Source organism: Arthrobacter celericrescens (genome assembly GCF_003614925.1).
Taxonomy (GTDB): Bacteria; Actinomycetota; Actinomycetes; order Actinomycetales; family Micrococcaceae; genus Arthrobacter; species Arthrobacter celericrescens.
In genome coordinates this window covers 1-57671 of the sequence record NZ_QYLP01000100.1, presented here as the reverse complement: position 1 = coordinate 57671, position 57671 = coordinate 1, and the positions used below count along the sequence as shown (strand labels likewise).

The window sequence follows — 57671 nt, the reverse complement described above, 5'->3', positions numbered from 1 at the left end:
GGGCAGCAACATGGCGCATGGTCGGGCGCCCGCTCTGGTTGGCTTGGTAACGATGAGACAACGTTGTCACGAAATATTCTCCCCCTCGAGGTGTCCCCGTTGACTATAGCGTGTGAGCTGGATTACACATGGGGATGACATCGTTGTCAGGCACGCAAGGTGCCCTGAGACAGGAGATTCAAAGATGAGTTCCATCGCCCCACGCTCCACCGCCCGCCGCCTCTTCGCCGCCGGCGCGGTCCTGACCCTCGGTGCACTGAGCCTGACGGCCTGCGGAGGCAGTTCAAGCGGCACGGGTTCCACCACCGGGTCTTCCTCCGAGAAGATCGGCGTCTCCCTGATCGTCAAGACCACCGCCAACCCGTTCTTCGTCTCCATGCAGGACGGCGCGAAAAAGGCCGCCGAAGCTGACGGCGTCGACCTCAAGCTCGCGGCAGGCAAGGCCGACGGCGACGAGGACACCCAGATCCAGGCCATCGAAAACGCCATCTCCAAGGGCGACAAGGGAATCCTCATCACCCCCAACGGCCCGTCCGTCGTCGACGCCCTGAAGAAGGCCAAGGACGCCGGCCTCTTTGTCATCGCCCTGGACACCCCGCCGGACCCGGCCGATGCCGCGGACATCACGTTCGCCACGGACAACTTCGCGGCCGGCGAGCTGATCGGAAAGTGGACCGCCGCGCAGCTAGGAGGCAAGAAGGCCACCATCGCGCTGATCGACCTCTTCGATGACAAGGTGGTCTCCGTTGACTACAACCGCGACCAGGGCTTCCTGACTGGCCTCGGCGTCGACACGGCGGACAAGAAGAAGAACGGCGACGAAGCCAAGACCGGCAAGTACACGGGCGGCAAGGGCGGCGACTACGAGATTGTCGGCAACCAGGCTTCCCAAGGCGCCGAGGACGGCGGCCGCACGGCGATGGAGACCCTGCTGTCCAAGAACCCCAATATCAACGTCGTGTACACCATCAATGAACCTGCTGCCGCCGGAGCGTACGAGGCACTCAAGTCCGCCGGCAAGGAAAAGGACGTCCTCATCGTTTCGGTCGACGGCGGCTGCGCCGGCGTGAACAACGTCAAGGCCGGCGTCATCGGCGCCACCGCCCAGCAGTACCCGGTCAAGATGGCAGAGCTCGGCGTCAAGGCAATCGTCGACCTCACCAAGACCGGCAAGAAGCCGGAGAACTCGGCGGGACTGGACTTCTTCAACACCGGAGTCGAACTGGTCACCGACAAGGCGGCCGAAGGCGTCAAGAGCATCACGACGGCGGATGCTGCCCAGGTCTGCTGGGGTAAGTAGGACCGGTCGTTGACAGGAGCAAACATGACCCAGCAACAGCAAGCAGCCGGACCGCCAGCCGAGAAGCACTCCGACCCGGCCGAGGAATTCATGGACCGGAGCACACCCCTCAGCCGCATCCGCAACGTCCTGCACCGCTACCCCGCCCTGAGCCCGACGATCGTGCTCCTGGTAGCCGTGGTGGTGTTCGGCGTCCTCAACGACCGCTTCCTGCGCGTTGAGAACCTCTCCCTCATTACGCAGCAGGTCTCCGTGGTGGGAACCCTCGCCATCGCGCAGACCCTTATCATCCTCACTGCGGGCATCGACCTCTCAGTGGGCGCCGTGATGATCCTGGCGTCCATGGTGGTTGCGCAGACTACGGTGAATAACGGCATGCCGGCACCGCTTGCGCTCGTGGCGGGGCTCGTCGTCGGACTCGCCGCCGGCGCGCTCAACGGTTTCCTCGTGACCAGGTTCAAGCTTCCGCCGTTCATCGTGACCTTGGGAACGCTGAACATCTTCATCGCACTGACCCTGCTGTACTCGGGCGGCTCCACCGTGCGCGGCTCGAGCATGCCGGCCCTGCTGACTTGGATGGGCAGCACCTTCCCTGTGGGTCCGGTACGGATCTCCACCGGTGTGGTCGCGATGCTGCTGCTCTACATCGGAGTGGCCTTCATCCTCGGCAAGACCGCCTGGGGACGCCACGTCTATGCGGTGGGTGACGACAAGGAGGCGGCCCGCCTGGCCGGCATCCCCGTCAACCGGGTCCTCATGAGCGTCTACCTGGCCGCAGGCGCGGTCCTGGCCGTCGGCGCGTGGATCCAGATCGGCCGTACCAACGCGGCCAGCCCCAACGCCGGCGTGGACCTGAACCTGGACTCGATCACCGCCGTCGTCATCGGCGGCACGAGCCTCTTCGGCGGCCGCGGATCCGTCTGGGGTTCGTTGCTCGGGGCGCTGATCGTGGGCGTCTTCCGGAATGGCCTGTCCCTCGCGGGGCTGGACGTCCTGTTCCAGACCCTCGCCGTGGGCGTGCTCATCATTGTCGCTGTGTCGGTGGACCAGTGGATCCGAAAGGTTAAGTCATGACCGCCGTCGACGTTCCCACTCCGGCTACCGGGACCCGCCAACCGATCCTGCAGGCACGCAACCTGGTCAAGACCTTCGGCAAGGTGGTGGGGCTGGACGGTGTCAGCCTGGACCTCTACCCCGGCGAAGTACTGGCCATCATCGGTGACAACGGGGCCGGCAAGTCCACCCTCATCAAGTGCCTCACCGGGGCGGAGATCCCGGATACCGGCGAACTCCTCGTCTCCGGGCAGCAGGTCCACTTCAAGAGGCCGCAGGACGCCAGGGCCCACGGCATCGAAACTGTCTACCAGAACCTGGCGGTCTCCCCCGCCCTGGATGTGGCTTCGAACCTGTTCCTTGGCCGTGAAGAGCGGCTCCCCGGGCCCCTGGGATCGCTCTTCCGGGTCCTCGATACCAAGGGCATGCGCCGCAAGGCCAAGGCGGAGCTGATCCGGCTGGGTATTTCCACACTCCAGGACGTCACCGTTCCGGTGGAGAATCTCTCCGGCGGTCAGCGCCAGGCAGTTGCCGTGGCCCGGGCCGCTGCCTTCGGTTCCAAGGTGGTGGTGCTGGACGAGCCGACGGCGGCCCTGGGTGTGCGTGAATCGAACCAGGTCCTGCAGCTGGTCCGGGACCTCCGGGACCGCGGTCTGCCGGTCATCCTGATCAGCCACAACATGCCTCACGTGTTCGACGTCGCCGACCGGATCCACATCCAGCGGCTCGGCAAGTGCGCGGCCACGATCACGCCACAATCGCATTCCATGACGGATGCCGTGGCGATCATGACAGGTGCCGCAACGGCCTGAACCGTCCTGACGGCGTTCCACCCCACCTCCCGTCCGCGGACCCGGCGAAGCCCCACAACGCCGCGTCCGCGGACGGCCCTGCGAAAGACTCCCTGAAATGGCCCACTCGTACCCAGACTCCGCTCACCATGCAGAGTCAGCCGACGTCGTCGTGATCGGCGAAGCACTCATCGACGTCGTCACTTCTTCCCGCGGCACAGTTGAACATCCGGGCGGTTCGCCGGCCAACGTGGCCTACGGGCTGGGCCGGCTGGGGGTCAGGACCAGCCTGCTGACCTCGATCGGCGACGACGAACGCGGTGCCGCGATTTCCCGCCACCTGTCCTCGGCCGGCGTGTCCCTGCTCCCGGGGTCCATCTCGGCGGGCCGGACCGCTTCGGCGACCGCCACGCTGGCTTCCGACGGTTCCGCCAGCTACGAGTTCGACATCTCCTGGGAACTGGCGCCCGTGGCTCCCCCTTCCTTCCCCAGGATCCTGCACACCGGATCGATCGCCAGCTTCCTTTCCCCTGGCGCGGGAGCCGTCAGGACATTGCTCGAGCAGTCGTACCGCGAAACCCTGGTCACCTACGACCCCAACATCCGGCCTGCCCTGCTCGGCACGCATGCCGAAGCACTCGCCATCTTCGAGGACCTCGTTCCACTGACGGATGTGGTCAAGCTCAGCGACGAGGACGCGCGCTGGCTCTACCCCGGCCTCGGACTGGACGATGCCGCCGACCGCGTCCTCGGACTTGGTGCCGGATTGGCCGTGATCACGCGCGGCGCCGAAGGATCCTTGTTGGCGACACCGGCGAACCGCCTGCACGTGCCGGCGGTGAAGACCGTTGTTGCCGACACCATCGGAGCCGGCGATTCCTACATGGCCGCCCTGGTCTACGGCCTGCTCAGCCGCAGCAGCGACGGCCTGGCTCCCGCAGTGCTCGAAATCCTCGGCCGGACGGCGTCCAAAGCAGCCGCCATCACGGTCAACAGGCCCGGCGCAAACCCGCCCACGACGGAAGAATTGACGGCGGAGCCGGCACCTGCGCCCGCCTAGTAGCGCGTCGGAGCGGACCCGTGCAGTCAGACAGTCGCCGAGCGGGCTTCCACCCGGCGCATGGAGATTCCGGAGACCACCAGCAGCACGCCGGCGACGGCGGTGAACGCCGCCAGCATCCCCGAAAGTGCCAGGATTCCGGCGCCGGGGTTGACGAGGAGAAGGACGCCGAACGCGATGAGGACAAAGCCTGTCAGCGCGGCACTACGCCAGGCCCTGATGGTGGTCCTGCCTTCGAGCGCGATGAAGATCTGCGTGATACCCAGTGCCAGGGCCCATATCCCGATGAGGAGGGCCAAGGGCATGACGGCGATGCCGGGCCACGAAACGGCCACCAGGCCGACGCCGACGGAGGCAATCCCGCCGATCATGCTCCAGCGGGAGTGGCGGACGGGATCGTAGTAGTAGTGCGCCAGGTTCGCGACGCCGTCGGTCATCGCATAGGTTCCGAACACGTACGCGAGGGCGAACACCGTGTCCACCGGGAGGGCCGCAACAGCCCAGGCCAGGAGCAAGGCCAAAGCCCCGCGGAACATCAGTCCCGTGCCCGAATGCTTGAACAACTTGCGCGCTGCTATGGCGGACATAGCCACAGTTTAATCCTCGGCGGACCGGATGTCAGTGCCCTGCGGACTTGGCTGCCTTGGCCGCGGCCTTCGCAGCCTGCTTGGAGGCGCGCACCTTGCGGAGCGATTCCGGATCCACGATGTCCGCCACGGAAAGGAAGACGTCCGCCTGGCCGTAGTTCCCGGCGGCTTCGCGCCAGCCCTCGGCCTGGAGCCCGCACTGTTTGCCGAGGAGCGCCAGGAAGATCTTGGCCTTCTGCTCGCCGAAGCCCGGCAGGGCCTTGAGCCGGTTCAGCACTTCCTTGCCGTCGGGATCGCCCTGTGTCCAGATGGCGGTGGCGTCCCCGCCCCACTCGTGCTCGACGGTCTCGGCGAGCGCTTGGACCCTCCCCGCCATGGAGCCGGGGAAGCGGTGCACGGCCGGGCCCTCCTTGAACATCTCCACGAAGCCTGCGGGGTCGAAACCGGCGACCGTTGCGGGCGCGATCGAGCCGATGCGCGTCCGGATCTTTTCCGGGCCGGCGAACGCCGACTCCATCGTGACCTGCTGGTCCAGCAGCATGCCGGTGAGCAGCGCAAACGCGTCGTCGCTGAGCAGTTTGTCGGCGGCCGGGTCCCCTGTGATGTGCAGTTCCATGCGCCCTATCCTGCCACCCTGCCTGTGAGCACGTCAGCCCGTCCGCGCAAGACCGCGGTTCCAAGCACCGGGGCTGGGAAATGTGGCCGAGCCACGCCTGACGGGTCCCGGCACTCTGGGGTACGTTGGCAGGGGCAAGGCGACCTGGAACGATGCCCGCGGTCCGCGGGCACCCACCGGTAGGAGGAATCTATGCGGGAATTCAGTGCCAGCGACGGTCTTCTTGAATCGGACACCCTTGCGGGCGGGGAAGGAGAGGCGGTGCCGGCCGCCGCCGAAACCGCGGTCGACCCCGACATGAACTACGACGAACAGTTCTACCCCGCGCGGCCAAAGGCCCTCCGGCCGATTGCCCGGCGGCGGCAGTACCTCGCCACCAAGCCCTCCTTCGAGTTCGACGGCCGCAACACCGCGTACGTCGAATGGCTGCGCAACCAGGCAATGCTCGGCGACGCCAACACCCTGTCCCGGCAGCTTTCGGGGCAGGCCAGCATGTGGCAGAACTCCTACGCCCACCCGAACCCGAGGGCCGCCGTCGAACGTGCGCCCGTGTGGTTCACCGCGTATCCGCTGTCCTTCATCACCCGGCCCGGCGAATCCTTCCTGGCCGCGCTGGGCGACAAGAACATGTGGGACGCGTTCCGGGAAATCGGGATCCGGGCCATCCACACCGGGCCCGTCAAACTGGCCGGCGGAATCAGCGGCTGGTCCCAGACGCCCAGCGTGGACGGGCACTTCGACCGGATCAGCATGGCGATCGATCCCGTGTTCGGCACCGAGGACGAGTTCCGCAGCATGTGCGAGGTGGCCGCCGACCACGACGGCACCATCATCGACGACATCGTGCCCGGCCACACCGGCAAGGGCGCCGATTTCCGCCTCGCCGAGATGAACTTCCGGGACTACCCGGGGATTTACCACATGGTGGACATCCCGGAGGAGGACTGGCACCTGCTGCCCGACGTTCCGGACGGGCAGGACTCGGTGAACCTCAGCCCGGACTCCGAACAGGCGCTGCAGAAGGCCGGCTACATCATCGGCCGGCTGCAGCGGGTGATCTTCTACGAACCCGGGGTCAAGGAAACCAACTGGAGCGCCACCCGGCCGGTGGTGGACACCACGGGGAAGACCCGACGCTGGGTGTACCTGCACTACTTCAAGGCCGGCCAGCCGTCCATCAACTGGCTGGACCCCACGTTCGCCGGCATGCGCCTGGTGGTGGGCGACGCCCTGCATTCCCTGCTTGACCTGGGCACCGGGGCGCTGCGGCTGGACGCCAACGGTTTCCTGGGCGTGGAAAAGAGCGCCGAGGAGCAGCCCGGCTGGTCGGAGGGCCACCCGCTCTCCGAGGCCGCCAACCAGCTCATCGGTTCCATGGTCCGCAAGGTGGGCGGGTTCTCCTTCCAGGAGCTCAACCTGACCATCGACGACATCAAGGCCACCTCCGAGTCCGGCCCGGACCTGTCCTACGACTTCATCACCCGGCCGGCCTACCACTACGCGCTGGTCACCGCGGACACCGAGCTGCTGCGGCTCATGCTCCGGCTGTCCATGGAGATTGGCGTGGACCAGGCGTCACTGGTGCACGCTCTGCAGAACCATGACGAACTCACCTATGAGCTCATGCATTTCGCCTCGGGGCACCGGGATGAAGTGTTCGAGCTCGGCGGCGAAGAACTCACCGGCGCCGAGCTGGCCGAGAAGGTCCAGCAAACCATGCGTGAGCGCCTCACCGGGGAGAGCGCGCCGTACAACGCCGTGTTCACCACCAACGGCATCGCCTGCACCACGGTGAGCTTCATCATGGCGGCCCTAGGCATCCGGAACCCGGAAGCAATGACGCAGGAACAGGAGGCGCGGGTGCTGGACGCCCACATCCTCCTGGCCATGTACAACGCCCTGCAGCCCGGAGTTTTTGCCCTGTCCGGCTGGGACCTGACCGGCATCGCCGCCCTTGACCGGCAGAGCGTCGCGGAACTCACCGCCCAGGGCGACACGCGCTGGATCAACCGCGGGGCGCATGACCTCATGGGTACCAGCCCGGACGCCAAGGCCTCGGCCTCCGGCATGCCCCGGGCCCGCAGCCTGTACGGCCCGCTGCCGGAGCAGTTGCAGGATTCGAATTCCTTTGCCCGGCGCCTCCAGCATGTCCTCGCCGTCCGCGAAGAGCACGGCATCGCCACCGGAACACTGCTGGATGTCCCCGATGTCTCGCACCGGGGCCTGCTGGTCCTGGTCACCCGGCTGGGAAGCGGCGGGCTGGAGGTCACCGTATTGAACTTCTCGGACCAGGACGTGGCCGGCAGCATCCAGTCAAGCCACCTGCTGCCCGGTTCCACGGTGCAGGACCTGTTCAGCGGCAGCACGATCGGCCAGGTGGACGATCTGGGCAGCTTCTTCCTTGAACTGCCCGCGTTCCAGGGCACCGCCCTGCTGTTGCGGGAAGAGGATCCCTTGGAGGAGCAGGAGGACGGCCGCTAGGAAACCGTCTTCCCGCGCGCGGCCCGCCCGCGCAACACTGCCGTCCCCCACACCGCGAGCAGCACTGCCACGAGGAGCAGCCCGGCCTCGCCGAGGTCGATCGACCCGAGCCAGGCGGTGACCGGATCGTCCAGGCCGAACGCGGCATTGAGGAACCCGCCGAGGGTGACAACCGAAATGAATAGCGCCGAGGCCGCGGAGATCCCGGTGATCACGGCGTTGAAGCCCAGTTTCCGGCGCGGGTCTGCCAGGGCGGAGCGGTACATGCGCATCATGGCGACGCCGTTGACCGAGTCGCAAAGCGTCATGGCCGCGGCGAAGGCCAGCGGCAGCGCGAGCAGCGCCAGCGGGGATACTCCGGCGAGGGAGGCCGCCGTCGTCATGACCAGCAGCCCGATGGTGGTAGCGGTATCGAAACCCAGCCCGAATAGGAAGCCGATCACGTAGATGTTCCGGGGGCGCCGCACCCGGGCGAGCGGCCGGGCCAGCAGCCGCGCCACAAAGCCTTTGGCCTCCAGGTCCTCGACGGCCGCCGCCCCGCCGGCCTTCGCATGCCGGTACAGCTGCGACGCCCGGAGGAACGCCGAGCCGTTGAAGACACCCATCGCAAGGAGGAACAGGCCCGAGACACCGCTGCCGATCAGCCCGAGCACCAGGTTCCCGGCGCTGCCGTCCTCCATGAACCGCCCCACCACGGTGGCACCCGCAAGCACCAGCACGCCGGCGAGCACCACCACGGAACTGTGCCCCAGGCTGAACGCGAAGCCCACGCTGACGGGCTCCCTGCCCTGGGCGACGAACTTCCGGGTGGAGTTGTCGATGGCGGCGAGGTGGTCCCAGTCGTAGCTGTGCTTGACCCCGGCCAGGTACGCGGTGAGCACCAGCCCGAGCGCCAGCGGCTGCCCGCCGGTTCCCGCCGAACGCAGCAGGCCGAACAGCAGGAGCCCGACGGCGGCAAGATGCAGGGCGGCGACCGCACCGAAGGTGAACAGCAGCCGCGTCCGCAGCGGCAGGTGTTCGCGTTGCCGGTACAGGGCTGCGAGCGCGGTCATCAGTACTTCCTCAGGTTCAGCGGCTCCTGGCCGTACCAGTGCCTGCGCAGGTGCGCGGTGCAGGCACCGAGAAGGCGGTTCAGTTCCTCAGTGTTGTCCGAGAGGGCGCGCAGCACCAGCCCCGTGGTTCCGCCGACCGTCGCGGTCAGGGAGACCCCTGCCAAGGCATCGTGCGGGGCGGCAAGGCTGTGCAGTTCGTCGGCGAGGGCCTGGTCCACCCGCGGGTCGACTACCAGCAGCGAGCCCAGGTGGCTGCGGCCCTCCATGAAGCCCAGCCCGGTGACGTCCCCCGAAGGCGGTCGGATGAGCACGTTGTCCAGGGCCAGCAGTCCCGCGCCCCCCGCCCGGTCCTGCACCCGGATTTCGGTGCGCAGCCGCAGTTCCTCGTACTTGAACGCCGTGCCGTCCGGGGACCAGCCGGGCGTGACGATTTCGCTCACGACCAGGCTCGACGACGGGTGCAGGCTGATGCGGGTGTCCTGCCGGTAGCTGGCCTCCCGGTAGGCGATGAGCTGGTCCGGTGCCAGTTCCAGCCTGGCGCCCTCCCCCAGCCGGATAGACATGCGCTGCTCGGCAAAGGAACCCGGCGTGCGGTAGATCTTGGTGGCCGACTGCGTGGTCAGCAGCAGCGATGCCCCGTCCTCCACCTCCACGTCGACCACATACAGGTCCGCATCCAAGTACGCCCCACCCGGATTGACCACCACGTAGCCGAGCTGCCCCGAGTCATCCAAGTAATGGGGCCGCAACACCCGCAAGGCACCCTGATGGAACTGATGCACGGCCACGGAACGCTGACCACGCAAGGCGACCCGCAGCTGAAGCTCGCCCATAGGTGACTCAACAGCAGCAGCGGAGCCGGATATAAGGGGCCGCGGTGTGGAGGGCCTCGTGGGGGGCCCACTGGCGCGAGGGCCCCGACCCGAGCTTGCGAGGGTTGGGAGCGCCTGGGGACGGGCACGGCCCCTTATATCCGGTGCAGCGCCGCAAGCGGGGAGAGCCGGCGTGGGAACCGCTCTGCTGCCGCCCGCCGTCGTACTCATCGCGCGAGGTCGAGCATCAGGACGTCGTGCCGGATCCATTGGATGACCGCGTCCAGGCCTTCGTCCGTCTTGAGGTTGGTGAAGCAGAAGGGCTTGTCGCCCCGGAACTCGCGGGAGTCGCGTTCCATGACGGCCAGGTCCGCGCCGACGTGGGGTGCGAGGTCGGTCTTGTTGATGATGAAGAGGTCGGACTTGATCATGCCCTGGCCGGCCTTGCGCGGGATCTTCTCTCCCTGGGCGACGTCGATGATGTAGATCGAGAAGTCCACCAGCTCGGGGCTGAACGTGGCCGAGAGGTTGTCGCCGCCGGATTCGACGAAGATCACCTCCAGCCCCGGGTGCCGCTTCTTGAGCTCCTCGATGGCAGCCGTGTTCATGGACGTGTCTTCGCGGATGGCCGTGTGCGGGCAGCCGCCGGTTTCGACGCCGATGATCCGGTCCTCGGGCAGGATGCCGTTGGCAGCGAGGATCTTGGCGTCTTCGATGGTGTAGATGTCGTTGGTGATCGCGGCCATGGAAATCTCCGCGCTCATGTGCCGGGTGAGGCGTTCCACCAGCTGGGTCTTGCCGGCGCCCACGGGTCCGCCGATGCCGATCTTAACGGGTTCTGACATGGTGTCCTCCTACTAACTCATGAACATGCGGGCACGTTGCTTCTCGTGCCGCATCTGCGAAATCTCCAGGCCGGGGCTGATGGCCCCGAAGTCGTCCGGCGTGAGGGTGCCGGCCCGTTCGACGGCGGCAGCAACGCCGTCGTGCGCGTTCCGCAGCAGCCGCTGACCGGCGTTCTGGCCGAGCGGGATGGCGCGCACGGCGTTCTGCGTCAGCGAGGTGACGGCGGCGAAAAGGTACGCGGCGAGCGCTTCCCCGAGCGGGACCTCCAGGGAGCGCGCGACGACGGCGAACGCCAGCGGCTGGTGGCCCGCGGCGCGGCCGGTGGTCACCGCAGCCCGGTAGGCGTCCAGCTCCGGGGACGGGAAGACCTCGGCACCGATCCCGAGCAGCCGCCCGCCCATCTTGATGCTTGCCTCGCGGATCTGACGGGGAAGCAGCTGCGCGGTGAGGAGCTCGTCCAGTTCCTCGACCGGGTGGCCTTCGTAGAGGAAGCGGATGGCCAGGGCGTCCGAGTACGTCAGCTGCTGGCCCAGGAACGCGGCCAGCCAGCTGCCGAAGCTTGCTTCGTCGTGCACCAGCCCGCGCTCCATGTAGGACTCGAAGCCGAAGGAGTGCGCGAATGCGCCGGTGGGCAGCGCGGAATCCGTGAGCTGCTGCAGGGCGAGGCGGCGGCTAGTGGCTGTGTTCGGCATGGCGGAAGGGAACGGGCATCACGCGTTCCTGTCGGTCGTAGGGCACGCCGACGTGCTTGAGGTAGTCCTCCACAGTGTGGTCGTACTGGCACACCATCACCTCGGCGCCGTACTCGGACGCGGCGTCGAAGAACTGCGCCTGCAGGTGCCGGTTGCCGAGGGAGTGCGCCACGACGCCCATTTCGTGGATGCTCCGCGGGGCGATCACCAGCACGTCCGTGGGCAGCACCGACACGACGATCAGGTTCTTGTCCTCCACAGCCAGGATGTCGCCGTCGCGCAGGTCCGGGGAGCCGGAGGGCAGCCGGATGCCGAGTTCCTTGCCGTGGTCCGTCGTGACCCGCTGGATCCGCTTGACCAGCAGGGCGCTGGGCAGCACCACCTTTTCCTTGTGCCGGCCGGCGTAGCGTCCCGGGGCTGGCAGCTCGTACACGTTGCCCAGGATTTTTTCGATGATCACAAAAGCTCCTAGAAGAGGAAGTAGCGCTGCGCCATCGGCAGCTCGGTGACCGGCTCGCAGGTGACGTCCTCGCCGTCGACGGTCACCCGGTACGTTTCGGGGTCGACGGCGATGTCCGGAGTCGCGTCGTTGAACTTCAGGTCCGCCTTGCTCAGGGAACGGATGCCGGAAACCGGGCGGATCACCTTCTCCAAGCCGAGCTCCTCCGGGACGCCCGCCTCGATGGCGGCCTTGGACAGGAAGGTGATGGAGGACTTCTGCATGGCCTTGCCGAAGGTAGCGAACATGGGCCGCATGGTCCGCGGCTGGGGCGTGGGGATGGAGGCGTTGGCGTCGCCCATGATGGCGTAGGCGATCTGCCCGCCCTTGAGCACCAGCTCCGGCTTCACGCCGAAAAACGCCGGATCCCAGAGGACGAGGTCCGCGAACTTCCCCTCCTCCACGGAGCCGATGGAGTCCGCCATGCCCTGCGCGATCGCCGGGTTGATTGTGTATTTCGCAACGTAGCGCTTGAGGCGGAAGTTGTCGCTGTCCGCGGAACCGTGGGTCCCGGCAGCGCTCTCCCCCCGGGGGTCCTCCAAAACGCCGCGCTGCTTCTTCATCTTGTCCGCCAGCTGCCAGGTGCGGGTAATGACCTCCCCCACCCGGCCCATCGCCTGCGAGTCGGAGGAGGTGATGGAGAAGATGCCGAGGTCCTGCAGCACGTCCTCGGCGGCGATGGTTTCGGCGCGGATGCGCGAATCGGCGAAGGCCACGTCCTCCGGGATGTCCGGGTTGAGGTGGTGGCAGACCATGAGCATGTCCAGGTGCTCTTCGATGGTGTTGCGCGTATACGGCAACGTGGGGTTGGTGGACGCGGGCAGCACGTTGGGCATGCCGGCGATCTTGATGATGTCCGGGGCGTGCCCGCCGCCGGCGCCCTCGGTGTGGAAGGTGTGGATCACCCGGCCGTCGATCGCCTTGATCGTGTCCTCCACGAAGCCGCACTCGTTGAGGGTGTCCGTGTGGATGGCCACCTGCACGTCGTATTGGTCGGCGGCCTTGAGCGAATTGTCGATCGAGGCCGTGGTGGAGCCCCAGTCCTCGTGGACCTTCAGCCCGACGGCGCCGGCCCGGATCTGCTCGGCCAGGGGCTCGACGGCGGAGGCGTGGCCCTTGCCGAAGACGCCAATGTTCACGGGCAGCCCCTCGGCCGCCTGCAGCATGCGCTTGATGTGCCAGGGCCCGGGAGTGACCGTGGTGGCCTTGGTGCCTTCGGCCGGGCCGGTGCCGCCGCCCACCATGGTGGTGATGCCGCTGCTGATCGCCGCGGGCACTTGGTCCGGGGAGATGAAATGGATGTGGGTGTCGATGCCGCCGGCGGTGAGGATCTTCCGCTCGCCCGAGATGATCTCGGTGCCGGTGCCGATCACGATGTCCACGCCGTCACTGATGTCCGGGTTACCGGCCTTGCCGATCCTGAGGATGTGGCCGTCCCGGAGGGCGACGTCGGCCTTGTAGATGCCGGTGTAGTCCAGCACAATCACATTGGTGATGACGGTGTCCGGAACTTCCTGTCCGGTGGCGCCGCCGTCGCGGGTGGCCTGGCCGTTCTGGCCCATGCCGTCGCGGATCACCTTGCCGCCGCCGAACACCGCCTCTTCGCCGTAGACGGTGTAGTCCTTCTCAATTTCGAGGAACAGCTCGGTGTCCGCGAGGCGGATGGCGTCGCCCGTCGTCGGGCCGTACAGCTCGGCGTACTGCCGGCGCGGAAGGTCGAAGCTCACTTGGTGCCTCCCTCAAGGTGCGTGCCGCCGTCGACGGTTCCATGGTCAAGCGGGCCGTTCACGGCATTCGACAGTCCGTGCACCTCGCGCCGCCCGGCGAGTTCGACGAGCCGCACGGTGCGCCGGTCCCCCGGCTCGAAGCGCGCCGCGGTGCCGGCCGGGATGTCCAGGCGGCGGCCGTAGGCAGCTTCGCGGTCGAATTCAAGCGCCCGGTTCGCCTCGGCGAAGTGGTAGTGGGAGCCGACTTGCACGGGTCGGTCGCCCCGGTTGACGACGTCGACGGCGATTGCCTCGCGGCCGCTGTTGCAGTGGATCGGCTCGGGACGGAGCCGGTATTCGCCGGGGATCATGGCGGCCTCCTAGCGGATGGGGTGGTGGACGGTGACGAGCTTGGTGCCGTCGGGGAAGGTGGCCTCGATCTGCACGTCGTGGATCATTTCCGGCACGCCTTCCATGACGTCCTCGCGGCCGAGGATGGTGGTTCCCCAGCCCATGAGCTCGGCCACCGTGCGGCCGTCGCGTGCGCCTTCGATGAGCTCGTAGCTGATGATGGCCACGGCTTCGGGGTGGTTCAGCTTGAGCCCGCGGGCCTGCCGCCGCCGGGCCAGGTCCGCCGCCACCACGATCATGAGCTTTTCCTGCTCACGGGGCATCAAGTGCATCGCTTCTCCTCATCGCCGGGCACGGTTTCCGCGGGTGTGTGACAAGGGTAGGCCCGGGGTGTTTCGGAGAGGTTTCGGGAGGACTACAGGCGGCTGCCGAAGCGGGCTACGGCCTGCACTAGGCTGTTGGCAACGTCGCGTGCCGTTGGCGGACTGCGCCAGGCATGGAGGCGTCGTATCCAAGGGGTCTTACATGACCGTTTCTTTCAACCACACCATCATTGCCGCCAAGGACCGGAACGAGTCAGCGCGGTTTTTCCGGGAGATTTTTGAGCTCTCCGAGGCACCCTCCTGGGGGCCGTTCACCAATGTCATGCTGGAAGGCGGCGTGCTGCTGCAGTTTGCCGAGCCGCCGGTGGACATCCAGATGCAGCACTACGCGTTCCTGGTGGACGATGAACTATTCGACCGCGCCTACGCACGCCTGCAGGCGAACGGAATCGAGCACTGGGCTGATCCGCAGATGCAACTGGCGGGGCAAACCAACACCGAGCACGGCGGCCGTGGTGTCTATTTCAAGGACCCCGCCGGACACGGCCTGGAAATGATCACGCAGCCGTACCTGTAGGAGCTTCCAACACTTCCTTCAGCCGCTTCAGGTCCTTGGTCATGGCGCTTTTCATCATGGGTGCCATGACCAAGGCCGCGAGCTTGGAGAAGCCCGCAGGCTTGCCGGTGTTGCGCAGGGTCATCCGGGTGCCGTTGCCGTGGTCTTCCCAGCGGTAGGTGGTCTGCATCGGGAACGGCCCCTGCGAAGTGCGCATCACCAGGACCTCGCCGGGCACGAACTCCACGAACTCGTAGGTGTAGTCAAGGGTTCTGCCGAGGAATCGGGCGGAGAACGCCAGCCGGGAACCCCGCCTCAGCGGCGGTTCGGTTTCCCAGCTCACCCGCTTGATGTTGGCGTACCACTCAGGCGCCTTGTCCGGATTGCCCGCGTAATCCGCTACGACGGCGCGCGGCCGGTTGATGACTGTTTCAACCTGGACATCGACCATCCCGATCACCCGCCGTCCTGCTAGCCCTCGCCCTGAGCCAAGTGTAGGCCCGCATGACGGAGCAGATCTTGGAGTGCGGTGAGTTTCTGCTGGACTGCAGGGAGGTACTCGCAGTACCCGTATCAACCGAGACTCCCTCAGCCGGGCGCCGGGTGGTCCCATTGGATTTGTCGGGGAGAACCCGCCCGCGGTCGAAAGGGGATTTCCATGTCACACGGCACGTCCATTGAGCCTGTAAGCGCAGCTCACCCAGCGCCGGCCGAAGAACACCCTGCTCACTGGCAGGGCGTCTTCGCGATGTCGCTGTGTGCCTTCGCCTTGATCTCCTCGGAGTTCATGCCCGTCAGCCTGCTGACGCCGATGGCGGCGGACCTTGGCGTGTCCGAGGGAATGGTTGGCCAGGGCATCGCGATCTCCGGACTGTTCGCGGTGCTGACCAGCCTGTCAGTCTCCACCTTGGCCGGCGGGATGAACCGCAAAACGCTGCTGCTAGCTATGACGGCGCTGATGGGCATCTCCGGCGCTATGGTGGCCGTGGCCCCGGACTACCCCGTGTACATGGCCGGCAGGGCGCTGATCGGCGTGGTCGTGGGCGGCTTCTGGTCGATGTCCGCGGCCACCGCCATGCGCCTCGTCCCGGCCTCCCGGCTGCCCCGAGCCCTGGCCATCTTCAACGGCGGCGGCGCGCTGGCCACCGTGCTGGGAGCACCGCTGGGCAGCTACCTTGGCGCTGTGGTGGGCTGGCGCGGGGCCTTCTTCTGCTTGGTCCCGATCTCGCTATTGTGCCTGGCTTGGCAGTGGTTCAGCCTGCCCTCACTGGAGGCCGCCAGGACAGCGGCGTCAGTCCGGCAGATCTTCGGCATCTTCGCGGCCCTCAAGAGCCGCCCTGTTGCCTTGGGCATGGCCGCATGCGGCGCCTTCTTCATGGGCCAGTTCATCCTCTTCACCTATGTGCGGCCGTTCCTGGAGACAGTCACCAAGGTGGATGTGGCCACGGTGTCGCTGGCGCTGCTCATCGTCGGCGTGGCGGGCTTCATCGGCACGCTGCTGATCGGCCGCTTCCTCGGCCCGGGCCTGTACCGGACCCTGGCCGTCATCCCGGCGCTGCTGGCCGCCGTCGCACTGGCCCTGGTTCCGTGCGGTCCCTCGGCCGCCGCGGTGCTGGTGCTGCTGGGGCTGTGGGGGCTTCTCGCAACTTCGGCCCCGGTCGGCTGGTGGAGCTGGGTGGCCACGGCCATGCCCCACAACGCCGAGGCTGGCGGCGGGCTCATGGTGGCCACGGTCCAGACCTGCATCGCCTTCGGGTCCACGCTCGGCGGTGTCCTGTTCGACGGCGGCGGGTACGGCAGCACCTTCATGGTCAGTGCCGCGGTGCTCGGGGCCGCCGCACTGCTGGCTGTGCTGACCGCCAAGGCCGCCGGCCGGGACACAGCAGCCGGCTAAGCCGCCGCCTACGAGGACTGGTCCGCCGGTCGGCCGCCGTATTCGCTGGCCGCCCAGGACGCGAGCAACTGCATGCGTTCGGCGGACGGTGTTCCCGGCTCCGCCGCATAGATCGTCAGGGTCAGCCCGGGATCGGACGCCATTTCCATGCCTTCGAAAGCCAGTGTCATTTCGCCAACCACCGGGTGCCGGAAGACCTTGAAGCCGGCACCGGGGCGCCAGACACTATGGGCGGCCCAACGACGGCGGAACTCCCCGCTGCGGGTGGCCAGCTCGCCGATCAGCTCGTGATGTTCCTTGTCGTGGGGGTTGCGTGCTCCTTCCATGCGCAGGATCTGCACGGTGGTGTCCGCAGCGCGTTCCCAGTCCGGGTGGAAGTCGAAGCCTCGCGGGTCGAGGAAGATGAACCGGGCAAAGTTGGGAGTGTGGCCCTCCGCGTCGTACATGTCCTTGTAGAAGGCCCGGCCCAGGAGGTTGCCGGCCAGCAGGTCCATCCGGCCGTTGCGGACGAACGCCGGGCCCTCGGTGACGGAATCGAGGATCCACTGGAGGCTGGCGTGCGGGCGCCAGTCCGCGGGGTTCCGCTTCCGGGGACGCCGGCCCACCGGGCTGGCCGCCTGGGCGAGGTCGAAAAGGTAGGCCCGTTCGTCGTCGTCGAGCAGGAGCGCGCGGGCCAGGCTGTCCAGGACCTCCGGCGAGGCCCCGCTGATCGCCCCGCGTTCCAGCTTGGTGTAATACTCAACGCTCATTCCGGCCAGCGCCGCCACCTCGATGCGGCGCAGCCCCGCCACGCGGCGGTTGGAGCCTGCGGGAAGGCCCACCTGTTCGGGCGAAACCTTGGCGCGGCGGCTCGTGAGGAACTCACGGACTTCTGCACGGTTATCCATGGAACAACCGTAGGCGCAGCGGCCCCGGCGAGGGAGCCTCCCGCAGTACCCGCTTTGGGCGGCGGGGCTCCGGGCGGGCTCAGACCGTGAAGGTGACCGTCGCCAGGACCCGGGAGCGGTTGATCTGCTTGGGGATTTCCAGCGTGGCCGTGCAGCTGCCCGACGGCGGGTAGACGGCCTGCGTAGTGCCGGTGCCGTCCGCGCCGATCACCACGGTGAGGGTGGTGGAGTAGTCCCCGGACACGATCCGCACGGTGTAGTAGTCCCGGTTGTTGGCGCCCTGGACGGCGAAGCTGACGCCGCCGTCGGGCAGGTAGTTCACGGTGAGCGGGGCATCGGAGGAGGCCGCCGCGGGCGCCGGATCGGTGGAGGCGGAGGAGGCGGGCTGGGTCGAGGACGAAGCGTCCGGCGACGACATCGTGGCGGCGGCGGCACCGCCGGCCGGGGCGGCGTCGTCGTTGCTGATGGTCACCTGGCCGAAGCCGTCGGCGAGGTTGAAGTCCGGCCCGGCGAGGAGCTGGACCATGAACTGCTCGGCGGATTCATACACAGCGTCCCCGTAGACAGTCACGGTGATGGTCGCCGTCGTGCTGTTGGCCGCGAAGGTCACGGACCCGGAAGCGGCGAGGAAGTCCGAGCCCGCCGCCGCAGTCCCGGCCACTGTCCGCCAACTGAGTGTCAGCGTTGTGTCCTGGGCCCGGCTCAGCGTCAGGGTAAGCGTCACCGTCTTGGCGCCACTGTTGCCCTCGACCACGGTGGCATCGCCGATCCGCACTTCCCGCTGGATGACGGCGGGCGGGGTGAACTGGTCATCGTCGGTGCGGAAGCGGAACCTGTTGAACGAGGCCGGCTCCGTGCCTGACGCGGGCCTGCCGAGGAGGCCGGTACGGCCGTCCGCGACGGCGGAGTTGAAGGAGCGGCTGGTGACCACCTGGCCGTTGAGCGTCACGGTGGCCACGGTGGCCTTGAGCACCAGGTTGAGGGTCTGTTCGCTGCCGGCGGCGGTGGTCCGGGCGACGGCCTGGTCCACCACCCAGCCGCTGCGCGGGCTCACGTGCCCGATCAGCACCCGCTGCCCGGGCACGTCGAGGACAACGAACTTGTAGTCGTTGGCGGCGTAGTAGTCGAAGACGATGCCGGTGACGCCGGCGGCACGGAACGTGGCCTCGACCTCTACGTAGGACAGGGAGTCGATGCCGGTGCTGCCGAACTGGGCCGAGGCGAGCGCCGTGTTGGCGGGGAACGCGGCGCCGGTACTTGCACTGGCGAGGTAGCGGCCGGTGTCGATGCTCCACGAGCCGGCTGCCGGGGTGAACGCCTCGGCCGTGCCGTCGTCGAAGTATTCCGTGCGGTCCAGCGAGATCTCCGGCGAGATGACCGTCAGGGCGATGTTGTCGAACCAGCCCTGGGCTTGCTGCGAACCGAAGCCCACCAAGCCCTTGTTCAGGGCCACGGCGTCCCCGTCGACGTACCGCACCGGGAACTGGTGGCTGAAGGCGTTCTTGCCGTCGATCGTCACGGTGACCACCAGCCCGTTGACCACCACGTTGAGCTCGTAGAACCTGCCGGCGCTCACCGAGCCGGGCACCGAGGCCTGGGCGTCGTACCACCACCCGGCGGCGTTGCGGTGGCCGATCACCATCTTGTTGATCGAATCGTCGATGCCGGCGAACTTGAAGTCCTCCGGACCGAAGTAATCGAAGATGGTGAACGCGTTGGCCTTCCAACCGCCCACCGCCTTGTCCATGGAGATCTTGGCCGCGATTTCGTAGTACACGGACTTGTAGGCGTCCGAGTACCAGACGGCGACGGCGTCCTGCGAGGGCCCGGCGGCCGTCACCTTGAGCAGGCCGTTCTGGACGGCGAACGCACCGGAGTCGGTAGCGAAGCCCTGCAGTGTGCCGTCGTTGAAGTCGGCGCCGCGGAGGGTGTCGCGGCGGCCGCCCGGGATGTTGCCCGCCTGCGGGTCGGTGGGTCCGCCGGTCTGCGTCTGCCACTGGCCGTGGTCGTGCTGGGTGATGAGGCCCAGCTCGCCGTCGGGTTCACCGTTCCGGGCGGGATCATTGCCGGTATCCGTGGCCCGGGTGGGGTCCGCGCCCTGGCTGCGGGAGAGGGCGTACAGGAACCTGGGCAGCTGCGGTTCCACCTGGCGGCTGACGGTGGCGATGCCGAACGGCGCGAACGGGACGAGATAGCTGTTGAACTCGCCCACCCAGTCGATCAGCCGGTCGCCGCCGGTGTTGCCGATCAGGATGTCCAGGCCGGCGCCGCCGAAGACGCGGTCCTGGTAGCTGGAGTTCACGCCGTCGGGAGCGTCGTTGAGGCCGTTGTTAGTGGTCAGCAGCTCGTCGGCGTTGGAGAGGTCGTTGCCCCAGCCGGCCCAGAGGGTGTCCTGGCCGGTGCCGCCCACGGACCAGTCGTTGCCGAGGTCGCCGAAGATGGCGTCGTCGCCGTCGGAGGGCTGGTTGGTGATGGTTGCGGTGCAGTTGCCCTGGTTGTCGACGGCGACACAGGCGGTCACCCAGTTGCCGGAGCCGGCGTCGTTGTTCAGGAAGAACTGCCGGGCCCACGGCGGGACAGTGCCCTTCCAGACGCTGCCATCGGCGTTGAAGAGGATGGCGCGGCGCGGATCGTATTCGTCGTAGAGGAGGAATTCGCCCAGCCGGCCCATGTTGTGGTTGTTGCTGTGCCAGGCGTTGGTGTCGGCGCCGAAGTGCAGCACGTCGCCCGGGTTGTACGGGTGCAGGAAGTCGATCAGTTCCAGGCCCACGGGGTTGCCGTTGGCGTCGAAGTGCTGGGCGTAGGAGGTGCCGAGCGCCTCGGAGCCGGAGATGGCGTCGTCGCCGGCACCGCCGTGGATGAAGTCGTTGCCCCAGCCGCCGAAGATGATGTCGTCCGAGTTGTTGGCGTCGAAGAGCGGCTGGTTGGCCACGTGGTGCTGGCTGGCGTTGACGTTGTCGCCCAGGTTGTACGGGGTGAGGTCCGCGGCCTTGGCCAGCTGCCCGGCGACGTTGATGGTGGCGGTCTGCACCCGGCCGGGGGTGTAGATGGCCTCGTTGAGGACATCCCCTTCGCTGGTGCGGGTGTCAGGGTCCACGGTGCGGAACCGGTAGACGCCGTAGAGCGGCTCGCCCAGCTGCGTGCACACCGCGCTCGAGGCCACGGAGCAGCCGGTGTTGCGGCTGGTGAAGATCCGGCCGTCGTCGCCGAGGATGCCGTCGGTGCCGGTGCCGCCGGAGATCCAGTCGTTGCCCCAGCCGCCGATCAGGTCGTCGTCCTGGGCGTCGCCGTAGAGGGCGTCGTGGTCGGCGCCGGCGTAGGCGGTGTCGTCGCCGGATTCGCCGTGGACCTCGTCGCGGCCGCCGATCTGCGTGTACTTCCAGGTGCCGGTGGCGGTGTCCAGGACGATCGAGCAGGTGGGCTGGGTGGGCGAGCCGTTGCAGTCCGAACCGGCACCCTGGCCGAAGTTGGCGGGGACGAAGTCCGGGCCGCCCGGGGTGTAGTCGAGCAGGTGGACACCGCGGACCACGATCCGCTGGTTTCCGTAGTTGTCGTAGTTGAAGGTGACGTAGTTGGCCGCGCCGACTGCGCCCGTGGGGTTGACGTCCGTGTGGTTGGTGCCCACGATCCGGATGATCCGGCCGTTGTCCGCCACGATGGTGTCGGCGTCGCGGGCGTGCATGTTGGCGGGGAGAGTATTGTCAGCCAGGATGCCGCCGGGCAAGCCCGGGGTGCCGGCCACGCCGCTCACCTGGTTGTTCATGGCGATCTGGGTTCCGGCACCGCCGAACAGCAGGTCGGCGCCGCGGTCATCGCCGGGCAGGTAGGCCAAGGCCGGGAAGGGCAGCCCGTCCGGGCGGAGCTCGGGGGTAACCAGCGAGAAGAAGTCGCTGCTGCCGCCCACGATGTCGTCCTGGCCGAGTCCGCCGAACACCACGTCGTTGCCGGCGTTGCCCTCGATGTAGTCCTCGCCGTCGGTGGCGGCCTCGAAGGAGGCGACGACGGCGAGCACCCCGGTGAAGTCGCAAACCACGTTGCCCGGGGTGCCGGTGCAGCCCAGCGGGGTGCGGGAGGCGCCCGCGTGCAGGGTCACGGTGAGGTCGTCCACCATGCGTGCGAAGGCCTGCTCGATGCCGCCATCGCCCTGGATGACGTCGTTGCCCAGCTGGCCGAGGATCACGTCGTGGCCCGCGCCGCCTGCAAGGTAGTCGTTTCCGAAGCTGCCGGCCCACTTGCCGCCTTCGTCCGAGGCGAAGTCGTGGAAGAGGTTCGTGACGTCGTATTCGGCCCACCAGGGGGCGCCGTCCGGATCGCGGTAGGCACGCGGGGTGCCGTCCACGAGGAGCAGGCCGCTGTTGTCCTCGGTGACCGTTCCGCCGCAGGCGTTGGGCTGGTCGCTGCGGCTGTAGAGCAGGGTGCCGCAGAGCGTCTGGAAGTGGTAGCTGAGGAAGTCGGTGCGGAGCAGGTGGGCGTTGTCGCCGAGGACCATGTCGTCGGCGTCGTCGCCGTCGGCCATGTCGTGCCCGGCCCCACCGATCAGCAGGTCCCGGCCGAGGTTGCCGAAGATGATGTCGTCCGCGCCGCGCTGCAGGTTGCGGGACTCGACCGCCAGCACGGAGGCGAGCGCCGTCGTCTGGATCTTCTGGAGGCGCGCGTCGGGTTCGTTCGGGTCCGCGACGTCCTGGATCACGGCGCCGTGGTCGCCGAAGACGATGTCGTCGTAGGCGGACTCCGGTCCGGAGCCGCCAGCACCCGATCCGATCGTGCCGGTGCCCTCGCCGAAGAGCAGGTCCCGGCCCGCCGTCAGCAGGTCGTCGCGGACCGGTGACGGGTACGGCTGGATGGTGGTGCCGTTGTTGAGGAAGCCGGCGCCGGTGACGGACGGCAGCGGGCTGCGGTCGACGACGGCAATGTCCAGCGCCCGGGTGAAGACGTTGACGTTGACGCCGGAGTCGCCGTAGATGTGGTCTACGCCGCGCTGGCCGCGGATTTCGTCGTCGCCCGAGCCGCCGGCCAGGTGGTCGCCGGCCTGGCTGCCGATGATCAGGTCGTCGCCGAGTCCGCCGTAGGCCGTGAAGCCGACGGTGGGCAGCTGGGCGGGTGCCAGGTGGGCGAAGAGGCCGGAGGCGTCGATGATGTCGTTGCCGGCATAGTCGTACGGGTTGGCCAGGCCCAGCATCCACTCGTCGTCCTCGTTCCCGGCGTCGGGGATGTTGACGAAGGGGTCGAAGGGCTTGGGGCCGAACTCCATGCCGAGGACGTCGTACGGGTGGCCCGAATACCAGACGCCGTCCTGGCTGGTGTCGCCGTAGACCACCAGCGGCGAGCCGGGACCCGCGGTGGCGTCGAGGTCGCAGGGGACCGCTGTGCCGTCGATGACCGGGGCCACGAGCCTGCAGACGGTGATGGTGTCGCCGCCGATCAGCAGGCCACCGTCGCGGTTCGCGTCGTAGCCGGTGACCGTGAAGACCGGCGCATCCCAGACCGCCACACCGGCGGCGTTGAGGTGGACGGTGGGCCGGAGGGCCGCGTTCCAGAACGTCATGGTGGTGGCCGTCAGGGCCTTGATGGTGAAGGGCCCGGCGAGGCCGCTGATGCGCACCTGCATGCCCACCTTGAAGCCGTCGGCCAGGAAGGAGCCGCCGTCGGTCCGGACGAGGTAATCAGTGTGCAACTGCATGGTGCCGCTGGCGGTCAGCGCCACGGGCTTGGCCGCGTGCACGTCCGTGGGGACTACCGCCGTCGGGCCACCGTAGACGGGTCCGGAGAGGTACATGACCGAGCCTTCGCCGCAGTGCGGGAACGGATCGGCGAAGGGGCAGGTGGCGTTGCCGAAGCCAAGGATGAGCCGGGTGAAGGACTCCCCTGCCAGCTGGATGTGCTGCGGGCCGTGGCCGTACGGGTCCAGGGCGAAGTAGCCGCTGCCTGGCAGGTAGTCGGTGAGTGCCCACGGCAGCCCATCCAGTCGGGTCAGGACCAGGCCGGTGCCGGCGGGAGCACCAAGGCCCGGCGCGGAGCGTTGCATGTCGAAGGCGTTCCGGATGAAGGAGTTGCCGCCGCCGTGGACGGTGGTGAGGCCGCCGTGCGGTCCGGGGACGAACACGGTGCGGCTGCCGTTCAGGGCGGGCAGCGGGTCTCCGCGGCCCAGGGTGAGCACCAGGTCCGTCACCGCCGTAAGCCGCCAGGCGCCCGTGACGCCCTGGATCATCACCAACTGGCCGGCGACGAAGCCGTCGGCGATCCAGCTGCCGGACGCCCGGGTGACCGTTCCGCCGTCGTTGGCTGCGTTGGGGACGGTGGTGACGGCGCCGGTGACGCTGACCGGCACGTCCGCGGCCACCAGGGTGCGCACGGCGGTGGAGGCGCCGGCCGCCGGGCCGGTGAGCTGGAGCAGGTACATCACGGTGTTGTCGGTGGTGTCCGTCGGGTCGTCGTCGCCGAAGCCGAGCACCTTCCACGTTCCGGCGAGGCCGCTGATGGTCACCGGCTGGCCGATCAGGAAGCCCTGGGCCTTCCAGTCGAACGGTGCGGGCCGGCTGATCCGGTGGGTGGAACCGTATTCGCCCACGGACGGGGCCAGCACCACGGTGCCGGTCAGCTTCACGGCGTCGTCCGGCTGCAAGGTGCCCTGGATGTCCAGGTGGTCATTCCCGGTGCCGAGCATCAGGTTGAAGACCTCGATGGTGGACTTGGCGCCGTTTGTGACGAACTGCCCGTCGATGAACTGGACGGTGCCGTAGCTGATGCCGCCCGGGAACACCTGCGGTTCGCCGAAGGTCTGGCCCTCGGCACCGCCGTAGGCCGCCCCGAAGTCGAGGTCCTTGGCCATGTTGAAGCCGCGCAGCGAGGTGCTGTTCATGGCCCCGCGCCCGTTCGCCTGGGAGGAGTCGTTGTAGATGTTCAGGATGTCGATCTGCTTGGACTCGGGTGCCTGCGTGGCGATCGCGAAGAGCGGGCCGTCCTGTTCGCCCGGGAGCTTCAGGCCCAGCTGGAGGGAGCGGTCAGCGCCGGTGACGCCGCCTTCCACGGCGAGCGGGCCGCGCAGCCGGGACACCAGGTGCTGGCCGGCCGGGAAGATCTTCACGCCCTGCCGCTGCAGCGGCTGTTCGTAGGCCACGTCCGCCCGGAGTTCGATGAACTGTTCCTGGAACCAGTTGGCGGCGGTGAAGTCCACGACGGCGGCAATCCGCACCACCATGAAGGCGCCGGCCCCGAAGGCGGCCAGAGAGTCGCCGCTGAGGGCGAAGTTGCGCAGTTCCAGCTTCTCGTCGTGCCCGGCGTTGTCCCCGCGGATGACGGCGATCTTGGCCCGGATGCACGTGCCGGCCTGGCAGATCTGCACCCACTGGCCTTCGCTGAAGCCGTCGGCGAGCCAGCTGCCGCTTACAGGCCGGACCAGCCGCCAGGCGCCGCCCACGAATTCCGTTGTGGCCGTGCCGTCCCACGCGCCGGAGCGGGTGATCCGGTTGATGCTGATGCCGGCGCCGCCCGCGCAGGCCGGGGCGGAGGACAGGACCATGGACTTGCCGTTGGCGCTGACGGACAGGACGGTGAAGATGGTCGCGCCGCAGCTGGAGATCGTGATCCGCTGCCCGGCGGCGAAGCCTTCGTCCAGGAAGCTGCCGAGGTCACTGCCGTTGGCCCGGCTGACGGTAGCTCCGGCGATGGCCAGTGCGCCTTGGAAGGCGCGGGCCGGGATGTCCCCGCCCACCACCGCGTAGCCGGCCGGGGTGACGGCCGTGCCGCCCACCGAGACCACGTCCACCAGGCCGTCCGGGATCAGCGCGATCCGGACGGTGCCGCCCGCGCCGCCTGCGGGGGCCCGGGTGAGCCGGATGGTGTATCCGTCGGTGCCACCGGGGATGGTGCAGGCGGAGTTGCCGCACTTGATAACCACGGTGTCCGCCCCGGTGGGGAGGCTGACCACGTTGGGGGTCTCGTCGTCGTACACCAGCACGTCGGTGCGCTGCAGGCCGCTGCGCAGGTTCGGGAACGGGTAGGCGGCCGCCGCGGCGGGTGCGGTGAGCAGGGTGTCGAGTTCGTAGTTGACGACGGCGGTCAGCGGGTCGCCGGGGTCGCTGTTGCTGCGGGCCTTGACCACGATCCGCAGCGGGGTGCTCCAGTTGGTGGAGTCGAAGCTGACGGAGTAGTAGGTGCCGCCGTGGCCGTCGGAGAAGGCGAGCCAGCGGCCGGCCGGGACCAGGCTGAAGTCGAGCTGGATGAGCCGCTGGCTGTCCGCGTCCATCCAGACCTTCACCCAGATGGTGTGGCCCGCGGCGGGCGCCTTCGCGAGGCTGAGCAGGAGGTCGTCGGTGCGCTGCGTCAGGGCGCTGCCTTCGATGACCACGGTGCGGCCGTCCACGGAGGTGCCGCCGGGTTCCACCTCGGTGACGTAGACGCCGGGGGTGTCGTTGTCGTAGACCAGCGCGTTGACCTGGCGGACCGCGGCCCGGTGGAAGCGGGTGTCCTGGCTGATCACGCTGTGCTGCAGGACCACGGTGCGGTCGCCTTCGGCGCGGGGATCGTCCACGGCCCAGAGGTAGACGCGCTGCGGCGTGTTCCAGGTGCCCGGCGTGAAGGTCAGGGTCAGTGCCCGGCCGGCCTCGTCCACCACCGCGCCGTTGACCACGTAGTGCCGCTGGAATTCGGAGAGCTCGTCGCACTGGGCGTCCGTGGTTCCCACGCACAGCCACACGGTGTCGCCCAGGCCGTTGGGCAGCGGGGCCGGGTTGGTCAGGCTGCCGTCGGCTTCCTGCGACGGCGGGAAGGCGGCGGAGACGCTCACGTACACGTTCGACGTCGGGACCACCGCGAGTTCCACCGTGTAGTAGGCGTAGCTCTTGATGGCGGCGGTTCCGGCCGCTCCTTCGCGGACCCGGGTGCCGCCGGTTCCTTCGCGGATCACCACGATGCCGCGGTCCTGGGTGGCCAGGTTGTAGGGCACGCCGTCGGCGGTGAGGCCGTCGTAGCCGGGGTCGGTGGGCGAGGTGACGATGTGGTCCACGGCGCCGCTGAGGCCCTCAAGTTCGCGGGTGACGATGTCCGCTGTGACGTCGCCGGTCACGCTGATCATGTCCGAGCCGAGGCCGCCGATCACCCGGTACGCCACCCCGTAGGCGGTGGACTGGACGAAGAACTGGTCGTCGCCCTCCAGCCCGTCCACCTCCACCACTTCGATGGTGGTGTACTTGACGTTCAGCCCGGCCCCGAAGATGCCCTTGTCCGTGATGGCGAAATCGTCCGCGAACTCGGTGCCCAGGACCACCAGCTTGTCGAAGCCGGTGCCGCCGTCCACGTTGACCGGGGCGTTGACGTTGTACTGGACCTCGTCCTCGCCGCCGCCGGCCCGGATGTCCAGCGGCCGGGAGGTGGAGAAGCCCAGGCCGATCACGGGGACGGCCACGCCGTTCAGGTCCAGCGGGATGACGTCGTCTTCCCACTTGGTGTTGTCGAGGTCAGCGTTGCTGCCGGGCAGGTGGTTGAAGGTGGTGTGGGCATCGGCGTTGTTGCAGACGCCGTCCCCGTTGCGGTCGTAGCGGGTGTAGCCGGCGTTGATGACACAGGACCCGAACGCCGTGGTGGTGGGGAAAGTCCCGCCGGCGGGAGCGAAGGAGACGTCGCTCAGGCCGCAGCCGGCGATGCTGTCCGCGTCGGTGTCGCAGACGGCGGCCACGGCGAAGGCCCGCACGATGAAGATGTCGTTGTTGTCGTCGCCGTTAAGTTGGACCTCGGCCTGGTTGGAGTAGACGGTGAACTGGTCGTTGCCGGTGCCGCCCGTGGCCAGCAGCGGGGCGTGCGCTCCGGGGCTGAGCCAGCCGCGGGTCGTCGGGACCAGCGCCGGGAAGGTGTCGGCCGGGAGGAGGGCGCCGCCGTCGGGAGCGTTCTGGGCGCCGCGCTGGGTGCCGAAGATCTGGCCGATCTGGAACACGTCGTTGCCGGCGCCGCCGTCCAGGGTGATGGTGGCGGAGGTGTCGTCCACGTAGAAGGCGTCGTTGCCGCCTTGGCCGAAGACCGTGATGCGGCCGTTGAGGGCGGTGTCGTAGTTGATCCGCTGGACCAGGGCGCTGGGTTCGTTGCCGGCGGTCCGGTCGCGGTAGGAGCCGATGCCGCCGTCCGCCGCGAGGCTGCCGGCCAGCAGGGCAATGAAGGCCGGGTGGTCCGCCGTCTCGGTCGGGCTCAGGCAATTGCTTGGGACGCCCGTGCCGAGGTCGAAGGGGCTCTCGTTGTCGATGCACTTGAGGGCCCGGAGCAGGAAGATGTCGTCCGTGGCGGCGTTCCGGGTAGTGCCGGGCAGGTAGCCGTTGTAGACGGCTGCGGTGTTGTTGTAGCCGTGGATGGCGAGCTCGTCCACGCCCGCGTTCGGGGCGCCGGTGTCCAGGACGTTGATGACGTAGTTGCGGATGTTGCCGTGGCTGCCGTTGGTGTAGACGGCGTAGTGGTCGCTTTCGCCCTGTCCGTCGAGGGTGAGGGTGTGGCCGGCGCCGGTGCCTGTCAGGGCAGGATTGGCGAGGCCGGTGGGGCTGGTGACCACGTTCATGGACTGCAGGTACCAGACGGTGATCCGGTCTTCGCCGTCCGCGGTGTTCGATGCGGGGGCGGCGTTGCCGTGGATGGCGGTCTTGGAGCCCAGGAAGATGTAGCCGGGGTCGCCCTGCTGTTCCTTGTTGAGGACCGGGTTGGTGGTCTGGGCGAGGTCGAGTCCGGAGGGGTCGCCGAGCTGGATGAGGTCGACGTCGGCGCCGCCCCAGACGTGCACCTGGCGGTTGGCCACGGGGTTGGCGGTGCTTGGTGCGCAGGAGCCCATGGGGTCGCCGGTGGAGTCGCCCGGGGTGACGGTGCAGTCCGCGATGATGCGGCCGCGCAGGATCATGCTGCTGCCGTGCTCGGGATCCGGGACGGCCAGCGTGCCGCCGGTGTCCGCGTTGCCGAAGTCGCCGCGGATGTCGATGCCAAGGTCGGCCAGGATTTGGCTGTTCTGGTGGAGGGTCACGTCGTCGCCGACGCGGAGCTCCACGCTGCCGGTTTCGGCGAAGACGGTGCCGGCGGGGATGCTGCGCAGGTGGTCGGCGTCGTTGCCGGGCACCGTGGTGTTGTCCTCGGCGAAGTTGGCGCTGCCGTCGCGGATCAGGTACAGGTCCTCATCGAGTTCGGCGGTCTCGCGGACCGTGATGCGGATGTTGCCGGTGACGGCGTGGGCCAGGACCAGGCGCAGGTAGGCGTCGGTTTCGGTGAGGTAGATGCCGGTGCCGGCTTCCAGGGCGACGTCGTCCGCGTCGGCGGCGAGGCCGGCGTCGGAGGTGCCGTTGGGGTTGTTGGCGCAGTTGGCATTGGTGCAGGCGAACGGCGAGCCGCGGAGCGAATCGATGTCCAGGTCCTTGGCAGCGGTGCCAATGGAGCCGCCGTGTGCGTCGATGTCGATCGTCTGGCCGAGCACGTCTGCGGTGGCGTCCCCGGCGCCGTTGGCGGCGCCGTCGATGATGGATCCCGCCCGGCTGCGCAGCGACACGTTGCCGGTGCTGAGGCTGCCATCGCCGGCGGTTTCCACGACCCCGATCCGCAGGTCCCCGGCCACCTGGTCGAGGTAGATGCCCAGGGTCTTGTCGTCGTCGGCCGCAAGGTCGTGGGCGTTGAGCAGGCCCTTGGCCACGGACGGGAAGCCGCCCACGGCGTCCACTTGGATCTCCAGGAAGTTGTCCGGTAGGCCGATGCCGCCAATGCCGGAGACGCTGCCGGCCTCGCCCAGGCCGTTGTCGCCGGCGGTGAGGGTGATGTTGCGGCCGGTGACGTCGATCCCGTTGTGGGTGCCGCTGACGTCGAGGTCGTAGGCGTCCACCAGGGTGCCGTCGTCGTCGGTGTCCAGCACGCCGCTGTCCAGTTCGGCGTCGAGGATCCGGCGCGGCGAGTCGAGCCGGACGTCGGCCGGGATCGGGGTGGCGCACAGCGCCGCGGCGCCGGTGCAGAGGCCGGTGGCGTGGATGTGGCCTACCCGCAGGTCGCCCTTGCCGCTTTGCTCGATCACCCAAATGGTGCCGTTGTTGAGCACGTCGGTCTTGCCGGAGCCGTCGGTCACGCCGTGCGTGGCGCCTGTCTCGTCATCGCTCCACGTGGCGTCGACGTCGGTGAAGGCCTTGATGGTCATGGCGGTGGCGGCGGACGGGTGGAAGACGGCGATGTTGTGGCCGGCGCGGAGGTCGCTGAACGTGTAGTTCGCGTTGATGGGGGTGAGGTCCGAGCCGAACGCAACCGCGACGACGGCGCCGCCCACCACCACGGGGGTGTCCGCGCCACCGGTGCAGGACGCGCCGTCGGGCCGGAAGTAGCAGGTGGTTGGGACCGTTTCGAGGACGCTGCCCGAGCCGTACGGTGCCGGCTTGTTGTCCGGGGTGTAGATGTCCACGTTGACGTCGCCGATGCCGGGGCCGTTGATGCCTTCGGCGCTGTCACGCAGGATCACGACGGCGTCGTGCCCGGCCTTGATGGGGCCGATGACGGGGTTGATGGCGGCCGGGTTGGCGGTGAGGGAATCACGCCGGAGGACGGTGAGGTCCAAGTAGAGGTCCTGGCCTGCTTCGGCGTCCAGGCCCACGGGCTTGAGGACCGCGGGGACGCCGGGTTCGCCGGTGTGGAAGATCTGGAGGAGGACCAGGATGAGCGGGTTCGGGACGGTGCCAAGCGAACCGGACTCCGAGTCCAGGGTGATCGTGTTGCTGTAGAACGTCTCCGTGCCGGCGTCGTTGCCGCGCAGGATGGAGCCGCGCTGGTTGGTGAGGCGGGTGCTGCCGATGTGGTTGCGGATGTCGCCGTCGATCGTGAGGTCGAAGCCGGTGGTGGCCGTCGGGCGGAGGCTTTCGATCACCACGCCGGTGGCCGGGAAGATGTGGTGCACGTGCCAGAACCATTGTGTGGCGGGAGGCGCGTGCGGGCCGTTGTCCACGGAGACGCTGATGACTGCTTCCGGCGTGCTGGTCAGGTGGGAGTTGAGCGTGTTGATGGAGACGCTCTGCGGGTCGGCGGTGCCCTTGAGGAAGATGTTCTTGTCCGAGCTGTTGCGGATCAGCACCGAGTTCCAGGTTTCCTGCATGTAGAAGATGCCCAGGCTGCCGTGGATGAGGCCGTTGCAGTTGGCGTCGCATTCGCCGCCGGCGTTGTTGGCCTCGAAGAGTGCCGCGGGCAGTTCGTCGTAGATGATCGGGTCGATCCAGATGGTGCCGCCGGAGATGGTGTCGCCGATGCCCAGGGCCGGGCCGAACTGGGTGGAGCGGACGGTCACGTTGTAGGTCTTGGCGATGATCGTGCCGCTGGCGTCCACGATCAGCACCGGGTTGGGTTCGCCCAGCAGGTACACCGTGGATTCCCACAGGATGTCGCGTTGGGGCTGGTAGTGGATGTTGCCGTCGGCGCTGCCGAAGTCGAAGAGGCCGCCGGAACGGTGTGCGTGGTAGTACAGGCGGTCGAAGTACTGCACGGCCGCCACGTGCAGTTCGGCCGTGCGGATCACGGATTCGTCGAGGCCCTGGACCGCGGAGTTGCCGTTGAAGGAGACGTAGGCGCGGGCGTCGGTGTCGCCGCCGCCGCAGCCGCAGTTGGCGTTCGCGTCGGCCTGCAGGTTCAGGTGTTCGTGGGCCGAACGGATGAACACGGATTCGCCCTCGATGTAGGAGCCGGTGTCCAACTTGGTGAGGACGCTGTCCGTCACGCTGACGTAGGCGCCGGCGTCGGAGTCCGCGCCGAGGGCGTAAGCGTCGGCGTCGGAGCGGGCCACGCCCCGGGCTTCAAGCGCCCGGCCGTCGATACTGCCGTCCGCGAAGTCGATGCCAAAGGCGGTGCCGACGCCGGCGGAGACCTGGACCCGGGCGCCGCGCAGCTTCGCGGTCCCGGTGAGGCCCGTGGCTACCTCGGCGGTGTAGTCGTGACCGATCTGCACGCCCTGGCCGTCGTCGTCGTTCGCGTCCGCGTTGGTGCCCAGGCCGCCGGAACCGGACGAGGCCCGCGCGTTGGCGTTGAAGCCGGCGGCGGCGTCGATCAGCAGGGAACGGTTGGCGTAGAGGGTGCCGGCCACCTCGGTCTTCACGGAGTACCCGAGTTCAAGGTCGACGTCGGTGTCCGCTCCGGAGATCAGCCCGCCGGTGCGGTTGACGGCTTCGCCGTTGGCGGTGGTGATGCCGGCCGCGGTGACCTGCAGGTCCGTGAAGGCGAAGATGTTGGCCGTGCTGCCGATCAAGACCCGCACGGTGTTGACGGCGTCAGCGAAGGCATTGGAGGCGCCGAAGCCGAGGAACCCGCCGCCTTTGCCCACGGAACTGACGGCGACGTTGATGTAGGAGGTGCCGTCAATCAGGACGGCGTTGCCGCGCAGCGTGCCGGCCTGCACATCCACCGTGAGGGACGGCTTGGAGGTGACCTCGGAGAAGACGTCGCTGAAGCGGAAGAGCCCGCCGCCGATGCCCGTGGACGTTGCGCTGGCCACGCCGTTGGTGGAGCCGGCAGGGTCCGCCAGGAGTGCGCCGGGGCCGCCGACGCCGATCATCACGTGCGGCGTGCCGGCCAGGGCGCCGGCGCCCAGGTCGATGTAGAGCTGCTGGGTGCCGGTGCCGCCGCTGACTGCGGCAATGCCTTCGTTGACCAGCCGGTGGGTGCCGAGCTTGCTGGTGTCCAGGCCGGTCATCAGGGTTCCGGCGGCGTTGCGCAGCTGGAAGTCGGTGCCGTTGACGACGTCGATGAAGTAAATGTTGCCTTCGACGAGGCCGATGGATTCGTAGCCGACCCGGCGCAGCGAATGGTTGGCGCGCAGACCCGCGGGGCTGGTGTTCGGCACCAGGGCGATGACCTGCATGACCTCGGTGCAGGGATGGAGGTCGACGCCGGCGCCCGGGTCGGCGTCGTACTGTCCGATTCCGGCGTGGCAGGCCGAGTCGGCGAGCCGGATCATGTGGTTGCCGGCGGCGAACATGCTGCCGAGGCCGTCCAGGTCCTCGAGGACGATCCAGACGTGCTGGCCGTTGAACAGGCCGCCGATGGCCGGGCCGTCGGTCACGGTGTAGACGTACTCGGCGTTGTCGATGGCGCCGTGGGACGGGGCGTAGATGGTGTTCCAGGAGCCGTCGTGGTCGATGCCGTTGTTGTCGTTGTCCTGGAGCTGGCCGCTGCCGTCGGTGTTGACGTCCACCAGGCTGGACTTGAAGTCGATGGTGGCCGGGGCGTGGTAGACCACGGCGCGGCCGTCCAGGCCGGTGGTGTCGGCCACCTGGAAGGTTGAGCCATCCGGCATGGCCGTGCTCGGGTTGAAGGTGACCACGTTGCTGCCGGTGGTGCCGAGCGGCGTGGTGGAGAGCCGGATGTCGAACTCGTCCACGGCGAAGACGTAGTAGGAGTTGCCGCAGGCGAGCCCGGCCACCGGCAGGGTGCCGAGGGCGCCGCCGCCGTTGCAGTTGTAGACCACCCGGTCGCCGGTGCGGAAGTTGTGGCCGCCGGCGAAGTGCAGGGTGCCGGTCTGGGCGTTCACTACGCCGGCGGCGTTGAATTCGACGCCGAGCCGGAGGGTATTGTTGTCCACCTTGATGACCCCGTAGGTGCGTCCGTCGCCGAGGCCCGGAATCGCGTTGGGGTTGGGGACGGTGCCTTCGGCGACGCCCGGCACCGAGGAGGCGGGGGCACTGTAAGTGACGGTCGTTCCGGTGCCGATGCCGTGCGGCAGGGTGAAGCAGATGGTGTCCGCACCGTTGCAGTTGATGCCGGCCACCGTGCCGTCGGACAGCGGGGCCTGCGCTGCGCCGTGCAGGGCCGTGATGGAGAGCAAGCCGCCGGCCTGGACGAAGCCGCCGGTGACGATCGCGGAGACCTTGGGGCTGGCGAAGGACTTGGCGGTGAAGCCTGCCTGGATGTCGATCACGCCGCCGGAGGCCGCGTAGGCGTAGGAGTCGGCGTCGGTCACGGACTGGGCCAGGACGGTGACGCCCTGCGTGGCAGTGACCTTGCCGCCGCCCAGCTGGGCGCGGACTTCCGGTTCGGTGCGGGCCTCGGCGGAGGACGCCGAGACGGCCACGAGCCCGATGCTCAGGCTGTCCACGCTGGCGTTGGTGGCGTCGTCGCCGATCGCCTTGACCTCAATGGTGAGGGCGCCGGCGTCGCCCACGGTGCCGACGGCGGGATCCACGTGGGTGGTGCCCACATCGCCGTTGAGTTCGGCCTTGGTGATGGCCTTGTCCGTGGCGTTGGGGTACATGACGCCGATGCTGACGGCGCCGATGCCCTTGCCGCCTGCAACCGCCGTGGCCCGGTTGACCGCATGGGCGTAGACAAGGAGCTTCTGGGTCAGGCCGCTGATCTTCGCGGCGCCGCCGATGATCGCGTAAGTGACGGTAGCGGTGGTGATGTCCGCGGGGGCCGAGGCTCCGGTGACGCCCACGATGCCGGTGGCCAGGACCTTCGCGGTGGAGTTCGCCGTGTTGGTGGCGTCGGCTTCGACCGTCATGTTGCGCCCGGCGGTGGCCTGGCCGTCCCACTGGGCTCCGGTGGGCGCCGAGATGTCCGCGACGGGGGCGCTGACGGCCACGCCGCCCAGGAGGCCGCCGGTGATGACGTTGGAGTAGGCGGTGGCGGTGTTGACGCTGGTGGCCTTGATAGTGAGGTCGGCCCCGGCGGCGGCGATGCTGCCCGCCCCGGTGGCGCGGGTTCCGGCGTCGATCTTTGAATCCGCCGCACCGATCGCCAGGCTGACGAGCGCGACGGCGGCCGTCTTGACCCGTGCCTCGCTGCTGTTGTGCGCGTCCGCCAGGACGTCCAGCTTGCCGGCCGCGGTGACGGCGCCGTCCAGGGTGGCGCGGACCTCGTTCGATACGCGGGCCACGGCCACCATGGCCTTGAGGTCGATGAGTCCGCCGCTGGTGGAGTCCACGATGCCCTTGGCGTAGTTGCCGTCGCCCTGGGTTTGGGCCTTGACGGTGATGGTTCCAGTGGAGCCCAGGCTGGCCGTGCCGTCCACGATCGACCGGATCCAGGCGTCCGAGGTGATCCGGGAACTGGCCCAGGCCCCGCTCAGGCCGAGGAGCGAACCCGAAACCAGGACCGTTTCGGTGTCGGCCTTGTTGGCGGCCGTGGCCACGACGTCGATCGAGGAGGCGCCGGTGACGGTGCCGGTGGCCTTGGCGAGGGTGTGTCCGGACAGTTCTGCGAAAGAGACGGTGATGCCGATGGTGACGCCGCCGATCGAGACGCCCGGGGAGCGGACGGTTGCGGTGTTGCTGGCGGTGGCCGTGGATTCGACCGCGCCGCTGGTGGCGGCGCTGCCGCCCACGATCGACTCGAGGTGCCGGGCCGAGTCGGCGCGGACCACGGTGAGGCCGATCGCCACGCCGCCCACGGTGACGTTGAGGGTGGTGGCCTGAACGGTGCGGGTGCCGGTGGCGGTGGCGGCGACCCCGCCCGATCCCACGGTGCCGCTCGGCGAGGCCGAGGCCTTGGCCGTCCCTGCCAGGCTGACGAGGGTGACCACGCCGCCAATGGCCCCGGCCCCGCCGGCGACGCTGACGCCCAGCCCGTAGGCGTTGATGTTGTCCACGGTGCTGGACGTGAAGCTGGCCACGGTTCCGGTGCCGCCGACGGCCACCGTTCCGGTTTCGGCGGTGTTGTCGCCGGAGACGTTGACGACGGACACGGACACGCCCGCGCCGACCGCCCCGATGGCCAGGCCGATCGAGTAGTTCTCGAGGTGCCGGTCGGCGGTGGATCCCACAAGCACTCCGCCGCCGGCCCGCAGGATCTGCGCACCGCCGTCGATGTGGGCCCGCTGGGTGCCGCGGTCGTTGATAACCACCACCTGCCCGGCGATTCCGACGGCGCCCACGGCGCCGGAGAAGCCGAAGCCCACCGAGTCCTCGTCCATGACGGCCTGGACGGACACCTCACCGCTGCCGCCGGAGCCGGCGGTGATCTGCGCGGTGGAACCGATGCCGGCGTCGGTGTTGCTCTTGATGTTCAGGACCAGGACGGAGATGCCGACGCCGACTGCCCCCACCGCGCCGGCGCCGGCGACGCCGAGGATCCGCAGCTGGTCCTTGGCCCAGGCGCGCACGTGGCCGCCGGCCAGGACGATCGCGTTGATGGTGGCGGTAGTCCCGCCCGTGGGGACGGTGCCGAGCGCGTCATTACCGATGTTGCTGGCCGGGGCCGCCGCGGAGATGCGTCCCGACGCCACGCCCAGCTGGTCGGCGAGGCGCTGGTTGGTCTTGGTCTCCGAGCCGGAGACGAGCCGCCACTTGGCGCCGGCGGTTCCCGGTGCGAGGGCCACGCCGCTGGCGATGTCCTCGGTGGCCGACCAGGTCTGGCCGTTGTAGCTGGCAAGTGCGCCTTCGTCCCAGGCCTGGGCGCTGGTCCATGCGGTGGCCGCGCCGGCCGTGGTACCGGTGAGGGTGTTGTCCTTGTAGCCGCCGCTGCCGCCCTGGGCAGCCGTGCCGCCCTGCTGGATGCTGTTGAGCGAGCCGCCCTCGTCCCAGTTGCCGGAGTCCAGGCCCGGGCGGGTGGCGCTGTGTACGCCGTCGGCGGTTGCGGTGTAGTACTTGCCGTCCACGGTGTCGCGGACTTCGTCGCCCTTGTTGTAGTACTCGGCGGCGGACCAGTCGCCGCGGCCGAAGGCGCTGGACTCGCCCAGCCACTTGGCGGGGTTGTTCCTCGGCGAGGCGCCGCCCAGCACGCCGTCTTCCTTGGCGGAGTAGCGCTTGCCGTCGCCGGTGTCGGTGACGACGTCGCCGCGCCGGTAACTGGTGCCGGAGTTCCAGTTGCCGCGGTAGTCGCCGCCGGGGGCCGCGTGGTATCCGCCGGTGGCGGCGGTGCCCACGGTCCAGACCGACACGGCCGCCGCGACGCCGACGAACCCGCCCGAGACGCTGACGGCGAAAGTGCTCACATCCTTGGCCGACACCGCGTAGACCTGCACGTTTCCGGCGGCGTGGATGGTGGCGCCGGCGCCCAGAATGGCCTGAACAGAATTGTTGGCCACGCCGACATCCACACCGCCGGAAACACCTACGAAACCGCCAGCGATGCCGCCGGCGATTGTCAGCGACTTGAACCTGTCGGTCGCCGAGACGTTGACACCCTGGGCCGGGCTGGCCCCGGGCTGGGCGTTGACCGTGCTGTTGCCCCCGATGAAGGCCTTCACCAGCACCGTCAGGAGGGCCACGGACACACCGCCTGCCACGCCCACGAAGCCGCCGCCCACCGCGGCCACCAGCCCGAAGACGTCCTCCACCGAATCGGCCCGCACGATCACGCCCGAGAAGGACTGGCGGCCGAAGTCCGCGGCGATCCCGGAACCGCTGAGCCCGGCGCCGTTGGACACCCCGCCGATTCCGCTGCCGAGGGCCAGCGCGTCCACCGCGCCGCCGGCGCCCAGGTACGCCTGCACCTTCTTGTCCAGGACGGCGACGCCGACGGCGGCACCCACGCCCACGTAACCGCCGGCTGCGGCGAGGGTGAGCAGGAGCAATCGGGTGTCATCCTTGGCGGACACAAGCACGTTGTTGTCGGCCTTTAGGGTGGCCCCGGTGCCGAGGCATTCGAAGGCGAGGGTTCCCGTGGGGGTGCCGGTGCAGGCGAAGGTGTTCAGCTTCAGGACGGTGACGGCGACGGTACCCGCGACGCCGACCGTTCCGCCGCCGGCGCCGGCTGCCACGGAGACCACGGCATCCTTGGCGTTGGCGGTGACGGCGATGTTGTTGCGGGCGTTCACGGTGCTGCCGGTGCCGATGTAGGCGTACGTGTCGATGCTGACCACCCGGACATCGACGGGAACGGCCACGCCGGCGCTGCCGCCGATGCCCACCGCGGCGGCGATGCCCAGCTGGTAGTACTGGTTGGCCGCGGAGACCTGGACGGACTGCCCGGTGTTGGCACCGGCAACGTTGGAAGCGCACGTGACGCCGCAGTTGATGCGGGCGTTCGCGCCGATGTGCGCGGAGGTGCGGATGGTGTTCACGGCCACGGCGCCGGCGAGGGAGACGCCGGCCGTGCCGCCGATGCCCACCGCCACGCCGAAGGCGCCGATGTTGTCGGAGTTGTTGGCGGTGACGGCGACGCCGCCGAAGTCCGGGGTGCTGCCGGCCTGGATGACGCGTGGTCCCATGGCGCTGGCGTCGCCGCCAGGGGCAGTGCCGGACTTGGTGATGCTGTGCGCCTTGCCCGTGGTGCCGCTGAGGGACAGGGCAACCGGGGTACCGCCGTCGGTGCTCTTCTTGTTCAACAGCTGGAAGGTGTTCCCGCCCAGGCTCTTGTAGAAGTAGGTGCCGCCGTCCACGAGCCCGCCGATCACCGCGCCGCCGCCGGAACTGTAGACCACGGCGTCGTCGTTGGCGGCATTGACGGAGTACGGGGTGGTGGTGATCTGGTTGCCGGACACCGCCGTCTGCGGGTTGAAGCGGAGGGTGTTGTCTTCCTGGACGTTGGCTTCGTCGGTGGCGAAGAAGCGCTGGTTTTCGGTGGTTCCCTGGCTCAGCAGGTCCACGGCCGCGCCGCCCTGCGTGGCGGAGACCTGGAAGGTGTTGGCCGTGGCGTTGACGATGTAGTAGATGCCGCGGTGGGTCAGGCCGGTGATGCCGCAGCCGCCGGTGTCGCAGCCGCGGTCGTACTGGACCTGCCGGCCGTTCTGGAAGGCGTGGCCGGCCAGGGTGATGGTGTTGCTGCCGGTGTTGACGTCCGCCGGGGCGAAGCGCATGTCCTTGGTGGTGACGCTGTAGCTGCCGGTGGCCACCGTGACGGCGCCGGCGCCTTTGGCGGAGACCCGGGCGTAGTTGCCGATCCAGGCGTGGGTTTCCTTGGTGGTGACCGGCACGGACACCGCGGCGCCGACGCCGGCGCTGCCGCCCACGGCGATGTTGCCGCCGATCACGTTCAGGGTGAGGGATTCGTCGGCGTTGACCCGGACGCTGCCGTCCATGGCGACGACGGCGGCGTCCGAGGTGGAGGTGCCGTCGGCGATGAAGGCCTTGGTGGTGATGGACAGGACGGACACGGCGGCGTTGACGTTGACGGCGGCGGAGCCTGCGAAGCTGCCGCCCACGGAGATCGAGGTGATCTTCTCCGCGGACTGGGCGTCCACGGTGAGGTTGCCGCTGCCGGTGACGGAGGTGTCCTTGGCGAGCCAGGCCTGGGTGTCCTTGGTGATGACCTCGACGTCCACGCCTGCGCCCACGCCCGCCGAGCCGCCCACGGTGAGCACGCCCGCGAGCGCAAGGACCGTCGTCGTGTCCTTGGCCAGCACCATGGTGTGCGTTCCGGCGGAGGAGGCTCCGGCGTCGAGGTGGGCCTTGGTGGTATCGCTGCTGACGTTGACCACCACGGAGCCGGCCACGCCGGCGGAGTTGCCGCCCGCACCGCCTACGGCCAGGAACTTGAAATCGCCGGACTGGATGGCGCTCACTGTGAGGCCGGCGCCGCCGGCTTCGATGTCCGCGCCGGCGCCGACGTACGCTTCCACCACACTGCTGCGGACGATCACGACGGCGGAGGCACCGACGCCGGCCGAGCCGCCGCCGATTGCCAGGTTGCCTGCGGAGAACGGCCCGCTGGCGGTCCGGCTCGCCAGGACCTTGACGGTTCCGAGGGCGTGGACCTCGGCGCCGGCTTCGATGGAGGCGACGACTGCCGGGCTGCTGCCGCCCTGGTTGAACACGAACACCAGCACGGCGCCCGTGACGGCCGCACTGCTTCCGCTCACGCCACCGGCCACGGAGAGTTCGAACCAGTCCTCGCCGCCCTTGGCCTCGACCGTGACGCTGCCGCCGGCCCGGACCGCGGAGCCGGCGCCGATCCTGGCCCGGACGTTGGAGTTGATGACGTCCACGATCACGGTCAGGCCCACGGCGGCCGAGCTGGCGCTGAAGGACAGGGCGCCGGCCACGTTCACGATCTCCAGGCTGTCCTCTGCGGTGACGGACACGGACTGGCCGGCGCCGCCCACTGCGCCTTCCTGGTTCACGCGGGCACCGGTGCCGAGGGAGGCCTGGGTGTCGAAGGACATGATGTCGATGATGAAGGAGCCGCTCACGGCGGCGCCGCTGTTGCTGGCGCCGGCACCGACTGCGACGCTGGTGACGGAGGGCAGGGTGACTTTGCCTTGCAGCGGGGTTTCGGATTCGAGCGGCACGAGGGTGGTCTTCGCGCTGATGGTCAGGGTGCCGGCGGCATCCACCGAGGTAACCTGCCCGGCCGCGGTGCCGGAGTCGATGAAGGCCCAGGTGGTCACCTCGAGGTAGTTGACCGCCACGGCGCCGCCCACTGCCGTGCCGCTGCCCGTGGAGAAGCCTCCGGAGAGCGCGATCAACTGCAGGCCCATGGCTTCGGTGGCCCGGACCGTCACGCCTCCCGCCGCGGAGTCCAGCTGCGCGCCCTTGCCGACAGACGCCGTCGTGGTGATGAGGAGGATCTGCACACCCGCGGAGGCGGCCACGCCGGCGCTGTTCTTACCGCCGCCGGCGGCGATCCCCCAGACGATGAAGTCGTTGCGCTGGCCGGCCGGAGTGATTGCCTCCACGGTGATCCCGGTGCTGCCGCTGATGACCGCGCCGGCGCCGACGGTGGCGATGCTTGTGAGGTCCTGGACGTTCAGGCCGATCGCGGCGCCCACGCCGGTGTCGTTCTGCAGGTCGATGGCCGAGCCCATTGCCCGGGCGTTGGCGTCCACGTGGCTGAGGGCGCGGACGGTGACGGCGCCGGCCGTGGCGGTGACGGTGCGGCTGGCGGTGATCCGTGCGATGTTGACCATCACCACCCAGTTCACGGCGATGGCCCCGGCCACCCCGGTTCCGCCGCCCCCGCTGCCGGATTCGCTGCTGGCCTTGCCGTTGGCGTTGGTGGCGCCGTTGCTGCCGTTGGTGCCGCCGCTGGAGCTGGGCAGGGTTCCGGTGCCCTGGTCCTTGGTGTTCGGGTTGTCGCCGTTGACCTGGCTGTTGGCGTTCTGGTCGCCGCTCTTGGGGTCGCTTTCGCTGCTGCCCTTGGCGCTGGCCACGGCCTTGGCTTCGCTCTTGATTTCGCTGGAGGCCACCACGTCCACGGAGGCGCCGGTGACGTTCCGGGCGATTTCCGCCGTCGTCTGCCAGCCGACCGCCACGTTGATGGAGATGTCGATCCCGACGGCGGTGTCCTTGCCGGCCGCTTCGGCGTTGCCTTCGGTGAAGATCCGGTTGAGGTGGGTGGCGGTGACCTTGACGGCGCCGGACGTGGTGAGCTCCGAGCCGGTGCCGAGGCGGGCGGTCACGTGGTCGTCCTTGCTGATGAGCAGGGCCACCACCGGGGTGACCGCGGTGCCGCCGGCCGTTCCGCCTTCGGCCGTGGTGACCATGTCGCGGAAGCCGAAGGCGTCCACGGTCACCGAGGATCCGCCGCTAAGGCCCGCGCCGTTTTCGGCTTCCGCCCTGACGGTGGAGGGCACCAGGACCTGCAGGGCGACGGAGGCGCCGACGCCGGTGGCGCTGCCCACCTCGGCCTTGCCGCTGGCCTTGGCGTAGTCGTATTCGTTGCTGAGCGCGGAGATTACGACGGCGGAGCCGCCGAGCGTTGCCGAGGCACCTGCCTGCAGCACGGCTTCGGTGGTGTTGGTGACGATGTTCAGGGCCAGGGCTCCGGCGACTCCGACGCTCGAAGCCTTGCTGGCGCCGGCACGTGCAGTGGCGGAGACCTCGTGCTCCCAGAGCCGGAAGAGCTGGTCCGTGGCGGGGCTGGCCGGGAAGTGGTCGCCGTCCGTCAATGTCACGGACTGGGCCACCCACTGCTGGGAGCCGTTGCGCTTGTAGAAGCCGGGGGCGTTGGCGCCGTCCTGGGCGGTGAGCTGGAACCAGTCGTTCTCTTCGATGTCGTTCTTGGGCAGTTCTTCCTTCTGCCCGTAGGTGTCTGCAGTGACGAAGTCCCACTCGCTGCCGTCGTACTTGTAGACGCTGTTGCGCGGGTGGCCGTCGTGGGCGGTGGTGAGCAGGAAGTAGTCGCCGCTGGAGGGTGAACCGGGGAAGGCGGCAGCGCTGGTGATGGTGACGTCCTGGTCCAGGGTCCAGTCGCTGCCGTTGAACTTGTAGATGCCGTCGTTGCCGCCGGTGCCGCCGTTGGTCTTGACGTAGGCGAGGTCGTCCTTGGACGGACCGGGAAGTTCGGCGCCGCTTTCCACGGTCTTCCATTCGCTGCCGGTCCAGCGCCGCACCACGTCATTGGTGTCGCCGCCGGTCAGGTCGGCCGTGAGGACCAGGCCGGTGCCGGTGATGGTGGCGGTGCCCGTGACGGCGCGGTTGACGATGTCCACCTTGTTCACAGCGACGCCGGCGCCGATGCCCACGCTGGCGTCCGCGGCGCTGTCGCCCTTGGCGTGGGCGAGGGCGTCGGTGTTGGCCAGGCTCTTGAGGGTGACGATCCCGCCGGAGCTGATGGTGATCCCGTTGGCGAACCAGGCCCGCGAGGTGGTCTGCACGACGTTGATGGCGATGGCGCCGGCGATCGAGACGGAGCTTCCGCCGTCCTCGTTGCTGGCGGCTTTCGGGGTGGAACTGGTGCTGGAGGTCTTTCCGGTTTCGGCGGACTGGGTGCTCTTGGCCTGGCCGAGGTTGTCGTCGGCCTTCTTGTTGACATCCTTGCCGCCGCCGCTGCTGCCTTCGCTGGGCGAGGCGCCCTTCGCGGAGGCTTCGGCGGTGGTCTTGGTGTCCGAGGTTCCGGTGGCCTTGAAGCTGACGGCGCCGCCGGCCGTGATGCTGCGGGCACTGCCTGAATCGACGTCGTTGTCGATGATGGCCAGTGCGAGGGAGACACCGATGCCGGCGGTGCTGCCCACCTTGGTGTCGCCCTTGGCGGTGGTGGTGGCCTTGACGGTCTGGGTGGCCTGGGCGTCCACGGCGCCGCTGGCGGTGAGGGCCGTGGCGCTGGCGCCGAGCGAGGCGCTGCTGAGAATGTTGGCGATGGTGATCGCGATTGCCGGGGTGATGCTGACTGTTCCGCCCGCTGATCCGCTTTCGGCTGTCGTGGTCAGGGTGTGCGCGGTGGTTCCTGCGATGGTGACGTTTCCGGCTCCGGTCAGCGGGGGCCCGCGTGTCGGGTCCCCCACCTGGTCGATTCCCGAGTACACCGTGTCGTTGATGAGGTTCAGTGCGAAGGCGGCGCCGATGCCCACGGTTCCGCTGCCGGACTGGCTGGCCTTGGCCTTGGCGTTGGAGGTGGAGTTCGAGTTGGCGCTCATCGCCACGGCGCCGCCGCCCACGATCGCCACACCCGGAGCGGCCGGTGCCTGTGGGGCCGGGGTCGGGTCGGCGTGGACGGTGGCGAGGGTGTCCTGGTCGACGATGTTCAGTGCGAAGGCGCCGGCGATGCCCAGGTTGCCGCTGCTTCCCGAAGCCCCGGCCTTGGCGTCCGCCTCGAAGGCATGCACCGTGTCCGAGCCCAGCGGCCGCATGCCGGCCGTCAGGTTGAGCCCGCCCGCCGTGACCGCCGTACCGACGCCGATGCTTGCCTCGGTCCGCAGGATCACCTTGTTGATGGCCAGGCCCGCGCCGATGGTCACCGAGCTGCCGTTGCTTGCCGAACCGTCGGCCACGGCCTTGGCGTCGGTGTTGTTCAGCGCCTTGAACGTGACGGCTCCAACTGCGGTGACCACGATGGCAGGCTGGCCGGCCGCAGCGGCGGCGAGCGCCGTCGTCGTCGAGGTCACCAGGTTCAGCGCGATCGCGGCGGCGACCGTCACGGTGGTCCCGTCCTCATTCTTGGCGGCCGGGGTGCTGGTGCCGTTGGCGTTGGTGGAGGTGGACTTGGAGTCGGCGAAGCCGAGCTGGGCGTCCGACTTCTGCTTGCTGTCCTTGTTGGAGGAGTCCTTGCCGCCCGCGCTCTGGCCGCCCTCGGCACCGGCCGCGCTGGCCGTTGCGGTGGTGGCGGTGGTGGAGGTGCCGTCCGCTTCCATGCTGATCAGGCCGCCGGAGGTGGTGTTCCGGTTGATCGAGGAATCCACCACGTGTTCGGCCGAGGTGAGGGCGAAGGAGATCGCGGCACCGAGGGTGGCGCCGGCGCCGGCGGTGGTGGCGCCGAGGGCCTTGGTGTCCACGGTGGCGGTCTGGTCTGCCTTGCCGGTGATGTTGCCGGTGGTGGTGAGGGCGCTGCCCCGCCTGACGGACGCGCTGGTGGAGACGTTCGAGATGGTGATGCCGACGACGCCGGTGAGGACTGCCGCGCTGCCGCCGGCCGCGCCGCCGCTCGCCTCCGTGGTGGTGGCGTCCGTGGTGGTGGCGTTCATCGCCAGCTTCTTGGCGGCGGTGAGGATGCCGTTCACGGCCAGCCCGGCCGCCACGACGTTGTTGATGATGTTGATCGCGACGGAGGCTCCGATGCCCACCGAGCCGCCGCCGTTCTGCTTTGCCTTGGCCTTGGCCTTGTTTTCGTGGCTTGCCTTGGCCGTCTGGGTGAGGTCCGAGCCGTTGAGGTTGGCGCCGGCGCCGCGGACGTTGGCCAGGGTGGTGGCGGTGATGATGTTCAGGGCCAGGGAGCCGGCCACGCCCACGGTGGCGTCCCCGCCAGCGCCGGAGGTGGCGTCCGCGGAGAAGGTGTTCTTGCCGGTGGCGGGGCCGAAGGCTTCGAGGACCACGCCGCCCGCGTTCAGGATGGCGCCGCCGGCCAGGTAGGCCTCGGTGAGCAGGGTGACCACGTTGATGCCGACCGCGACGCCGACGCCCAGTCCGCTGCCGGAGGTGGTGCTGCCGTCCGCGGTGGCCGTGGCGCCGTTGCTGGAGCCGGCGTGGATCCGCTGCACTCCGGTGGTGGTGACCCGGGAGCCGGAGATGAATGCGGCGGTGTGGCTGTGCAGGACGTTCACGGAGAGTGCGCCGGCGATGCCGATGTTGCCGTCCGCGGTGTTGGCCTGGCCGTTGCCGCGGTCTGCCGAGTTGGGGTCCTTGTCGTTCTGCGTCGAGCCGTCGACCCCGGCCTTCGTCGAGGAAGTGTTGGCGCCTTCCGAGTCGGCCGTGATGTCGAGCGTGGCGGCCGTGGTCGGGGTGGCGCTGGTGGAGGCGATGAAGGCCATGGTGGTCTGGTTCAGGTTCGCGACGGCGATGCCGGCACCGGAGTTGGCGTCGCTCGCGTCGCCGGTGGCCGTGAGCGACGCGTGGTTGATGGCGGCGAGGGCGAGGTCCCCGACCACCTCGAGGTGCGCGGTGCCGGCCACCTTGGTGATGGTCTTGGCCGTCACGGTCAAGATGGCGACGGCGGCGTCGAAGGTGCTAGTGCCGGAGGAATCGGCTTCGCCCTCGTCCTTGCCGGCCGAGCCCGGGGTGGCTCCGGCGTCGACCGTTGACGTGGACGTCATGGTGACGTTCGAGCCGGCGGTGACCACGGCGCTTCCGCCTACGCTCACTCCGGCGTCGGAGGAGATGATGGCGAGGTCGCCGTAATCCTTGTTCAGCGTCACCGGGCCAACCGTGGAACTGGCCGACATCACCACGGCGCCGGTTGCTGCCAGATGCGCGTTGCCGGTGACGTTGACCGCGGCCTTGGAATCGACGTTGATGGCGTAGGCGGCGAAGTGGCTCGCGTCCGGGACGATGCTGGATGTTGCGGTGAGGTTGAGGTTGTTGGCGCTGATGTTGCCGCCGTTGATGGTGACCGCGACGTCGGTGCAGTGCGTCGCCAGGGCCACGAGGCAGCCAAGGACCGGTCCGCCCGTCACCGAGTCGGCCGCCTCGAGGGTGACGTCGCCGGTGGTGGTGATGCTGGCGTCGTCGGCCACCTCGATGAGTTCCATCTGGATCAGCAGCCAGGCCGCCACCAGGGCGATGGTGCCGGAGATGGTGATCTTGTCCTTGCCCGCCCCGCCCTTGATGGTCAGCGAGGTGCTGGGGGCGGCGAATGCCACGGTCTCGAAGGTGGCGCCGCTGAGCTCCAGCAGGCCGCCGCCGTTGAGGGTGAGGGTGGCGACGTCGTCGCCGCCGGTCAGTTCGTAGACAGCGTTGCTGGCGTCGCCCGAGGCGATGGGCTCGATGTTCAGGTAGTTGATCACCGTGGCGTCCAGCCACAGGGTGCCCGAGTGCGGGTCGGCGGCGACGGAGCGGCTGCTCGCGGTGATGCCCGCCGTGACCAGGGTGTCGAAACCGGCCGCGCCGTCGAAGGTCACGGTGATGGCCGGGTTGTTCGTTCCCCGGTCAACGGTGAAGGTGTCGTCGCCCGCGGTGCCGGTGACGCTGATTGCGTCGATGCCGGCCAAGCTGCGGGTCTCACCGCCAAAGGTGGCCGTGCCGTCCGCGTTGAAGACCAGGGCGGCCGAGGTGCCGGCCATGGCCAGGACCCAGGTGGTGGGTGCTGGCTCAGGCGCGGGTTCGCTTACAGGCTCGCTTACTGGATCCGAGGCCGGAGCCTGTTCCGAAGGCGCTTCCGGCCCCGAAAGGGACTCTGCCGTCACGGAGGCTCCGGCCGCGGAAGCCGGTGCGGGGGTGGGTCCGGTGGGTGCACCGTCTTCGGCGGCCGGAGCTGCTTCGGTGACCGTCGCTTCGCTGCCCGTCGCGGTTTCCGTTTCGGTCTCCGCTGCGGGAGCCGGTTCTGCCGGGGGTTCCGTTGCGGGCGCCGGCTCCGCTGCGGGCTCGACGGCGGTCGCGGGTTCAGCGGCTGGTGCGGGTTCAGCGGCCCGTGCGGGTTCGACGGCGGCCGGGTACATCCGCTCGGGGCTGTTGAAGCGCCGCTCCCCCGGGCTGAGGGTGCGGGTCATCAGATCGGCCCCGCCCTCGACGTCGGCGAATCCGGCGATGTGGCCGTACTCGTGCGCGAGGACGGTCAGCAGGTCCATTGTTCCGGGGGCCGGCGCACCCGTGCTGGCGGACCAGCCCCAGCCGGCCGCCGTCGGGTCAACCGCGATGCTGTTCCCGGAGGTGATGGCGAGTGCGTCGCCGGGCAGGTCCTGCAGGAAGACCGTGGCCCCGCTGACGTTCCAGCCAGGCCACTGGGCCGCCGCGGAACCCTGCACTGCGGCGAGGTCCGCGGCCGAGATTGTGGCGCCGGACTGGGCGCCCGCGGTGTACGCGGCGTCCTGGTGTTCGCCCTCGAACAGCACGAATCCTTGGAGTCCCGGGGCGCGTGAAGGGCCAGCCGCAGGAGCGGCCACGGCCGGTATGGCCGAGGGAAGGTTGAAGGCAACCACCATGCAAAGCGCCACTGCAGCGGACACAATCCGCCGCAGGGCCGACCCCAGCACAGTCCAAGTCATCGCGTGCATCCTCGCGGACGTAAACCCCCAGAATGCGCCCGCCGCAAGGCAAAATATTGCCTGCGTTGGGCGCGCGCGGCCCCTCCCAGCGAGACCACGACATTCACGCTCTCCGGAACGCCCCAGAGGCTCCGTCCGGACCGGATGCGAGCCGTTTTGATCGACCCAAGCGGGAGATTATTACTGGGCGGATTTTTAAGTCAATACCCTTTAGGAATTGCTCCGGCGAGTCGCACCCGCGACACGCCGATGTTATTCGTTTCAACAAATCAGACTTCATGCCCGAAAACAGGTCGCGGGTACGCTTGAGAACACGTCCGATGACAGGAGGCTGACGTGGCCGAAGCAACGCTGAACGGAACCACGGTGCCCGAGGTGATGGCCGAATTGGCCGCACTCGAGGACCCGAAATCACGCGAGGTGAACGAACGACACGGCGACGACCACGGCGTGAACCTCGGCAAGCTGCGCGCTGTTGCGAAGCGCCTGAAGATCCAGCAGGACCTGGCGCGGGAACTGTGGGCCACGGACGACACCGCAGCCAAACTGCTTGCCCTGCTCATCTGCCGCCCGAAGGCGTTTGACCGGGACGAACTGGACGGCATGCTGCGCGCGGCGCGCACGCCCAAGGTACACGACTGGCTAGTGAATTACGTGGTGAAGAAGGGCCCGCACGCCGAAGAACTGCGGCAGGCCTGGTTTGCCGATCCGGATCCGGTGGTCGCGAGCGCCGGCTGGGCGCTCACCAGCGAACGCGTGGTCAGGAAGCCCGAAGGCCTGGACCTCCCCGGACTGCTGGACATTATCGAGGCGCAGATGAAGGCCGCCCCGGACCGCCTGCAGTGGGCCATGAACACCTGCCTGGCCCAGATCGGGATCGAACACCCCGCCTACCGTGACCGCGCGATCGGGATCGGCGAGCGCCTGGAAGTCCTGAAGGATTACCCGACGCCGCCGAACTGCACCTCTCCGTTCGCGCCGGCCTGGATCAACGAAATGGTGCGGCGCCAGGACGCCGGCTAGGTTCCGGCTCTTTATGGCGCGGCGTCGCTAGCGGACGGTCACAGCCTTCACGGCGCGGAAGTGCGCGGGCGTAGGCTTGACGACGCTGTCCGCGTACTCGGGGTGCTTGGGCAGCCAGGCGGCGACATAGGGGCAGACCGGGACCACGGCATATCCGGCGCCGATGACATCCTCGACGGCGGCGCGCACCAGCACCGATGCGAGGCCCTGGCCCGCGTAGTCCTCGGACACGCCGGTGTGGAACAGGACGCGCTGAATGGCGCCGTCAGCGTCTACATCCACGTAGGATTCCTCGCCGATCACGTCCTGCGTGGATCCGTCCGTGCCGCGGTCGATGAGAACGTACCGTGATTCTTCGGGCCGGTCCTGCACTTCGAAACGGGTGTGGGACATGTGTATCCTCCTCGTCTTGTTCTGCGGATTCTTGTTCTGCAGATTCTTGTTCGGTGAATTTCAGTAAGGTCTGCTTCAGTGGATGAGCTTGCCGTCGGCGTCGCGGGGCCGCACCGGGTGCCCGCTGAGGATCGAGATGCGGTTGAAGGCGTTGATCGTGACCGCCACCCACTCAGCCGCGACGAAGGTTTCCTCGCCCAGGACGTTGCGGGCGGCCGACAACTCGGCCTGGCTTTCTTCGGTCAGCGGCAGTTTGGTGGCAGCTTCGGTGATCGAGAGGACTGCTGCCTCGCGCTCGGCGTACGCGTCGGTCTCCCGCCAGGCCGGCAGCAGGTCGAGCTTCTGCTGGGCGATTCCGGCGTGCCGGGCCTGCCTGGAATGCAGGTCCAGGCAGAAGGCGCAGCCGTTGATCTGGGAGGCGCGCACCTTGATGAATTCCACTTCCTGGGCAGTGAGCCCGCGCTGCAGCACGGCCTTACTGATCGCGGCCGCGTAGGTTTCTGCGGCGTCCCAGGCCTCGGGCATGACCTTGTCCAGGAAGGGGCGCGTATCCATACCCTCGAGGATAGCCGGGCACGAACGGGGCCGAAGCGCAGGACGTGTGTGGAGGAGGAGAGGGGTGGGCCCTGTGGGGCTCGAACCCACGACCCACGGATTAGCGAAACCTGGCCCGCCAGCATCGTCGAGTTCCATGCCTGCGGCCTCATGGAATTTAAGTCGCTCCCCCGTGAGCCGCTCGGTGCCGGCGTCCACCGTTGCGAAGGAGAAGCGACGGTCACCGGAAATGGTGAGCCGAATACAAAAGTTCAGGGGTCACTCGGGCAAACCTTATGGTTCCGGTCGTACCACAAGATCGAGAACACCGGCCCTTCAAGGACGCCCCAAACACGGATGAGGTTTCCATGGCGGAGCCGGAAAACCTCCTCCTGGTCGCCCCTTCCGATGTCGTGCAGACGGCGCTGTGCCGCTTCACAGATCGAGCCAACGGGCTGAGCATGGTGAAGCGCCCGACTCCGGCGGGAGGCGTTGAACGTCAGCTCCTTCACTTCCCGCCACGTGAGTTCCGACGTTCTGGAGAGAAGGTCAAGCAAATCTGCTGTCTCCTTGGGACTAAGATCCCAGTCCCATTCCCCAGAGTGTTCATGGTCGACTTCCTGAGCAGACCACTTGAACAGCTTGTCGTCGATGGCAACCGGCTGAACAGAAAGGACCTTAGCCTTCTTGTCCTTTGCCGATAGTCCCCGGGTATCAACCCAAGCCTGCTTACTGGGCTTCGGGGCTTGCGGTGTGGGGATACTTCTCTTGGCCACTCGGGATCAAATGGACTGGGTGGCCGCAGCCTGCTCAGCAGCGATGCCACCAAAGAAATCCTGCATGATGTCCAAGGACACAGGCACTTGGCAACGAGCCCCGCTGGGGACATTCTTCCTGGCAGCCTTCCATGGCCGTTCCGAATGGGTGAGATCACTGAGCTGCTGGCCGCTGAACTGCCCGTATGCGGCAAGGACGGCGTCTATCGTTGCGCATTCCTCGGCTCCAATGGCATTTGGATTGCCATCCGGCCAAGAATCCACCGTAAATCTTCCACGGTGTTTTTGGTACAGGTCGTAGACGACAGGCCCATTCGCCCAAGCTTCGATGCGGGATCCAAAGAGCGGCTTTTCATCCCAAGCCAAAGACCAGCCCTGGCTGTAGTAACAAAGCTTTTGGAGCTTCATTGTGCTCATCGCGCCGCATTGCTTAAGAATGTAGGCGGCTACATCATGGACGCTGACCATCGCAAACCTCCTTCCAGCACCGGCTATCTACCATACTGCACTTCCGACGTTGGCTTGAAAAGCGTCCGCGCCCACGACCCTTCCGTGATGAGCTGCCCGCGCACTTGGACAGGGTCCAAGATGATGTCACCCAGAGCGCCGCGGCCCGTCGAAAAGCTTTCGAAGCCGCCGGCTGGGTCGTCGGCGATTTAGGGGGGTCGGTGGCTTCGCGATCAACGCGCTCGGCGGCATCTAGGACTGGTTTGGGCATCAGGAACGACGCCAACGGGCACGCCACATACCTTCAGCGGTGGCGTCTTCACCGTGCCCGCGCTTCTCAAGCGGCGGCAGCGTCCAAGATTCGCCCCGGGCAAGGATCGCTCCACACCATGCTCATGCCAGAACTCATCGCGCGTTCAGCCCGAGAACAGAGGGAGACTTGGAACGCCTGGGACACCGCCGGCGCGCAGGCACCGGACCAGGATGCGCAGCCCGGCTCCCCTCGTCAGGGCTAGCGGGGGAGAAGCCGGTGCTATCGACGCTCACGACGTCAGTAGACGACCTCCACCTGCCGATGTGCAATGGCAATCTCGGCCCTGCCATCAAAGCGATCCACGAGGTGATGTTGGAGGTCAGTGATGAGGTGCATACCTGCGATTTCTGGATCAGTGACCGCATTGGTGACGACACCTGGGTCGTTATCCTGAACCATTACGTGGCTGGTCCCGAGCGCGGCCGCCTGTAGATCAACGGCATCTACTTCGATGTCGAAAACCGTCGTGAGTCTAATGCGAGTCATTGGTCGCCTCCTAGAAGTGATGGAAACACAGCCTATATCCCGAGGGCGACGTCTTGCATTGGGGCATGCGGGCGGCGCTCGCGAAGGACAATCGGCAGGTGGTCGCCGCCCTGAGATCGACGGCCCCATCTGGGCCCCGACGGGACTCAGTCGCGCGGCACTCATCACCTGCGTGCAGAAGCCGCGCAGATTCCCGACGGCAATACGGGCAGCTATCAGAGAATCGCCTTCAACTGAGAGGGCGCGAGGTGGGGCAGACCGAGATCTACTCTGGCAGCTTCAATAAACTGCGTCCGGCTTGGAGCAATGTCAGTAATCATCCTCGGCCGAAGCAGCTTTCTGTCCCACTCGGAAAGTTCCGGCTTATCTGGCGATTCCGACTGGCTCAAATTCAGCCAGCCGATGTCAAGCATCAGTCCAACGCTCACTGCCCGTACTCAGAACGTCAGTGGATGCGACCATCGTGATCCGGCCTAGGACGACGTCCAATCGGTCAAGCTCGGTTCTCAGTTCCCGCGCGTTATGGCCATCTTTGATGCCTTGGATGATGTCGTTTGACTTGACCAGGAAGTCCACATAGGCTTCCTGCTTTCTATCCCGGAGCCACGCTACATGCTCCCGGTTTCGGGTGTCTTCGAACGTCTCCTTGGTGTTCTTCCGGTTTATCCCCGCGGTGATCCCCGCGCCTCCGAGCCCGGCAATAAGACCAACGATGAGAGGTCCAACCAACCGGATTGCCTCCTGATCCAACCTCAGCCCTCCTCTTCGTAGGAGCGAATCGCGACTTTCACGGTCGAAGCGATGGCCAGAAGAGTCTTGCCTTGAGCGTGTTCACGGATGGTAGGTTCGACGGTGCCGGGATCCATGGTCCGCGGGGCCGACTTGCATGCCTTGGGCTTGCGCTGGGCCGTGCTTTCTCGGGCGCACCGGGAGCAAGGACGTTGGGTGGGAACCAGGCTGCTTAGTTCTGGAAAGCCGGACATCCGGAAGTTGGTCAGGCCTTGGAGAGGTTGGTGAATTAGTGGAACTAAAAGATTGGCTCACGATTGCAGCAAGTCTGATCGTAGGGCTTGGATCTAGCGGTCTCACCACTTGGTTTTCTCATAAGAAGGCGGTTCGAGACCGGGAGGATCAATTGAACCGGGAAAAGGCTGAACACGCGGCGAAGCGGGACCACGCGCTCCGGGAATATCTCCGGGTCCTTGAAGAGGTAGGCGAGGACTGGGAGGCCGGAATCATCTTCCAGAGGCAAACAAGCACGATCAAGGGCTCATACGCCAGCCACATCCGCCCGGCGCGGGAGACGGCATACCACTACTTCGACCACTTTTCGGAGCCTGAACAAGTCCGCCTCAAGTATCCTCTCGACCCCGACAATCCAACCGCCGACCAATACCAAGCCTTCGAAGAATTCCACAAGAGCGTGGAAATCCTAGAAGCCCATTTTGCAAGCATGCGGGGCGGGACCTAGTTGGGTTTGTGTTGGATTCGCCCCGGAAATGAAAACAGGCCAGACGCGAATGCCTCTGGCCTGCACAAGGGTGGACGCAATGGAGCGCTGCGGGAACAGGCGACAGCGGGTTGAGCGGCTTGCTTCCGCGTGGAATCACAGGTCTGGGGTTGCCGTCGAGCCTGTAAGTGCGCCCGACGACCCACTCATCGCGGCGTCGGCGGAGCCAAGGAGACGCGCTCGAACACGGCTGACTGAGGACGAAGTGGACGCTATGCGAACAGCTCGCGCCGATGGCGTCAGCGTGACCGTTCTGGCGAAGCAGTTCGGTGTGCATCGCGGAACAGTCTGGGCAAGGACTCACTCCCACGCTTGACTTCACTCGCGTCAGATGGTTACAGTTATTTCAGTCGCTATCCGTTCGTTTCAGTTGGAAGTGAAGATGTCCGGAATCCTGCCAGATGATGTTCAGGCGCTCCGCGATGCTCTCGAAGCCTCACCAGATGACGTTACCGTCACGCTCAACCTGACGCGCAGGAGTGCGGAGAAGGTTCTCGAGCTCCTGGAGGCGGAACACTCCACAGGAGCGGTCGTGCTCCCGGTCAAGGACCTGTTCACCAGCACGGAGGCTGCCTCGATGCTGGGCATGTCTCGACCCACCCTCATGAAGCTGGTCGATGCGGGCACCGTAGAGCACATTCGCGTCGGCAGCCACCGCCGCATTCCCATGCGGGCGATCGCAAAGTACCAACGCGAGCGCCAGTCGGAGCACGAAGAAGCCGCGGCGGCGCTGGAGGAGTTCCGCAGCAACATCACGTTCAAGGGAGACCTGTGAGTTCACCAGTCGTCTTGCTCGATCCCGTCGAGTTCCTCCAGCCCAACCGAAGGTTGTTCATTGACACAAACGTCTTCATGGACACGGAACCGCGCCGGGCAGGAGGGTTGAAGCGACTCTTCGAGCGGGGGCAGACGACGATCCTCGCCAACAACAACCCGATCGTCGTGCCGACCAAGGTGGTCGGCGAGCTGACAAAACAGAGTCAGATCGATCCCTCCGGGGAGTCGGAGGAGCGCGCCCAGGCCATCAAGAAGGCAGGCGCCGCACTCACCTTCCTGAAGAGCGCGAGCCGCGTCGGGCTCGTGCGCAAGGACCTTGGCGATGACACCAACCCGTACGCTGACGACCTGTTCCTGCAGCTCTTCGAGCGCTTCGCGGGCACCTACGAGATGTGTCTTCTCACCCACGACATCACGATCAAGCTGCGGATTCGCCTCCTCGCTCACCGCCTTGCCAAGCGTCTCCTCGTTGGCGTCCTGACGAAGGATGGCGACCTCGAAGTAGACACCGATGATTCGCTCTTCGATCGCGGTCACCGCAAGTATGCCCGCCACGCCGCGCGCGTCGCCGATGGAACAGGGAACTTCAAGGACGAATCCGAGGTTGCGGCGCTCAAGCCGCTTCTGGATGAGTTCGGGAAGATATTCGGCCTGAAGACGTCTGCCGTCAAGCTGGGCCCGCGGACCACGCGGTCGTCCGCGCCAAGCCCATCAACTGCCCGTTGGCCGGCGGCAACCCCTGCTGCCCCGGTCAACCCGTTCTCTGCACGTGCAAGGCTCAAGCCGAGTGACACTCCCCTCGCCTTCTCCGCACTCCCCAGTGAAGGCGAACGGGTCGAGTGGGCCTCCGCCGACAAAACAGGGACGCTCGTTCTCGGCGCGCTGCTCGGCGAGGGTGGCGAAGGCACCGTTTACGACGGCGACCGCAGCACGGTCGTCAAGATCTTCGACAGGGACCACCTCACGCGTCACCGCAAGGAGAAGATCGAGTTGCTCGTCGGTCGGAACCTCCGCGCGAAGGGCCTCTGCATTCCCACGGCGGTCGTTCGCAACAGCGCGGGCGAGTTCGTCGGGTACGTGATGCCGAAGGCAAGCGGCCGCGAGTTTCAGCGCACCATCTTCAACAAGCGGAAGTTCGAGCGCGAGTTCCCCACGTGGAAGAAGACCGACCTCGTCGATATCTGCATCTCGTTCTTGGAGAAGGTCCAGTACCTGCACTCCATGAATGTGATCCTCGGTGATATCAACCCCAAGAACCTCATGGTCGACGAGAAGAAGAACGTCTTCATCATCGACGCTGACTCCTGGCAATTGGAGGGCTACCCCTGCCCGGTCGGAACCCCGATGTTCACCTCACCGGCCATGCTCGGAAAGGCCTACTCGGATGACCTACGCGCGATGGAAGACGAACTCTTCGCCGTCGCGACCATGCTGTTCATGATCGTCATGACCGGCCAGTTCCCGTACATCCGGACGGGAACCGACGGCGACATGGTGCAACTCATCAAGGAGGGTAACTTCGCCTTCCAGTACGAGAACCGGAACAACAAGGACCAGCCCGAAGGCGACTGGAAGTACATGTGGAGCCACATCCACAAGCCAGTGAAGGACCTCTTCTGGCACAGCTTCCACCGCGAGGGCAAGCGTTACAAGAAGCGCCCCACTGCCACCGAATGGCTCGAAGCGTTCAAGGCATACAAGTCGTACCTGCGGAACGGCCGCATGTGTTTCGACCCAATGTCGAACGACGTGTACCCGATCCGGAACAAGGCCTTCAAACAAGACGCCCCCATCCAGGACTGCCCGACCTGCGGTCGCAAGGATGCCATCGCAGGGATCTGGAACGATGACAACGAGGAGTACTTCGTCCCACGACAGTGCAACAAATGCAGGGACCAACAGCCTGCGCCTCTCTCGACAGCCCGACCACCTTCTACAACGCGAACTGCAGCAAGTCGGCCCACGTCACAGCCAACCGCAACTTGCAAGGACTGCCACACGAGCTTTCCGACAGCACAACTAAAGTACGGCCGTTGTCCCGCCTGCACGACGAAGGCGAACACGCTTGATCCGAATCGCCTGTGCACTGATTGTCGGCAACCGTTCATCACCTACGACCACATCGCGTGGTTCACGGCCAAGTACCTCGACATCCCGAAGTCGCACTCGGCGATCAAGCAGGTCTGCCCGGCAGCGGGTCGCCCAACGCCCTCTCCCACAGCCAAGTCGCGATCACAGTCACAGCCCGGCTTCTGGACGCGCCTCTGGAAGTGGTTTGCCGGCAACTAACAGAAGGCTCATCCTTCAAGAAGGGAATCAACCATGGCACGCCTCAACATCGGGGCCGACGACCTCGTCGACAACCCGACACCGCGCGTACCCGTCTCGCTCTGCCTCGACACCAGCAGCTCGATGAGCGGGTCGCCGATCCAGGAACTCGTCCGCGGCGTCAACCTGTTCTACGATGCGATTGACGAGGATGATGACGCTCACGACTCCGCCGAGATCAACATCGTCGAGTTCAACTCATCTGCGGGTCTGGTCCACGACTTTGCGAGCATCGAGCGACTGCAACGGATCTCGTCTCTGGCGGCGAGCGGCACGACCGCCATGGGAGCTGGCGTAAACCTCGCTCTTGACACCCTCGAAACGAGGAAGGCCACCTACTCCGGTAGCGGCGTCCTCTACTACCAGCCGTGGCTGGTGCTCATGACCGACGGCGCGCCCACCGACAACATCGACACCGCCGTCATGCGAGTCGTCGATATGGTCGAGGCGAAGAAGCTCACCGTCTTCCCTATCGGCATCGGCAGTGGCGCAGACATGAAGACGCTCGCGCGCTTCAGCCCCAACCGCCCGCCACTGCGTCTTGACGGCTTGAAGTTCAAGGAGTTCTTCGAGTGGCTCTCTCGGTCCGTCGCGCGCGTGTCGCGCTCGACGCCGGGCGACACCGTGAAGCTCGATCTCGAAGGACTGGCTGGCTGGGCGGAGCTGTAGGTGTTCAAGGAGTTCCACTACCAGGTGCGCGGACACGGGCACCTTCGCGACGGGACGCCGGTCCAGGACCGAACGAAGTACCTTTCGCGTGGCGGTGTCCAGGTTCTCTGCCTCGCTGACGGTGCTGGCTCCGCATCGCACTCGCAGTTTGGTGCGCAAGCCGTCGTTGACGAAGGTTGTGCTGCACTTGTTGAGCAGTTCGCTGAGTTCGCGTCGTCCGACGACGGCGTCAAAGTCAAGGTAGCGCTGCTCGAACGGCTCGTGTCCAAGGTCGCCAGTGTTGCCGAACGGCACGATGTCACCTCCGAGGATCTGGCGTCAACATTCCTCTGCGTTGCGGTCTCTGGCGACACGTTCCTCGGCGCGCACGTCGGCGACGGAGTTGTCGGCTTCCTGAAGCACGGTGACCTGCGCGTCATCTCCGGCCCAGACAACAGCGAGTTCGCCAACCAGACCACGTTCGTGACGTCCTCGCGTGCACTCGAGTCCATGCGACTCTTCCGAGGCTCGCTTGACGGAGTGGACGGGTTCATTCTCATGAGCGACGGAGCCGGGGAGAGCCTCTTTGACTCTCGCACGGGCCAACTGGCGAAGGCCTGCTCGAAGCTGATCAGCACCGTCGCCGCCATGCGAGGGAGTCAGAACAAGACGTCAGAGCACCGCAAGCGTCTGCGACGCCTTGTGGACATCACAATCCGGGATGCAACCAAGGACGACTGTTCCATCGGGATCTTCGGTCGAACGGCCACGCAATGAACGTCAGCGACGACGCGGTGTTTGCGAGGATTGCCGAACAGGTTGAACACCTTCGCGCGGAGTTGGAGCGAACCCGGCGCGACTATGAACGGATCATGATCCACCTCTCCCAGCTCTCGGCAACCGTCACGGATAAGTCGAAGCGCACTGCGATGGAACTCATGGCCACCGTGGTCGCCACGGACTACGAACTGAAGGTGCTCCTGCTCCGAGACCTCGAAGAGCCCCATGATCGGGAAGTGTGGGAGAAGTACCTCGCCTTGGTGATGTGGGCGACGGTTGAGGAGCTGCCGCCTCGTGTCGGTCAAGACTTCGGGAATGCGGGGAAGGCCCTCAAGGACTCTCTGAAGCTGCTTCGATCCGACCAAGCGTTCATGAAGGCGCTTGGCGACATCCGCAATCGAGTCGCGGCACACCGCGACGTCACCAACGGGGACCACTGGCTTGCCCAGTGCCACCTCTCAGCGATTTCGAACAAACACAACACTCGTGCTGTCCTACAGAGCAAGATCGTGGCCTACACCGGAACCGTGCTCGATGCTCTCAGGGCCTTTGGGTGCTCACTCCTTCGCGAGCACCCTGACATGCTTCCAGAGCGAGAGTAGACCCGAGCCGTATGCGGGCATGCCCAGCCGCAAGCTCGCTGGGAAGATGCGGCACGCCCTGCTCCACAGGCTTCTCCTTGTCGAGACGCCGATTCGATGCGGTCACGCGTCTTGCAGATCAAGGTCCGTACTAGTCTGTATGAAATTGGCCAACGGTTTGTGGCACGGCGGCGTGAGGAGTGGCTGCGATGGTGGAGAAGCGGCGGGGGCCGGGGCGGCCGGCGTATGACTCGAAGTTCTACAGCCGCAACCTCGCCACTGAGGGGGTGTCAAGTTTTCTGTGTAAGGGACCGGTCGGTTGTCCGGTCTGCCTGATGGTCAGATCGGGAGTCTGTTGGGGAATTGGAT

At 67.5% G+C, this 57671-nt stretch carries 35 protein-coding genes (1 of these 35 running past the window's edge); 14 read left to right on the top strand and 21 right to left on the bottom strand.

All coding sequences use genetic code 11. The features are described 5' to 3' along the window. Positions 1-19, bottom strand: partial view of a LacI family DNA-binding transcriptional regulator gene (locus D3654_RS19135; RefSeq protein ID WP_120523047.1) — the beginning only. It extends 980 nt beyond the left edge of the window; the window shows 19 of its 999 coding nt (coding positions 1-19); its start codon is at positions 17-19; its stop codon lies beyond the left edge, outside the window. 165 nt (positions 20-184) lie between these two features. On the opposite strand from D3654_RS19135, the gene D3654_RS19130 reads away from it, so the two are divergent. The 4 genes from D3654_RS19130 (at position 185) to D3654_RS19115 (ending at position 4204) form a co-directional block, all read left to right on the top strand. Then, complete coding sequence (locus D3654_RS19130; RefSeq protein ID WP_120523046.1) at positions 185-1300, top strand: substrate-binding domain-containing protein; 1116 nt, start codon at positions 185-187, stop codon at positions 1298-1300. A 24-nt stretch (positions 1301-1324) separates the two neighbouring features. After that, positions 1325-2374 (top strand): ABC transporter permease, encoded by a 1050-nt coding sequence (locus D3654_RS19125; RefSeq protein WP_120523045.1) that lies wholly within the window; start codon positions 1325-1327, stop codon positions 2372-2374. Further along, entirely contained in the window at positions 2371-3165 is a 795-nt protein-coding gene (locus tag D3654_RS19120) for an ATP-binding cassette domain-containing protein (RefSeq protein WP_120523044.1), read from the top strand. Before D3654_RS19125 ends, D3654_RS19120 begins: the two co-directional genes overlap by 4 nt. A gap of 97 nt (positions 3166-3262) precedes the next feature. After that, positions 3263-4204, top strand: coding sequence for a carbohydrate kinase family protein (locus tag D3654_RS19115; protein ID WP_120523043.1), 942 nt, complete (start codon positions 3263-3265; stop codon positions 4202-4204). Positions 4205-4230: 26 nt separating this feature from the next. On the opposite strand, the gene D3654_RS19110 is transcribed toward D3654_RS19115, so the two are convergent. Together D3654_RS19110 and D3654_RS19105 are read right to left on the bottom strand one after the other, a co-directional pair. Further along, positions 4231-4791: an HdeD family acid-resistance protein gene (locus D3654_RS19110; RefSeq protein WP_120523042.1), complete on the bottom strand. Its 561-nt coding sequence runs from the start codon at positions 4789-4791 to the stop codon at positions 4231-4233. 31 nt (positions 4792-4822) lie between these two features. After that, positions 4823-5407 carry an HhH-GPD-type base excision DNA repair protein gene (locus tag D3654_RS19105; RefSeq protein WP_205571862.1) on the bottom strand — a complete coding sequence of 195 codons (585 nt, stop codon included), beginning with the start codon at positions 5405-5407 and terminating at the stop codon, positions 4823-4825. Between the two features lie 192 nt (positions 5408-5599). Here D3654_RS19105 and treS point away from each other — a divergent pair, with 192 nt between their 5' ends. Then, complete coding sequence (gene treS / locus D3654_RS19100; RefSeq protein ID WP_120523040.1) at positions 5600-7888, top strand: maltose alpha-D-glucosyltransferase; 2289 nt, start codon at positions 5600-5602, stop codon at positions 7886-7888. On the opposite strand, the gene D3654_RS19095 is transcribed toward treS, so the two are convergent. The 8 genes from D3654_RS19095 to D3654_RS19060 all read right to left on the bottom strand — a co-directional run bounded on the left by D3654_RS19095 (position 7885) and on the right by D3654_RS19060 (position 14178). Continuing rightward, on the bottom strand, positions 7885-8940 hold the full coding sequence (locus D3654_RS19095; RefSeq protein WP_120523039.1) for a HoxN/HupN/NixA family nickel/cobalt transporter: 1056 nt from the start codon (positions 8938-8940) through the stop codon (positions 7885-7887). The genes treS and D3654_RS19095 overlap by 4 nt on opposite strands. Next, the gene (locus tag D3654_RS19090; protein ID WP_245413334.1) at positions 8940-9773 is read right to left on the bottom strand and encodes an urease accessory protein UreD; all 834 of its coding nucleotides are present in this window, start codon (positions 9771-9773) and stop codon (positions 8940-8942) included. The genes D3654_RS19095 and D3654_RS19090 overlap by 1 nt, the downstream gene beginning before the upstream one ends. A 206-nt stretch (positions 9774-9979) precedes the next feature. Then, positions 9980-10597 (bottom strand): urease accessory protein UreG, encoded by a 618-nt coding sequence (gene ureG / locus D3654_RS19085; protein ID WP_120523037.1) that lies wholly within the window; start codon positions 10595-10597, stop codon positions 9980-9982. 12 nt (positions 10598-10609) lie between these two features. After that, positions 10610-11290 (bottom strand): urease accessory protein UreF, encoded by a 681-nt coding sequence (locus D3654_RS19080; protein ID WP_120523036.1) that lies wholly within the window; start codon positions 11288-11290, stop codon positions 10610-10612. Next, positions 11271-11750 carry an urease accessory protein UreE gene (gene ureE, locus D3654_RS19075; RefSeq protein WP_120523035.1) on the bottom strand — a complete coding sequence of 160 codons (480 nt, stop codon included), beginning with the start codon at positions 11748-11750 and terminating at the stop codon, positions 11271-11273. Before ureE ends, D3654_RS19080 begins: the two co-directional genes overlap by 20 nt. Before the next feature lie 8 nt (positions 11751-11758). Next, positions 11759-13516 carry an urease subunit alpha gene (gene ureC, locus D3654_RS19070; protein WP_120523034.1) on the bottom strand — a complete coding sequence of 586 codons (1758 nt, stop codon included), beginning with the start codon at positions 13514-13516 and terminating at the stop codon, positions 11759-11761. After that, positions 13513-13866, bottom strand: a complete 354-nt coding sequence (locus tag D3654_RS19065; protein ID WP_120523033.1) for an urease subunit beta — start codon at positions 13864-13866, stop codon at positions 13513-13515. Before D3654_RS19065 ends, ureC begins: the two co-directional genes overlap by 4 nt. Before the next feature lie 9 nt (positions 13867-13875). Continuing rightward, on the bottom strand, positions 13876-14178 hold the full coding sequence (locus tag D3654_RS19060; RefSeq protein ID WP_120523032.1) for an urease subunit gamma: 303 nt from the start codon (positions 14176-14178) through the stop codon (positions 13876-13878). A 193-nt stretch (positions 14179-14371) separates the two neighbouring features. Between D3654_RS19060 and D3654_RS19055 the strand changes: the two genes are divergently transcribed. Continuing rightward, positions 14372-14746 (top strand): VOC family protein, encoded by a 375-nt coding sequence (locus D3654_RS19055; RefSeq protein ID WP_120523031.1) that lies wholly within the window; start codon positions 14372-14374, stop codon positions 14744-14746. Here the strand turns inward: D3654_RS19055 and D3654_RS19050 are convergent. After that, positions 14727-15176, bottom strand: a complete 450-nt coding sequence (locus tag D3654_RS19050; protein ID WP_120523104.1) for an SRPBCC family protein — start codon at positions 15174-15176, stop codon at positions 14727-14729. The two genes, D3654_RS19055 and D3654_RS19050, sit on opposite strands and share 20 nt — an antisense overlap. A 207-nt stretch (positions 15177-15383) precedes the next feature. Between D3654_RS19050 and D3654_RS19045 the strand changes: the two genes are divergently transcribed. Continuing rightward, positions 15384-16619 (top strand): MFS transporter, encoded by a 1236-nt coding sequence (locus D3654_RS19045; RefSeq protein ID WP_245413333.1) that lies wholly within the window; start codon positions 15384-15386, stop codon positions 16617-16619. Between the two features lie 8 nt (positions 16620-16627). On the opposite strand, the gene D3654_RS19040 is transcribed toward D3654_RS19045, so the two are convergent. Beyond that, positions 16628-17506, bottom strand: coding sequence for a helix-turn-helix transcriptional regulator (locus D3654_RS19040; RefSeq protein ID WP_120523029.1), 879 nt, complete (start codon positions 17504-17506; stop codon positions 16628-16630). A gap of 79 nt (positions 17507-17585) precedes the next feature. Continuing rightward, positions 17586-46706: a Calx-beta domain-containing protein gene (locus D3654_RS19035; RefSeq protein WP_162943802.1), complete on the bottom strand. Its 29121-nt coding sequence runs from the start codon at positions 46704-46706 to the stop codon at positions 17586-17588. A gap of 378 nt (positions 46707-47084) precedes the next feature. Between D3654_RS19035 and D3654_RS19030 the strand changes: the two genes are divergently transcribed. Beyond that, positions 47085-47729, top strand: coding sequence for a DNA alkylation repair protein (locus D3654_RS19030; RefSeq protein WP_120523103.1), 645 nt, complete (start codon positions 47085-47087; stop codon positions 47727-47729). A gap of 27 nt (positions 47730-47756) precedes the next feature. On the opposite strand, the gene D3654_RS19025 is transcribed toward D3654_RS19030, so the two are convergent. From D3654_RS19025 to D3654_RS19000, 7 genes are all read right to left on the bottom strand, one after another. Beyond that, on the bottom strand, positions 47757-48122 hold the full coding sequence (locus tag D3654_RS19025) for a GNAT family N-acetyltransferase (protein ID WP_120523027.1): 366 nt from the start codon (positions 48120-48122) through the stop codon (positions 47757-47759). A 75-nt stretch (positions 48123-48197) separates the two neighbouring features. After that, positions 48198-48677, bottom strand: a complete 480-nt coding sequence (locus D3654_RS19020) for a carboxymuconolactone decarboxylase family protein (RefSeq protein WP_120523026.1) — start codon at positions 48675-48677, stop codon at positions 48198-48200. Between the two features lie 251 nt (positions 48678-48928). After that, on the bottom strand, positions 48929-49432 hold the full coding sequence (locus D3654_RS19015; protein WP_120523025.1) for a hypothetical protein: 504 nt from the start codon (positions 49430-49432) through the stop codon (positions 48929-48931). A gap of 6 nt (positions 49433-49438) precedes the next feature. Next, complete coding sequence (locus D3654_RS19010) at positions 49439-49900, bottom strand: Panacea domain-containing protein (RefSeq protein ID WP_120523024.1); 462 nt, start codon at positions 49898-49900, stop codon at positions 49439-49441. 529 nt (positions 49901-50429) lie between these two features. Further along, a complete protein-coding gene (locus tag D3654_RS19005) occupies positions 50430-50678 on the bottom strand; it encodes a hypothetical protein (RefSeq protein ID WP_120523023.1) in 249 nt (82 codons plus the stop codon). Positions 50679-50893: 215 nt separating this feature from the next. After that, the gene (locus D3654_RS20595) at positions 50894-51091 is read right to left on the bottom strand and encodes a hypothetical protein (protein ID WP_162943801.1); all 198 of its coding nucleotides are present in this window, start codon (positions 51089-51091) and stop codon (positions 50894-50896) included. Further along, positions 51084-51428, bottom strand: a complete 345-nt coding sequence (locus tag D3654_RS19000) for a hypothetical protein (RefSeq protein ID WP_120523022.1) — start codon at positions 51426-51428, stop codon at positions 51084-51086. Before D3654_RS19000 ends, D3654_RS20595 begins: the two co-directional genes overlap by 8 nt. 271 nt (positions 51429-51699) lie before the next feature. On the opposite strand from D3654_RS19000, the gene D3654_RS18995 reads away from it, so the two are divergent. The 6 genes from D3654_RS18995 to D3654_RS18970 all read left to right on the top strand — a co-directional run bounded on the left by D3654_RS18995 (position 51700) and on the right by D3654_RS18970 (position 57323). Further along, positions 51700-52149 carry a hypothetical protein gene (locus D3654_RS18995; protein WP_162943800.1) on the top strand — a complete coding sequence of 150 codons (450 nt, stop codon included), beginning with the start codon at positions 51700-51702 and terminating at the stop codon, positions 52147-52149. A gap of 421 nt (positions 52150-52570) precedes the next feature. Next, positions 52571-52963: a helix-turn-helix domain-containing protein gene (locus D3654_RS18990; RefSeq protein WP_120523102.1), complete on the top strand. Its 393-nt coding sequence runs from the start codon at positions 52571-52573 to the stop codon at positions 52961-52963. Beyond that, on the top strand, positions 52960-55254 hold the full coding sequence (locus D3654_RS18985; RefSeq protein WP_120523020.1) for a protein kinase domain-containing protein: 2295 nt from the start codon (positions 52960-52962) through the stop codon (positions 55252-55254). Before D3654_RS18990 ends, D3654_RS18985 begins: the two co-directional genes overlap by 4 nt. Before the next feature lie 33 nt (positions 55255-55287). After that, entirely contained in the window at positions 55288-55962 is a 675-nt protein-coding gene (locus D3654_RS18980) for a vWA domain-containing protein (protein WP_120523019.1), read from the top strand. Beyond that, complete coding sequence (locus D3654_RS18975) at positions 55963-56718, top strand: PP2C family serine/threonine-protein phosphatase (protein ID WP_120523018.1); 756 nt, start codon at positions 55963-55965, stop codon at positions 56716-56718. Beyond that, on the top strand, positions 56715-57323 hold the full coding sequence (locus D3654_RS18970; RefSeq protein ID WP_120523017.1) for a hypothetical protein: 609 nt from the start codon (positions 56715-56717) through the stop codon (positions 57321-57323). The genes D3654_RS18975 and D3654_RS18970 overlap by 4 nt, the downstream gene beginning before the upstream one ends. The last annotated feature ends 348 nt before the right edge of the window (positions 57324-57671 follow it).

Excerpts from the sequence above, each read along its gene's own strand:
- D3654_RS19095 (WP_120523039.1), bottom strand. The coding sequence starts at position 8,940 with ATGACCGCGCTCGCAGCCCTGTACCGGCAACGCGAACACCTGCCGCTG.
- D3654_RS18970 (WP_120523017.1), top strand. The coding sequence starts at position 56,715 with ATGAACGTCAGCGACGACGCGGTGTTTGCGAGGATTGCCGAACAGGTT.
- D3654_RS18990 (WP_120523102.1), top strand. The coding sequence starts at position 52,571 with ATGTCCGGAATCCTGCCAGATGATGTTCAGGCGCTCCGCGATGCTCTC.
- ureG (WP_120523037.1), bottom strand. The coding sequence starts at position 10,597 with ATGTCAGAACCCGTTAAGATCGGCATCGGCGGACCCGTGGGCGCCGGC.
- D3654_RS19110 (WP_120523042.1), bottom strand. The coding sequence starts at position 4,791 with ATGTCCGCCATAGCAGCGCGCAAGTTGTTCAAGCATTCGGGCACGGGA.
- D3654_RS19025 (WP_120523027.1), bottom strand. The coding sequence starts at position 48,122 with ATGTCCCACACCCGTTTCGAAGTGCAGGACCGGCCCGAAGAATCACGG.
- D3654_RS19065 (WP_120523033.1), bottom strand. The coding sequence starts at position 13,866 with ATGATCCCCGGCGAATACCGGCTCCGTCCCGAGCCGATCCACTGCAAC.
- D3654_RS19010 (WP_120523024.1), bottom strand. The coding sequence starts at position 49,900 with ATGGTCAGCGTCCATGATGTAGCCGCCTACATTCTTAAGCAATGCGGC.
- D3654_RS19125 (WP_120523045.1), top strand. The coding sequence starts at position 1,325 with ATGACCCAGCAACAGCAAGCAGCCGGACCGCCAGCCGAGAAGCACTCC.
- treS (WP_120523040.1), top strand. The coding sequence starts at position 5,600 with ATGCGGGAATTCAGTGCCAGCGACGGTCTTCTTGAATCGGACACCCTT.
- D3654_RS19060 (WP_120523032.1), bottom strand. The coding sequence starts at position 14,178 with ATGCACTTGATGCCCCGTGAGCAGGAAAAGCTCATGATCGTGGTGGCG.
- D3654_RS19105 (WP_205571862.1), bottom strand. The coding sequence starts at position 5,407 with ATGGAACTGCACATCACAGGGGACCCGGCCGCCGACAAACTGCTCAGC.
- D3654_RS19055 (WP_120523031.1), top strand. The coding sequence starts at position 14,372 with ATGACCGTTTCTTTCAACCACACCATCATTGCCGCCAAGGACCGGAAC.
- D3654_RS19005 (WP_120523023.1), bottom strand. The coding sequence starts at position 50,678 with ATGACTCGCATTAGACTCACGACGGTTTTCGACATCGAAGTAGATGCC.
- D3654_RS19115 (WP_120523043.1), top strand. The coding sequence starts at position 3,263 with ATGGCCCACTCGTACCCAGACTCCGCTCACCATGCAGAGTCAGCCGAC.
- D3654_RS19045 (WP_245413333.1), top strand. The coding sequence starts at position 15,384 with ATGTCACACGGCACGTCCATTGAGCCTGTAAGCGCAGCTCACCCAGCG.
- D3654_RS19035 (WP_162943802.1), bottom strand. The coding sequence starts at position 46,706 with ATGACTTGGACTGTGCTGGGGTCGGCCCTGCGGCGGATTGTGTCCGCT.
- D3654_RS19090 (WP_245413334.1), bottom strand. The coding sequence starts at position 9,773 with ATGGGCGAGCTTCAGCTGCGGGTCGCCTTGCGTGGTCAGCGTTCCGTG.
- D3654_RS19050 (WP_120523104.1), bottom strand. The coding sequence starts at position 15,176 with ATGGTCGATGTCCAGGTTGAAACAGTCATCAACCGGCCGCGCGCCGTC.
- D3654_RS19040 (WP_120523029.1), bottom strand. The coding sequence starts at position 17,506 with ATGGATAACCGTGCAGAAGTCCGTGAGTTCCTCACGAGCCGCCGCGCC.
- D3654_RS20595 (WP_162943801.1), bottom strand. The coding sequence starts at position 51,091 with ATGCTTGACATCGGCTGGCTGAATTTGAGCCAGTCGGAATCGCCAGAT.
- D3654_RS19080 (WP_120523036.1), bottom strand. The coding sequence starts at position 11,290 with ATGCCGAACACAGCCACTAGCCGCCGCCTCGCCCTGCAGCAGCTCACG.
- D3654_RS19030 (WP_120523103.1), top strand. The coding sequence starts at position 47,085 with ATGGCCGAATTGGCCGCACTCGAGGACCCGAAATCACGCGAGGTGAAC.
- D3654_RS19020 (WP_120523026.1), bottom strand. The coding sequence starts at position 48,677 with ATGGATACGCGCCCCTTCCTGGACAAGGTCATGCCCGAGGCCTGGGAC.
- D3654_RS19120 (WP_120523044.1), top strand. The coding sequence starts at position 2,371 with ATGACCGCCGTCGACGTTCCCACTCCGGCTACCGGGACCCGCCAACCG.
- D3654_RS18980 (WP_120523019.1), top strand. The coding sequence starts at position 55,288 with ATGGCACGCCTCAACATCGGGGCCGACGACCTCGTCGACAACCCGACA.
- D3654_RS19130 (WP_120523046.1), top strand. The coding sequence starts at position 185 with ATGAGTTCCATCGCCCCACGCTCCACCGCCCGCCGCCTCTTCGCCGCC.